At 72.7% G+C, this 54,673-nt stretch carries 54 protein-coding genes (2 of these 54 cut by a window edge); 18 read left to right on the plus strand and 36 right to left on the minus strand.

What is annotated here, in order from left to right:
• Positions 1-671, minus strand: the 5' portion of a protein-coding gene (locus ABH931_RS16785) for a trans-aconitate 2-methyltransferase (protein ID WP_370113924.1). Its footprint begins 163 nt before the window's first position; the window shows 671 of its 834 coding nt (coding positions 1-671); the start codon lies at positions 669-671; its stop codon lies beyond the left edge, outside the window.
• 44 nt (positions 672-715) lie between these two features.
• On the minus strand, positions 716-2,740 hold the full coding sequence (locus ABH931_RS16790; RefSeq protein WP_370113926.1) for a beta-galactosidase: 2,025 nt from the start codon (positions 2,738-2,740) through the stop codon (positions 716-718).
• A 227-nt stretch (positions 2,741-2,967) separates the two neighbouring features.
• On the opposite strand from ABH931_RS16790, the gene ABH931_RS16795 reads away from it, so the two are divergent.
• Genes ABH931_RS16795 through ABH931_RS16805 form a run of 3 tightly spaced genes read left to right on the plus strand, consistent with a single transcriptional unit; the run spans position 2,968 to position 5,264 of the window.
• Entirely contained in the window at positions 2,968-3,711 is a 744-nt protein-coding gene (locus ABH931_RS16795; RefSeq protein ID WP_370113928.1) for a response regulator, read from the plus strand.
• Positions 3,708-4,898, plus strand: a complete 1,191-nt coding sequence (locus tag ABH931_RS16800) for a sensor histidine kinase (protein ID WP_370113930.1) — start codon at positions 3,708-3,710, stop codon at positions 4,896-4,898. The genes ABH931_RS16795 and ABH931_RS16800 overlap by 4 nt, the downstream gene beginning before the upstream one ends.
• A 12-nt stretch (positions 4,899-4,910) precedes the next feature.
• The gene (locus tag ABH931_RS16805; protein ID WP_370113932.1) at positions 4,911-5,264 is read left to right on the plus strand and encodes a hypothetical protein; all 354 of its coding nucleotides are present in this window, start codon (positions 4,911-4,913) and stop codon (positions 5,262-5,264) included.
• A gap of 39 nt (positions 5,265-5,303) precedes the next feature.
• On the opposite strand, the gene ABH931_RS16810 is transcribed toward ABH931_RS16805, so the two are convergent.
• Both ABH931_RS16810 and ABH931_RS16815 read right to left on the minus strand, forming a co-directional pair.
• Positions 5,304-7,079: a phosphatidylglycerol lysyltransferase domain-containing protein gene (locus ABH931_RS16810; protein WP_370114132.1), complete on the minus strand. Its 1,776-nt coding sequence runs from the start codon at positions 7,077-7,079 to the stop codon at positions 5,304-5,306.
• Between the two features lie 185 nt (positions 7,080-7,264).
• Complete coding sequence (locus ABH931_RS16815; RefSeq protein ID WP_370113934.1) at positions 7,265-8,512, minus strand: hypothetical protein; 1,248 nt, start codon at positions 8,510-8,512, stop codon at positions 7,265-7,267.
• A gap of 374 nt (positions 8,513-8,886) precedes the next feature.
• On the opposite strand from ABH931_RS16815, the gene ABH931_RS16820 reads away from it, so the two are divergent.
• Both ABH931_RS16820 and ABH931_RS16825 read left to right on the plus strand, forming a co-directional pair.
• Entirely contained in the window at positions 8,887-9,516 is a 630-nt protein-coding gene (locus ABH931_RS16820) for a hypothetical protein (protein ID WP_370113936.1), read from the plus strand.
• A gap of 14 nt (positions 9,517-9,530) precedes the next feature.
• Positions 9,531-9,776: a Smr/MutS family protein gene (locus tag ABH931_RS16825; protein WP_370113938.1), complete on the plus strand. Its 246-nt coding sequence runs from the start codon at positions 9,531-9,533 to the stop codon at positions 9,774-9,776.
• Here the strand turns inward: ABH931_RS16825 and ABH931_RS16830 are convergent.
• Genes ABH931_RS16830 through ABH931_RS16840 form a run of 3 tightly spaced genes read right to left on the minus strand, consistent with a single transcriptional unit; the run spans position 9,769 to position 10,943 of the window.
• Positions 9,769-10,296, minus strand: a complete 528-nt coding sequence (locus ABH931_RS16830) for a hypothetical protein (protein WP_370113940.1) — start codon at positions 10,294-10,296, stop codon at positions 9,769-9,771. The two genes, ABH931_RS16825 and ABH931_RS16830, sit on opposite strands and share 8 nt — an antisense overlap.
• Before the next feature lie 33 nt (positions 10,297-10,329).
• Positions 10,330-10,725, minus strand: coding sequence for a hypothetical protein (locus ABH931_RS16835; RefSeq protein WP_370113942.1), 396 nt, complete (start codon positions 10,723-10,725; stop codon positions 10,330-10,332).
• Positions 10,722-10,943 (minus strand): toxin-antitoxin system HicB family antitoxin, encoded by a 222-nt coding sequence (locus ABH931_RS16840; protein WP_370113944.1) that lies wholly within the window; start codon positions 10,941-10,943, stop codon positions 10,722-10,724. Before ABH931_RS16840 ends, ABH931_RS16835 begins: the two co-directional genes overlap by 4 nt.
• Positions 10,944-11,006: 63 nt before the next feature.
• Between ABH931_RS16840 and ABH931_RS16845 the strand changes: the two genes are divergently transcribed.
• Positions 11,007-11,747 carry an SDR family NAD(P)-dependent oxidoreductase gene (locus ABH931_RS16845; RefSeq protein WP_370113946.1) on the plus strand — a complete coding sequence of 247 codons (741 nt, stop codon included), beginning with the start codon at positions 11,007-11,009 and terminating at the stop codon, positions 11,745-11,747.
• Here ABH931_RS16845 and ABH931_RS16850 read toward each other — a convergent pair.
• The 4 genes from ABH931_RS16850 to ABH931_RS16865 all read right to left on the minus strand — a co-directional run bounded on the left by ABH931_RS16850 (position 11,705) and on the right by ABH931_RS16865 (position 16,241).
• The gene (locus ABH931_RS16850) at positions 11,705-12,784 is read right to left on the minus strand and encodes an aminotransferase class V-fold PLP-dependent enzyme (protein WP_370113948.1); all 1,080 of its coding nucleotides are present in this window, start codon (positions 12,782-12,784) and stop codon (positions 11,705-11,707) included. The genes ABH931_RS16845 and ABH931_RS16850 overlap by 43 nt on opposite strands.
• Before the next feature lie 237 nt (positions 12,785-13,021).
• Positions 13,022-14,119 (minus strand): low specificity L-threonine aldolase, encoded by a 1,098-nt coding sequence (locus ABH931_RS16855; RefSeq protein ID WP_370113950.1) that lies wholly within the window; start codon positions 14,117-14,119, stop codon positions 13,022-13,024.
• A complete protein-coding gene (locus ABH931_RS16860) occupies positions 14,101-14,835 on the minus strand; it encodes an SDR family NAD(P)-dependent oxidoreductase (protein ID WP_370113952.1) in 735 nt (244 codons plus the stop codon). The genes ABH931_RS16855 and ABH931_RS16860 overlap by 19 nt, the downstream gene beginning before the upstream one ends.
• Complete coding sequence (locus tag ABH931_RS16865; protein WP_370113954.1) at positions 14,832-16,241, minus strand: DUF6421 family protein; 1,410 nt, start codon at positions 16,239-16,241, stop codon at positions 14,832-14,834. Before ABH931_RS16865 ends, ABH931_RS16860 begins: the two co-directional genes overlap by 4 nt.
• Before the next feature lie 291 nt (positions 16,242-16,532).
• On the opposite strand from ABH931_RS16865, the gene ABH931_RS16870 reads away from it, so the two are divergent.
• The 4 genes from ABH931_RS16870 (at position 16,533) to ABH931_RS16885 (ending at position 19,744) form a co-directional block, all read left to right on the plus strand.
• Positions 16,533-17,378 carry an ABC transporter substrate-binding protein gene (locus tag ABH931_RS16870; protein ID WP_370114134.1) on the plus strand — a complete coding sequence of 282 codons (846 nt, stop codon included), beginning with the start codon at positions 16,533-16,535 and terminating at the stop codon, positions 17,376-17,378.
• A gap of 82 nt (positions 17,379-17,460) precedes the next feature.
• On the plus strand, positions 17,461-18,351 hold the full coding sequence (locus ABH931_RS16875; protein WP_370114136.1) for an amino acid ABC transporter permease: 891 nt from the start codon (positions 17,461-17,463) through the stop codon (positions 18,349-18,351).
• Complete coding sequence (locus ABH931_RS16880; protein WP_370113956.1) at positions 18,348-19,103, plus strand: amino acid ABC transporter ATP-binding protein; 756 nt, start codon at positions 18,348-18,350, stop codon at positions 19,101-19,103. Before ABH931_RS16875 ends, ABH931_RS16880 begins: the two co-directional genes overlap by 4 nt.
• An 83-nt stretch (positions 19,104-19,186) precedes the next feature.
• On the plus strand, positions 19,187-19,744 hold the full coding sequence (locus ABH931_RS16885) for an exonuclease domain-containing protein (RefSeq protein ID WP_370113958.1): 558 nt from the start codon (positions 19,187-19,189) through the stop codon (positions 19,742-19,744).
• A 134-nt stretch (positions 19,745-19,878) separates the two neighbouring features.
• On the opposite strand, the gene ABH931_RS16890 is transcribed toward ABH931_RS16885, so the two are convergent.
• A complete protein-coding gene (locus ABH931_RS16890) occupies positions 19,879-20,604 on the minus strand; it encodes a polysaccharide deacetylase family protein (protein WP_370113959.1) in 726 nt (241 codons plus the stop codon).
• Positions 20,601-21,737 (minus strand): glycosyltransferase, encoded by a 1,137-nt coding sequence (locus ABH931_RS16895; protein ID WP_370113961.1) that lies wholly within the window; start codon positions 21,735-21,737, stop codon positions 20,601-20,603. The genes ABH931_RS16890 and ABH931_RS16895 overlap by 4 nt, the downstream gene beginning before the upstream one ends.
• 445 nt (positions 21,738-22,182) lie before the next feature.
• Here ABH931_RS16895 and ABH931_RS16900 point away from each other — a divergent pair, with 445 nt between their 5' ends.
• The 3 genes from ABH931_RS16900 (at position 22,183) to ABH931_RS16910 (ending at position 25,061) form a co-directional block, all read left to right on the plus strand.
• Positions 22,183-22,752: a DUF5134 domain-containing protein gene (locus ABH931_RS16900; protein ID WP_370113963.1), complete on the plus strand. Its 570-nt coding sequence runs from the start codon at positions 22,183-22,185 to the stop codon at positions 22,750-22,752.
• Between the two features lie 310 nt (positions 22,753-23,062).
• Positions 23,063-23,995 (plus strand): M56 family metallopeptidase, encoded by a 933-nt coding sequence (locus ABH931_RS16905; RefSeq protein ID WP_370113965.1) that lies wholly within the window; start codon positions 23,063-23,065, stop codon positions 23,993-23,995.
• A gap of 157 nt (positions 23,996-24,152) precedes the next feature.
• The gene (locus ABH931_RS16910; RefSeq protein WP_370113967.1) at positions 24,153-25,061 is read left to right on the plus strand and encodes a DMT family transporter; all 909 of its coding nucleotides are present in this window, start codon (positions 24,153-24,155) and stop codon (positions 25,059-25,061) included.
• Between the two features lies 1 nt (position 25,062).
• Here ABH931_RS16910 and ABH931_RS16915 read toward each other — a convergent pair whose 3' ends face one another.
• Entirely contained in the window at positions 25,063-25,539 is a 477-nt protein-coding gene (locus tag ABH931_RS16915) for an SAM-dependent methyltransferase (RefSeq protein ID WP_370113969.1), read from the minus strand.
• A gap of 144 nt (positions 25,540-25,683) precedes the next feature.
• Between ABH931_RS16915 and ABH931_RS16920 the strand changes: the two genes are divergently transcribed.
• Entirely contained in the window at positions 25,684-26,277 is a 594-nt protein-coding gene (locus tag ABH931_RS16920) for a TetR/AcrR family transcriptional regulator (RefSeq protein WP_370113971.1), read from the plus strand.
• A gap of 212 nt (positions 26,278-26,489) precedes the next feature.
• Here ABH931_RS16920 and ABH931_RS16925 read toward each other — a convergent pair whose 3' ends face one another.
• Positions 26,490-27,323: a helix-turn-helix domain-containing protein gene (locus ABH931_RS16925; RefSeq protein ID WP_370113973.1), complete on the minus strand. Its 834-nt coding sequence runs from the start codon at positions 27,321-27,323 to the stop codon at positions 26,490-26,492.
• A gap of 373 nt (positions 27,324-27,696) precedes the next feature.
• On the opposite strand from ABH931_RS16925, the gene ABH931_RS16930 reads away from it, so the two are divergent.
• On the plus strand, positions 27,697-28,215 hold the full coding sequence (locus ABH931_RS16930) for an ATP-binding protein (protein WP_370114138.1): 519 nt from the start codon (positions 27,697-27,699) through the stop codon (positions 28,213-28,215).
• 118 nt (positions 28,216-28,333) lie between these two features.
• Here the strand turns inward: ABH931_RS16930 and ABH931_RS16935 are convergent, their stop codons facing one another.
• The gene (locus ABH931_RS16935; RefSeq protein ID WP_370113975.1) at positions 28,334-28,570 is read right to left on the minus strand and encodes a DUF397 domain-containing protein; all 237 of its coding nucleotides are present in this window, start codon (positions 28,568-28,570) and stop codon (positions 28,334-28,336) included.
• 385 nt (positions 28,571-28,955) lie between these two features.
• On the opposite strand from ABH931_RS16935, the gene ABH931_RS16940 reads away from it, so the two are divergent.
• Positions 28,956-29,801 carry a sirohydrochlorin chelatase gene (locus ABH931_RS16940; RefSeq protein WP_370113977.1) on the plus strand — a complete coding sequence of 282 codons (846 nt, stop codon included), beginning with the start codon at positions 28,956-28,958 and terminating at the stop codon, positions 29,799-29,801.
• A gap of 39 nt (positions 29,802-29,840) precedes the next feature.
• On the opposite strand, the gene ABH931_RS16945 is transcribed toward ABH931_RS16940, so the two are convergent.
• From ABH931_RS16945 to ABH931_RS16990, 10 genes are all read right to left on the minus strand, one after another.
• Positions 29,841-30,407 (minus strand): GNAT family N-acetyltransferase, encoded by a 567-nt coding sequence (locus ABH931_RS16945; RefSeq protein WP_370113979.1) that lies wholly within the window; start codon positions 30,405-30,407, stop codon positions 29,841-29,843.
• On the minus strand, positions 30,407-31,423 hold the full coding sequence (locus ABH931_RS16950) for a LacI family DNA-binding transcriptional regulator (protein ID WP_370113981.1): 1,017 nt from the start codon (positions 31,421-31,423) through the stop codon (positions 30,407-30,409). Before ABH931_RS16950 ends, ABH931_RS16945 begins: the two co-directional genes overlap by 1 nt.
• An 11-nt stretch (positions 31,424-31,434) precedes the next feature.
• Entirely contained in the window at positions 31,435-32,652 is a 1,218-nt protein-coding gene (locus ABH931_RS16955; protein WP_370113983.1) for an MFS transporter, read from the minus strand.
• Positions 32,652-33,728, minus strand: coding sequence for a LacI family DNA-binding transcriptional regulator (locus tag ABH931_RS16960; RefSeq protein ID WP_370113985.1), 1,077 nt, complete (start codon positions 33,726-33,728; stop codon positions 32,652-32,654). The genes ABH931_RS16955 and ABH931_RS16960 overlap by 1 nt, the downstream gene beginning before the upstream one ends.
• Before the next feature lies 1 nt (position 33,729).
• Positions 33,730-35,466, minus strand: coding sequence for a glycoside hydrolase family 13 protein (locus ABH931_RS16965; protein ID WP_370113987.1), 1,737 nt, complete (start codon positions 35,464-35,466; stop codon positions 33,730-33,732).
• 66 nt (positions 35,467-35,532) lie between these two features.
• The gene (locus ABH931_RS16970; protein WP_370113989.1) at positions 35,533-36,387 is read right to left on the minus strand and encodes a sugar ABC transporter permease; all 855 of its coding nucleotides are present in this window, start codon (positions 36,385-36,387) and stop codon (positions 35,533-35,535) included.
• Positions 36,384-37,391: a carbohydrate ABC transporter permease gene (locus ABH931_RS16975; protein ID WP_370113991.1), complete on the minus strand. Its 1,008-nt coding sequence runs from the start codon at positions 37,389-37,391 to the stop codon at positions 36,384-36,386. The genes ABH931_RS16970 and ABH931_RS16975 overlap by 4 nt, the downstream gene beginning before the upstream one ends.
• Positions 37,392-37,503: 112 nt before the next feature.
• The gene (locus ABH931_RS16980; RefSeq protein WP_370113993.1) at positions 37,504-38,799 is read right to left on the minus strand and encodes an extracellular solute-binding protein; all 1,296 of its coding nucleotides are present in this window, start codon (positions 38,797-38,799) and stop codon (positions 37,504-37,506) included.
• 226 nt (positions 38,800-39,025) lie between these two features.
• Positions 39,026-41,950 (minus strand): FAD-binding and (Fe-S)-binding domain-containing protein, encoded by a 2,925-nt coding sequence (locus ABH931_RS16985; protein ID WP_370113995.1) that lies wholly within the window; start codon positions 41,948-41,950, stop codon positions 39,026-39,028.
• A gap of 266 nt (positions 41,951-42,216) precedes the next feature.
• Entirely contained in the window at positions 42,217-42,903 is a 687-nt protein-coding gene (locus ABH931_RS16990; RefSeq protein ID WP_370113997.1) for a hypothetical protein, read from the minus strand.
• Between the two features lie 244 nt (positions 42,904-43,147).
• Here ABH931_RS16990 and ABH931_RS16995 point away from each other — a divergent pair, with 244 nt between their 5' ends.
• Positions 43,148-44,902, plus strand: coding sequence for a hypothetical protein (locus ABH931_RS16995; protein ID WP_370113999.1), 1,755 nt, complete (start codon positions 43,148-43,150; stop codon positions 44,900-44,902).
• A gap of 31 nt (positions 44,903-44,933) precedes the next feature.
• Here ABH931_RS16995 and ABH931_RS17000 read toward each other — a convergent pair whose 3' ends face one another.
• The 8 genes from ABH931_RS17000 to ABH931_RS17035 all read right to left on the minus strand — a co-directional run bounded on the left by ABH931_RS17000 (position 44,934) and on the right by ABH931_RS17035 (position 51,542).
• The gene (locus ABH931_RS17000; protein ID WP_370114140.1) at positions 44,934-45,512 is read right to left on the minus strand and encodes an ATP/GTP-binding protein; all 579 of its coding nucleotides are present in this window, start codon (positions 45,510-45,512) and stop codon (positions 44,934-44,936) included.
• Positions 45,513-45,559: 47 nt separating this feature from the next.
• Positions 45,560-46,297: a hypothetical protein gene (locus tag ABH931_RS17005; protein ID WP_370114001.1), complete on the minus strand. Its 738-nt coding sequence runs from the start codon at positions 46,295-46,297 to the stop codon at positions 45,560-45,562.
• Positions 46,298-46,681 carry a hypothetical protein gene (locus ABH931_RS17010; protein ID WP_370114003.1) on the minus strand — a complete coding sequence of 128 codons (384 nt, stop codon included), beginning with the start codon at positions 46,679-46,681 and terminating at the stop codon, positions 46,298-46,300.
• Between the two features lie 271 nt (positions 46,682-46,952).
• A complete protein-coding gene (locus ABH931_RS17015) occupies positions 46,953-47,375 on the minus strand; it encodes a DUF742 domain-containing protein (protein ID WP_370114005.1) in 423 nt (140 codons plus the stop codon).
• Positions 47,376-47,380: 5 nt separating this feature from the next.
• A complete protein-coding gene (locus tag ABH931_RS17020; RefSeq protein WP_370114007.1) occupies positions 47,381-47,788 on the minus strand; it encodes a roadblock/LC7 domain-containing protein in 408 nt (135 codons plus the stop codon).
• Positions 47,785-50,532, minus strand: a complete 2,748-nt coding sequence (locus tag ABH931_RS17025) for a nitrate- and nitrite sensing domain-containing protein (RefSeq protein ID WP_370114008.1) — start codon at positions 50,530-50,532, stop codon at positions 47,785-47,787. The genes ABH931_RS17020 and ABH931_RS17025 overlap by 4 nt, the downstream gene beginning before the upstream one ends.
• 178 nt (positions 50,533-50,710) lie before the next feature.
• The gene (locus ABH931_RS17030) at positions 50,711-51,049 is read right to left on the minus strand and encodes a hypothetical protein (protein ID WP_370114010.1); all 339 of its coding nucleotides are present in this window, start codon (positions 51,047-51,049) and stop codon (positions 50,711-50,713) included.
• Entirely contained in the window at positions 51,036-51,542 is a 507-nt protein-coding gene (locus ABH931_RS17035; protein WP_370114012.1) for an Imm50 family immunity protein, read from the minus strand. Before ABH931_RS17035 ends, ABH931_RS17030 begins: the two co-directional genes overlap by 14 nt.
• 227 nt (positions 51,543-51,769) lie before the next feature.
• On the opposite strand from ABH931_RS17035, the gene ABH931_RS17040 reads away from it, so the two are divergent.
• Positions 51,770-53,626, plus strand: coding sequence for a long-chain fatty acid--CoA ligase (locus tag ABH931_RS17040; RefSeq protein WP_370114014.1), 1,857 nt, complete (start codon positions 51,770-51,772; stop codon positions 53,624-53,626).
• On the opposite strand, the gene ABH931_RS17045 is transcribed toward ABH931_RS17040, so the two are convergent.
• Positions 53,602-53,988, minus strand: coding sequence for a glyoxalase (locus ABH931_RS17045; protein ID WP_370114016.1), 387 nt, complete (start codon positions 53,986-53,988; stop codon positions 53,602-53,604). The two genes, ABH931_RS17040 and ABH931_RS17045, sit on opposite strands and share 25 nt — an antisense overlap.
• 11 nt (positions 53,989-53,999) lie before the next feature.
• Positions 54,000-54,673 carry the 3' portion of an SGNH/GDSL hydrolase family protein gene (locus ABH931_RS17050; protein WP_370114018.1) on the minus strand. It continues 133 nt past the right edge of the window, so only the last 674 of its 807 coding nucleotides appear in the window; its start codon lies beyond the right edge, outside the window; its stop codon occupies positions 54,000-54,002.

A 54,673-nucleotide genomic window follows, 5' to 3' on the forward strand; every position in this document is an offset into this window, starting at 1 on the left:
CGGGAGAGCCAGGCGTCGGCGTCGTGCCGGGTGCGGCCGTTACGGACGCGCACCGAGCGCTGGTCGGTGAAGCGCGGGTCGCCCGCGAAGTCCACACTGGGCCAGCCGTTCTCCTCCGTGGCCTCGATCTCGCCCTCGAACTCGGTGGCGAGACCGGTCAGTCGACCGAGCTCGGTACCGTAGTCGGCGTCGATGGCGGTGAACTCGCGGTGCAGCACCGGGTCGACCATGGGCGCGAAGTTCCAGAACAGCGCGACGGTGCCGCCTGGGACCAGCGCGTCGAAGGTGTGGTCACGCCGGGTCTCCGGGTCGAGCCAGTGCCAGGCCTGGGCGGCGTAGAGGAGGTCGAAGCGGCGCTCTGCCCGCTGCCACTGCTCGAACAGCCCGACCTCGACGTCCACCTGCGGCAGCGCGGTGGTGTTGCGGCGCAGCACCTCCGCCATCCGCGGGTCCGGCTCGACGGCGAGCACCGGCAGGCCGCGTCCGGCGAAGGCCACGGTGGCCTTGCCTGTCCCGGCGCCGATCTCCAGGGCGCGCGGGGAGGCGTTCCCGACGTAGTCGAGCACGGTGTCGACCAGGAGGGCCGAGTAGCCGGGCCTCGCCGCGTCGTACTGCTCCGCCGTCGTACCGAACACCAGCGCCCGTTCCTGTCCCGCACTGCCCTGCCCCACGCGGCTCTCCCCGTCCCTCAGGTCACGTGCCGGTCACGTGCCGGTCACTGGTCCGTCGGCGAACCTACCGACTCCAGCGGCTCCGATGCCAGCACCCGGACCGTTCCGGCAGGTACCGAAACCGGACCTTCCGGGCCGGGAACGGTCGCATCGGACAGGGTGTGATTGATCACGATCTCCCGGTCACGCCCGTCGGCGCCGACCCGGCGGACGCGTTCGACGCCGTCCGGCAGGCCGCTCGGGGTGTGTACGCCCGCGTCGGCGAGGGCGGCACGCAGGAGGGCGTCGAGGGTGCCGGTGTCCGGGGCCGTGGCCACGTACCAGGCGGTGCCCGCGCCGAAGGCGTGGCGGGTCACGGCGGGGCGCCCGGCGGCCGGTCCGTCGGCGTGCTGGAGGACGGCGGAGGCGCCCTCCAGGGCGAGGTCCTCGGCCCATCGGGAGGCCGTGCCGGGCGCGGCGGCGGCGCCGTCCATGCGGGGCGGGGCGACCAGCGTCGTGGTCTCGCCACGGCGCAACGGCAGGAACTCCTCCGCGCGCACACCCAGCACGTCGCGCAGGGCGCCGGGGTAGCCGCCGGGGTGGACGGCGTCGTTCTCGTCCACGATGCCGGTGAAGTAGCTGGTCAGCAGGGTTCCGCCGGAGCGGACCCAGGCGCGCAGGTTCTCCGCCCAGGCGGCGCGGGTGACGTACATCGAGGGCGCGACGACAAGCCGGTAGCCGCTGAGGTCGGCCCCGGGGTGGACGAAGTCGACCGTGATCCCGGCCCGCCACAACCGCTCGTAGTAGGCGTCGATCCGCTCGCGGAAGTCCAGGTCGACGCTGGGCCGGTACTCCAGTTCCAGGGCCCAGCGCGACTCCCAGTCCCACACGAGCGCGACCTGCGCCCGCACCCGGCTGCCGCGCAGCGGCGCGAGCTCGCGCAGGCGGGCGCCGAGGTCGACCACCTCGCGCCACAGGCGGGTGTCCGTGCCGGCGTGCGGGAGCATCGCGGAGTGGTACTTCTCCGCGCCCGCGCGGGAGGCACGCCACTGGAAGAACATCACGCCGTCCGCGCCGCGCGCGACGTGCGCGAGGCTGTTGCGGGCCATCTCCCCGGGCCGCTTGGCGATGTTGCGCGGCTGCCAGTTGACCGCCGAGGTCGAGTGCTCCATCAGCAGCCAGGGCTCGCCGAAGGCCAGCGAGCGGGTCAGGTCGGCGCTGAGTGCGAGTCCGATCTGGTTGTCGGCGCGCTCGGCGGTCAGGTAGTGGTCGGTGGCGACCAGGTCCACCTCGCGGGCCCAGGACCAGTAGTCGAGGTTGTCCGAGAGCCCGGCCATGAAGTTGGTGGTGACCGGCACGTCCGGGTCGGCGGCGCGGATGATGTCGCGCTCGGCCGTGTAGAGCGCGAGCAACGCGTCCGAGGAGAAGCGGCGGAAGTCCAGCTGCTGGGCCGGGTTGACCGCGGTCGGTGCCTCGCGCGGGGCGTCGATCTCGTCGAAGGAGTCGTAGCGCTGGCCCCAGAAGGCGGTGCCCCAGGCCTCGTTGAGCGCGTCCACGGTCTTGTGGCGGTCCCGCAGCCAGTCGCGGAAGGCCGCGGCCGAGCGCTCGCAGTAGCAGCGGGCGACGTGGCAGCCGTACTCGTTGTGGACGTGCCACAGCACCACCGCCGGGTGCCCGGCGTAGCGCGCGACGAGCTCACGGGTGATCCGGGCGGCCGCCGCGGCGTACTCCGGCGAGCTCGGGCAGTACGTCTGCCGGGCACCGTAGCCGAGAACCCGGCCGTCGGCCGTGACCGGACGCACGTCCGGGTGGGCCTTCTGGAACCAGGCGGGCGGGGCGGCGGTCGGCGTGGCCAGGTCGACGCGGATGCCGCCCTCGTGCAGCAGCGCGATGATCCGGTCCAGCCAGCCGAAGTCGAACTCGCCCGGCCGCGGCTCCAGCCGGGCCCAGGAGAAGATGCCGAGGCTGACCAGGTTGACCCCGGCCTCCCGCATCAGCGCCACGTCCTCGGCCCAGACCTCCTCCGGCCACTGCTCGGGGTTGTAGTCGCCACCGTAGGCCAGCCCCTCCAGGCGCAGCCGCTGTGCCATGGATCACTCCTCGTCCGGTGCCGTCGCTGGAACCGCGCACGCCGTGGGCAGCCTCTCCCCTTCGACGCCGCTTCGGCAAGACCCCGTCCGGGTGCGTCGGAGCCGTCCCCGGGTGCGTCCCGCCCGGACACGGCACCGACGGCGCGCCCGGCCTCGTAGGCTCTACGCGAGGGCACCCACGCACACCCCGCACCCAGCCCGCCCACAGCAATGCGAAAGGTCCGCCTGTGATCCACGTGGTCATCGTCGACGACGAGACACTCGTCCGCTCCGGCCTGAGCCTGATCGTCGGCTCGGCCCCGGACATCGAGGTCGTCGGCACCTGCGGCGGCGGCGACGCCGTCGCCACGGTGGCCAGGCTGCGGCCCGAGGTCGTGCTGCTGGACGTGCGGATGCCCGACGTCGACGGCCTCACCGTGCTGCGCGGGCTGATGCAGCTGCCCGAGCCGCCCGCGGTCGCGATGCTGACCACGTTCGACAGCGACGAGTACATCGGCACGGCACTGCGCTCGGGTGCGAGCGGCTTCCTGCTCAAGGACACCGACCCGGAGCAGCTGATGCACGCGGTGCGGGTGCTGGCCTCCGGCGGCCGGATCCTCTCCCCCGCGGTGACGGACACCGTCATCGCCGGCTACCTGGACTCCGGCCCGGACCGGCAGACGGCGTCGCGGCTGGCGGCCATGACCACGCGTGAGCTGGACGTGCTGACGCTGCTGGGCGAGGGCCTGTCCAACGCGGACATCGCGGCCCGGCTCTACCTGAGCACCGGCACGGTCAAGGACCACATCAGCGCGATCCTCGCCAAGCTGGGCACCGCCAACCGCGTCCAGGCCGCGGTCTTCGCACACCAGGCGGGCCTGCTGGGCGGCGACCACGGCTCGGGCGCGGGCGGCGGCTCCGGCACGGGTGGCACGGGTGGCACGGGTGGCACGGCCTCCGGCGGGTCGGTGCCGCCCAGGCACGGCCAGTGAGCGGCCCGGCGCCCGCCCCGGCAGGCCCGGCCCGGCCCTGGTACTTCAGCCCATGGGTCACGGTCCCCGTCCCGGCGCTGCTGGCCGCGCTGGACGCGCTGCTCGCCAACGACCTGACCTCGACCACCGAGATGATCACCTCACTGGTCGCCGCGGCCGCGCTGCTGCTGCGCAGGCGCTGGCCGATACTCGTCCTGCTGGCGACCCTGCCCGGCATGGAGCTCAGCAACATCTGGCTGGCACCGATGTTCGCGGTCTACTCGGTGTCGGTCCGCTACCGCAACCGGTGGGCCGTCGCGGTCGGCGGCCTGCTGGTGGCGCTGACCCAGTTCGTCCCCTGGCCCTGGGGCGACTTCAGCCTCGCGTGGGACCGGACGACCGCGCTGGCGGCGATGTACGCCCTGCTGACGGCGGCGGCGCCGATCGCGCTGGGCATGCTCGTCACCACCCGGCGCGAGCTGGCCGTCCGCCTGGACGAGCTGACCCGCGGTCAGGAGCGCGAGCGGCGGCTGCTGGCCGAGTCCGTGCTGTCCACGGAGCGGGCCCGACTGGCCAGGGAGATGCACGACGTGGTCTCGCACCAGGTCAGCCTGATCTCCATCCAGGCCGGCGCGCTCCAGGTCCGCGCGGGCGACCCCGAGGCGACGAAGGACACCGCGCGCACGATCCGGCAGCTGTCCGTGAAGACCCTGCAGGAGCTGCGCCAGATGGTCGGCGTCCTGCGGGCCGCCGGCGGCGACGCGAAGCCGCTGACGCCCCAGCCGACGCTGGCGGACCTGCCCCGGCTCGTCGCGGAGTCCGGCCTGTCCTGCGCGCTGCACACCGAGGTGACGGACACGGTGCCGCAACCGGTACCCGAGCCGGTGGAACGCGCGGCCTACCGCACGGTCCAGGAGGCCCTCACGAACATCCGCAAGCACGCCCCGGGGTCCACCGTCTCCGTGCGACTCACGCGGGTCGCGAACGCCCTCCAGGTGACCATCACCAACACGGCCGCCTCCCCGGACGCCACCCCCCTGCTGCTCCCCAGCGGCGGCCACGGCCTGATCGGCCTCCACGAGCGCGCCCAGCAGCTCGGCGGCACGCTCTCGGCAGGGCCGAGCCCCGACGGGGGCTTCGCCGTCACGGCGACCTTCCCCCTCTCCGTCGCGGAAACCCCTTCGCGCGCGGGCGGCCCCCGCGGCTAGGGTCCGGTGCCCATGAGCACCACCCGCACCACCACGACCCTCTGGCGCCCCACCGGCCCGGTCGAGCTCGCCCTGGTCCGCGAGCTCGGCTTCCGCGCCTGGCCGCCACGGCTGCCGGAGCAGCCGATCTTCTACCCGGTCCTGAACGAGGACTACGCGATCCGCATCGCCCGCGACTGGAACGTCAAGCACGACGGCGCGGGCTTCGTCACGCGCTTCGAGGTCGACACCGAGTTCCTGCGCCGGTATCCCGTGCAGCAGGCGGGCGGCAGCACCATCCTGGAGCTGTGGGTGCCGGCCGAGGAACTGGACGAGTTCAACGTGCACATCCTCGGCGAGATCGAGGTCGTGCACGAATTCCGCTGAGGTGCGGTGGCACCGCCAGGGGCGCGCGCCCCTGGCGGGTCACGCCACGTGCTGGAGCTCGCGTTCCGGGGCCCGCTCCACCTGCACGGCCGCACGGCGCCGGCCGCGTGGGAGCGCGGGAAGGCGGGGCTGGGAGATGAAGCCCTCGACGCACGCGTTCGCGAGGGCGATGCGCGGGAGGTCGCGGCTGCGCTCGAAGAGGACGTAGCGGGGCTCCCACTGCGGGCGGTACTTCGCGTTCGCCCGGTAGAGGGACTCGATCTGCCACCAGCGCGAGAAGAAGACCAGCACCGAGCGCCACGCCCGCAGGAACGGCCCCGCGCCCAGCTTGCCTCCCCGCTCGAAGACCGCGCGGAAGACCGCGAAGTTCAGCGAGACGCGCTCCACACCGATCGAGCGGGCCTGCTGCAACAGCTCGATGACCATGAACTCCATCAGGCCGTTGTCGCTGTCGCGGTCGCGCCGCATCAGGTCGAGCGAGAGGCCCTGCTCGCCCCACGGGACGAAGCTCAGCAGGGCTCGCAGCTCGCCGTCGGCGTCCTTGCACTCCAGCATCACGCACTGGCCGTCGTCCGGGTCGCCCAGGCGACCCAGCGCCATGGACCAGCCGCGCTCGGTGCCGCCGTCGCGCCAGCGGTCGGCGTCGACCATGAGGGTGTCCATCTCCGCCTCGGCGATGTCCGCGTGGCGGCGGACGGAGACGGTGTAGCCGGCGCGGCGGACGCGGTTGTGGGCCTGGCGGACGCCGCGCATCGAGCGGCCCTCCAGGGAGAAGTCGGCGACCTCGACGATCGCCTCGTCGCCCAGCTCCAGGGCGTCCAGGCCGTGGCGGGCGTAGACGACGCCGGCCTCCTCGCTGGCGCCGGTGACGGCCGGGGTCCAGGCGTGCTCGCGGGCCTGCTCCAGCCACTTCTCGATCGCGCCCGGCCACGCCTCGACGTCGCCGATCGGGTCGCCGGAGGCCAGCGAGACGCCCCCGACCACGCGGTAGGTGACGGCCGCCTTGCCACTGGGCGAGAAGATGACGGACTTGTCGCGCCGCAGCGCGAAGTAGCCGAGCGAGTCCCGCGCGCCGTGGCGCTCCAGCAGGCCGCGCAGCCGGGTCTCGTCCTCGTGGCTGAGGTACTCCTTGCCCTTGGGGGCGCGGAACAGCGCGTAGGTGACCAGCACCAGGACGCCGACGCTCAGCACGTTGACGGTGATGTCGATCCAGCGCGGCACGGCGACCTCGAAGAACTGCGAGCCCTCCGAGTTCAGGGTGATCGCCCGGTAGATCACGTACTCGACGCGGTCGCCCAGCGTCGCCCCGCGGCCGGCCGCGGTGAGGCTGAGCAGGCCGGTGCCGGCGAGCAGCGTCACCAGGCCGCCGCCCACGAGCACACCACCGGCGAGCCGCGGGTTGGCCGGGTCGCCCTTGGCGCGGAACTCGTCGCGCCCGAGCACCAGCGCCGTCTGGAAGACGAGCAGCACCCCGAGCGTCGCCCAGTTGAACCAGTGCGAGCGCACGCCCGGGTGCTCGACGAGGGAAAGCAGCAGGGCGATCAGCAGCAGCCCGGACAGGATCGTGTTGGCGATCCAGGCGGCCCGCTTGTGCCGGTTCATCATCACGGACATGAAGACCGCGAACGCGGCCGAGCTGAACCCGGCGGTCAGCAGGTAGGGGGTGTAGAAGTCACCGTGGTTGTGGTGCCGGACCTGCTCGCGGAAGCTCAGCGAGACCGCGGCGAACAGGTTGAGGCACGCCACGATCCGCAGGTACCAGACGGCGGTGCGCGCACTGACGTGCGTCACCCTCTCGCGCGGGGCGCGCGGCATGGCGGCGGTCGAGGTCAAGGACGGCTCCGGGTGGGACGCGCGGTGGAACGCGGGCTGGACGACTGAGGAGGTATCAGTACAGGTACCAGCTTGGCCCGGCCCGGTCCGGGTTTCGTCACTCCGAGGTCCCTGTTCTGCCCCCGCCGATCGGCGGGGGCAGTGGCGACGAACGGCAGGTGCGCAGGTCAGACGGGTGTGGCGGAGGTGTAGGTCTTCCAGTCGGCCGGCTTCTGCCCGACGTTCAGGGTGCGCAGCTTCGCCAGCACCGCCGGGTCCTGGGCCTCCAGCCACTGCACCATCTGCCGGAACGAGACCAGCCGCACGTCGGGCTTGGCCGCGATCTCGCGCAGCGCCTGCTCGACGGACTTCATGTAGATGCCGCCGTTCCAGCTCTCGAAGTGGTTCCCGATGAAGAACGGGGCCCGGTTGGTCGTGTAGGCGCGGTTGAAGCCCGCCATGTACGAGCCGTACGACTGCTGCTGCCAGTAGGCGCGCTTGGACGGGTCGCCCTTGGGGTTGCCGCCGCTCTGATTGGCCATCATGTTGTAGTCCATCGACAGCACCTGGAAGCTGTGCCCGGGGAACGGGATGGACTGCAGCGGGAAGTCCCACAGGCCGTGCTTCTTGTCCGGCCACATCTGGTTGCCGCCGGGCGAACTCGCGTCGTACTTGAAGCCCATCGCGGCGGCCGTCGGCAGGAACTGGTTCTGGCCCAGCAGGCACGGAGTGCGCCCGCCGATCAGTTCCTTGCGGTAGTCGAAGGGCAGCGGGTCGAGGTCGTGGAAGCCGGTGTTGGTCTTCCAGTTGGCCACGAAGTCCATGGCCTGCTCGGTCTCGCTGCGCCACTGCTCGGGCGACCAGGTGCCCACGCCGCTGGTCGCGCTGCAGAAGTGGCCGTTGAAGTGAGTGCCGATCTCGTGGCCCTCCAGCCACGCCCCACGGGTCTGCTCCAGCGTCGCCTTGACGTGGTCGTCGGCGAGGTAGCCGATGTCGGAGGCGCCGGCACGGTGGCCGGGCGGCAGGTAGAGGTGCTTCTTGCCCTCGGGCAGCACGTAGATGCCGGAGAGGAAGAAGGTCATCGTCGCCTTGACCTCCTGCGCGACCGCGCGGAAGTGCGAGAACAACTGCTTGCTGTCCTCGCCGGCGCCGTCCCAGGAGAAGACGACGAACTGCGGCGGCCGCTGGCCGGGCTGCAGCTTCTCGAAGACCGGCTGGTTCGGCTGTGGGCCGGTGTCGGCCATCGAGCCGTCGCCGATCAGGTTGACCGGCCTCGCGTCGACGGACGGACTGGACGAGGCACCGCCGGCCGGCTTGCCGTCGCCGCCCGCGGCCCGCGTGCCGCCGCCGGAGCGACCGCAGGCGGACACGCCCAGCGCCGCCGCCGTGGCGACCGCTCCCCCGGCGAGCATGTTCCTGCGAGAGATCGCTCCCATACGGTTCCTGCCTTTCGCGCTTCGCTACCGCTCATCGATCAGATGTGCGCCTCTTGAGACGCTTGTCCGGGATCTGCGGTTCTTGCCGATCGGTCCCGATGTAAGCAACCCTCACAGCATCCCTCATGCGGGGGCGCCCAAGGCCCAGGGACCCACCGGAGACCCGTCGCAGATTCATTCGCCAGTACGTGTCCTGGGGAGGTGTCCCACAGGAACTCCAGAGGAAACTCACTCGAACGTGTGCGTTTGGCACGAGGCGACTACGCTGCGGCAGGTCCGACAAGATCCGCCGAGATCTGATCAGATCACCACCGACCGGCGGTGATCCATCCGCCGGACGACTGGAATCGTGCACGGACCGGGGGGTTGGACGGATGGCGATCGACTGGGGCACGGTCTCGTCCGTGCTGACGGCGGGTGGGACGCTGGTACTCGCGGTGGCGAGCTTCGCCTCGATCCGCTCGGCGGACCGCGCGGCCCGCTCGGCCGAGCGGGCCCTTCAGGTCTCGCTGCGTCCCGTCCTGGTCAGCGCCCGGCCCTCCGATCCGCAGCAGAAGCTCATCTGGAGCGACGGCCACCGCACGCACCTGACCGGCGCGGACGGCTACGCGCACGTGAGCGAGGACGTCGTCTACCTCGGCGCGGCCCTGCGCAACCTCGGCCCCGGCCTCGGCATCGTCCACGGCTGGTCCCTGCGCGAGGGCGACGCGCCCGTCGACCCGTCCGCGTTCCGCCGCCAGGGCATCGACATGTACGTCGCGCCCGCCGACCACGGCACCTGGCACGCGGCCCTGCGCGACCCCGAGGACCCGGCCTTCGGCGCACTGGTGGACCAGGTGAAGAACCGTCAGCGGATCAACGTCGACCTCCTCTACGGAGACCACGAGGGCGGCCAGCGCACGGTCACCCGCATCTCGCTGATACCGCGCGAGTCCGACGAGGGCTGGCTCTGCCAGACCGTCCGGCACTGGAACCTCGACCGCCCCGATCCGCGCGACCACTGAGCCCAGGGACCCCGATGCGCAGCCTCGACCTCCACCCGCTCTTCCGCAACAACCGCGACATCGAGCTGGCCCTGCGGCAGTTCCTGTTCGCCTGCGCGCAGTCGGGCGAGCCCGTCGCCGAGATCATCCCCGGCAAGGGGTCGGGCAAGCTGAAGCAGCGGGTGCTCGCCTTCCTGGACCAGAAGCACATCCGGCGCCTGTACGCCTCCCGCGAGGAGGACCCGCGCAACCCGGGACGGATCCTGGTGCACTTCAGGTAGGCGGGGTGGTCGCGGCACCGCGGGATCCCGCCACGGTCCACAGCGCCGTCACCCACAGGGTCAGCGCGCAGCCGACGCCGACGAGGGTGAAGACCGTCCCCGCGCTCGCACCCGCCGCCCGCGCGGCCAGGCCGCACAGGCCCAGGGCGGTGAGGACGGCGCCCGTGGCGGCCATCCGGGGTTCGGCGAAGACCCGCGCCAGCGGAATGAAGTGGAGCCCGACCACCACCGCGACGAGCGGCATGACCAGCACCGGCACCCCGCCCAGGACGCAGCCCGCCACGATCGCGGCGATCAGCAGCCACTGCACCGCGTTGACCTGCCCGAAGCGCCGCCGCTGGGCGGCGGGAAGCCTCCGGTCCACCGGTGCGGGCAGGCGCCGCGCGGCGAGCACGAGTGCCACGGCGACGAGCAGGCCGCACAGACCGGCCACGCCTGTCACGGTGCCGCCGAAATGACCCAGTCCGGCCAGCAGCCACCCCAGACCGAAGAACGCGTAGAACACCACTCCCACTGCCATGCGGCCCCCGCAGTCGCTGATGCGCCGGCTCGTTCAGTCCGTCAGTTTGCGCAGCGCCTCCGCCGTGGCGAAGACGTCGTTGCGGCCTTCCTTCGCGTGCTCGACCAGATCCGCCAGCGCGAAGCTGTTGGGCAGTGGCTTGACGTCAGCCATCGCCAGGTACGAGCGGGTCAGGGTCGCGGCGTAGAACTCGTTCATCGGGGAGTCGAGCGGCGGGCAGACGGAGAGGGTGTGCAGCAGCGCGGCCGCGCGCCAGTGGACGTCGCGCGGGGGATCGTCGGCGATCAGGACGACGTCGCTGGCGTGCCGGGCGATCGCCGCGCTGATCGCGGAAGGATCCCAGACCGTCGGATCGGACGGCAGGTGGTGCGCGAGCACGTTCCAGGCCCAGGCCTCGTCGGCCTTCACCGCTTCCTCTGCTGCCTTCACGCGGACTTCTTCCCGCCGAACCGCTCCTGGAAGTACGCCCAGTTCTCGGACGTGTTGAACTCGGCCGCCGCCTCGAGGAAGCGCTGCCGGTCCGGGTCGAGCTCGCGCCGCGCGGCCTCGGTGACCAGGGCCGTGATCGTGGTCCCCTCGGCCGCCGCCCGCGCCGCCAGCCGGGCGTGGAACTCCTCGTCCACCCGGATGGTGATGTGCTTCGACATGGGAGTTACCGTACAACAGGCGTCCTGGACGCCGTCCGGAGCAAGGAACATCTGGGGGAAGTCTTGACCGACCGACAGGTAACCGTCGTCACCGGCGCGAGCCGGGGTATCGGAGCGTCCGTCGCGCTGCGCCTGGCCCGCGAGGGGCACGACCTGGTCCTCGGCTACCGCGCGGACGCCGACGCGGCCGAGCGGGTCGCCGGACAGGTGCGCGCGGAGGGTCGCCGCTGCGTGACCGTCCAGGCGGACACCACCGCGCAGGCCGACGTGGACCGGCTGTTCGCCGCGGCCGCCGAGGCCGGGCTCGGGCCGGTCACCGGCCTGGTCAACAACGCGGGCGTGCCCGGCCCGTACGGGCCGCTCGCCGAGGCGGACCCGGAAGGCATCCGTCGCTCGGTCGACGTCAACGTGACCGGCTACCTGCTCTGCGCCCGCGCCGCCGTACGCGCGATGACGGAGTCGGGCGTGGCCGGCGCGATCGTCAACATCTCCTCCGGCGCGGCCACGCTCGGCAGCCCCGGCGAGTACGTGCACTACGCCGCCGCGAAGGCGGCGGTCGACGCGATGACGGTCGGTCTGGCCAAGGAGCTCGGGCCGCGCGGCATCCGGGTCAACTGCGTCGCGCCGGGGACGGTCTGGACGGAGTTCCACCCGGACCCGGAGCGCCCGGCCAAGCGGGCCCCGAACATCCCGCTCGGCCGCTGCGCGCAGCCGGAGGAGATCTCCGGCGCCGTGGCCTGGTTCTTCTCCGCCGACGCGAGTTACGCCACCGGCGCGGTGCTGCGGGTCGCGGGCGGGATGTAGCCCAGCAGCCGGTCCACGTCCGCCTCGTTGTTGTAGAGGTGGAAGGAGAGCCGCAGACCGCCGGCCCGGGCGCTGACCCGGACCTCCTGCTCGGCCAGCCGCTTGGCCAGGTCACCGAGCCCGGCGACGGAGACGATCGCCGAGTCCGCCTCCACCGGCCGGTGGCCCAGCGCCCGCAGGCCCTCGCGGCAGCGGCCGGCCAGCGCCAGGTCGTGGGCGTTGATACGGGCGGGGCCGAGCTCCTCGACCAGTGCGAGGGAGCTCGCGGCGCCGACGAACGGCAGCCAGGCGGGGCTGTGGTCGAACCGCCGCGCGGACCGGGCGAGCTCGACCTCGTCGTAGCAGTTCGCCCACGGGTCCTCGCCCGCGTACCAGCCGGGCGCGATCGGGCGCAGCCCGTCCATCGCCTCGGCCGCGACCGCGAAGAAGGAAACCCCGCGCGGGGTGAGCAGCCACTTGTAGCCGGCGCAGACGAGGTAGTCCGCCTCGGCGGCGTACGGCGCGAGCGGCTGCCAACCGGCGGCCTGGGTGGCGTCCAGCAGCAGCCGGGCGCCAACGCGGCGAGTCGCCTCCCGCACCGCGGCCGCGTCGACGACGCGGCCGTCGGCGGACTGCACGAGGCTGACGGCCACCAGCGCCGTCCCCGGCGTCACCGCCTCGGCGAGGTGCTCCAGCGGGGCGACCCGCACCCGCAGCCCCGGGCGGTGCTGGAACGGTGCGGTCACCGAGGTGAACTCGCCTGCGGCCACCAGCACTTCCGCCCCTTCGGGCAGGGCGGCGGCCACCACTCCCACGTGCTCCGACGCGGTTGCCCCGACAGCCACCTGACGCTCCGCGACTCCCGCCAGGCGCGCGAAGGCGCGCCTGGCGGCGCCGACGGGCCCGTCGTACGCGACCACGTCGGCCCGGCCCGCGGCCTGCTCGGCGATCGCCTCGGCCAGTGCTGCCACGGTACGGGCGGGCGGCAGGCCCATGCCGGCGGTGTTGAGGTACACGGTCCCGGGCGCGAACTCCCGGGCGACGAGATCAAGGTCCATCCCGCCATCGTCCCGGCCGGGGCCCGCCGGCACCACGGCCAATTCCCTTGTGGTGGCCCCAAGCCGCGCTTATGCAGAGGCGCAGGCACGACAGGGGCGCGAGGAACTGCGCGAGCGACCACCCGGTGCGGATGGCCCTGCTCGTTCGGCGACTCGCCACACAGGGTGGCTTGTCGCGCCCCGCGGCGGAGCCGCTGATCAGCAGAGCCCCGCGCCCCTGGAGAGTGCAACGAGCCCTTAGCGGCCCATCTCCTCGGCGATCGCCGCGGCGAAGGCGTCGATGTCGGCCTCCGTCGTGTCGAAGGAGCACATCCAGCGGACCTCGCCCGTGTGCTCGTTCCAGAAGTAGAAGCGGAACCGCTTCTGCAGCCGCTCACTCACCTCGCGCGGGAGGATCGCGAAGACCGCGTTGGCCTGGACCGGACGGACCACCTCGACGCCGCCGATCCCGGCGACCGCCGTCTCCAGGCGCTTGGCCATGGCGTTGGCGTGGGACGCGTTGCGCAGCCAGAGGTCACCGGCCAGCAGGGCCTCGAACTGGACCGAGATGAAGCGCATCTTGGAGGCCAGCTGCATCGAGGTCTTGCGCAGGAAGGTGATGTTCCTGACCGCGTCCGGGTTGAGCACGACCACGCACTCGCCCAGCATCAGGCCGTTCTTCGTACCACCGAAGGACAGCACGTCCACGCCCGCGTCCGTGGTGAACGCGCGGAACGGCAGGCCGAGGGTCGCCGCCGCGTTGGCCAGGCGGGAGCCGTCGACATGGACGAGCATGCCCAGCTGGTGGGCGTGGTCGCAGATCGCGCGGATCTCGTCCGGGGTGTAGAGGGTGCCCAGCTCGGTGGACTGGGTGATGGAGACCGCGAGCGGCTGCGCGCGGTGCTCGTCGCCGAAGCCCCAGGCCTGCTGGTCGATCAGCTCGGGGGTGAGCTTGCCGTCCGGGGTGGGGACGGTGAGCAGCTTGATGCCGCCCATCTTCTCCGGCGCGCCGCCCTCGTCCACGTTGATGTGGGCGGTGGCGGCGGCCACGACCGCGCCCCAGCGGGGCAGCAGCGCCTGGAGGGCGGTGACGTTGGCACCGGTGCCGTTGAAGACCGGGTAGGCCTGGGCCCGCTCACCGAAGTGCGCCTTGAAGACGTCCTGGAGGTGCTCGGTGTAGGCGTCCTCGCCGTAGGAGATCTGGTGGCCGTCGTTGGCCACGGCCAGGGCGGCCAGGATCTCCGGGTGGATGCCGGCGTAGTTGTCGCTGGCGAATCCGCGCACGGCGGGGTCGTGACGGCGCTTGGCCTCGGTCACTACGTCGGTCACAGCGTCGTTCACTGGGGCGTCAGCCACAGGTGCGTTCCATTCACGTCGGCGGCGGGGCGGGCCCACAGGGAGACGACCTGCTCGGCGAGGTCGGCGGTCTCGGTGAACCCGGCGAACTTGGCGTTCGGCTTCTCGGCGCGCATCTCCGGGGAGACCAGCGCCTTCACCACCAGGATGGCAGCCGCGGCCGAGGAGTCCTTCAGCGAGTCGGCCATGGCCAGCGTCCACGCCTCGGCCGCGGCCTTGGCGGTCGCGTAGGCGGCGTTGCCGCCGGTGGGCTTGTGGGCCCCGGCCGCCGAGATGATCGCGAAGCGGGCGTCGTCGCTGCGCTGCAGCGCCTCCAGGAAGCCGAGGCTGGTGTGCTGGAGGGTCCGCACGAGCATGTCGTGCAGGAAGTCCCAGTCGGCCAGGTCGGTGTCGGCAAAGGTCTTGCTGCCGCGCCAGCCGCCGACCAGGTGCACCAGGCCGTCGACGCGGCCGTGCTCGGCCTCGACGTGGTCGGCCCAGTCGCGGGCGGCCTGCGGGTCGAGCAGGTCGACGACCTGGCCGACGACGATCGCGCCGGGGACGGCGCGACGGACGGAGTCCATCAGCTCGTCCAGGCGGCGGGCGTCGATGTCGCCGCAGGAGACGGTCGCGCCGGCCTGGGCCAGGCGCAGCACGGTGGCGCGGCCGGCCATGCCGGTGGCGCCGGCGACGGCGACGACGCGGCCCTTGAGGTCGACGGTCGAGAGCTCACTCACGCTGCGTTCTCCAGAACGGTGGTGCCGGTCATGCCGGAGGTGGAGGCGATGACGCCGGACAGCTTCTTGGACAGCGCCTCGAAGAACATGCTGAGCGGGAACTCGTCCGGCAGCACGGCGTCGCAGAGCGCCTTGTTGAGAGCCTTGGCCTCGGTGTGCTCGGCGAAGGGCAGCGCGTCGGCGCCCTTGGCCCAGGTGGAGGCCGGGTGCGGGGTCAGGTAGGTGGCGACCAGCTCGTAGGCGGCGAGCCAGTGGGCCGTCTTCGGGCGGTCGATGCCGTCGCGGTAGAGCTTCTCGATCTCCGCGCACAGGTCGTTGGTGACCTGCGGGGCGCGCTGCCAGTCGATGTGCAGCTTGTTGTCGGTCCAGCGCAGCGCGTCGTGCTTGTGCAGGTACGCGAAGAGCAGTTGTCCGCCGAGGCCGTCGTAGTTGCGGACGCGACCGCCGGAGACCGGGAAGCGGAACATCCGGTCGAAGAGGATCGCGTACTGGACGTTGCGGCCGTGCTCGTTGCCCTCGGCCTCCAGCTCGACCGCGGCCTTGAAGGCCGTCAGGTCGCAGCGCAGCTCCTCCAGCCCGTACATCCAGAACGGGGAGCGCTGCTTGATCATGAAGGGGTCGAACGGCAGGTCGCCGTGGCTGTGGGTGCGGTCGTGGACCAGGTCCCACAGGACGAAGGTCTGCTGCGCCAGCTCCTGGTCGGCCAGCAGCCTGGCGGCGTCCTCGGGGATCTCCAGACCGAGGGTCCGCACGGAGGCGTTGGAGACGGCGCGGAAGCGGGCGGCCTCGCGGTCGCAGAAGATGCCACCCCAGGTGAAACGTTCCGGCACCTCGCGCACCGAGACCGTCTCCGGGAAGAGCACCGCCGAGTTGGTGTCGTAGCCGGCCGTGAAGTCCACGAACGTGATCGGCACGAACATCGGGTTGTCGTAGCGGGTGCGCTCCAGCTCGGAGAGCCACTCCGGCCAGACCACGTGGAGCAGCACGGCCTCCAGGTTGCGGTCCGGGTTGCCGTTCTGCGTGTACATCGGGAAGACGACCAGGTGGGCCAGGCCGTCCACGCGCTGCTCGGCAGGCTGGAAGGCCAGCAGCGAGTCGAGGAAGTCCGGCACGGCGTAGCCGGAGGCGGCCCAGCGCACCAGGTCCAGCACGACCGCGTCGAGGTACGCCTTGTCGTGCGGGAAGAGCGGGGCGAGCTCGCCGATGGCGGCGGTGATCGCGGCCAGCTGCGCGTCGGCCTCGTCCTTGGTGGACGCGCCGCGGACGTTGAGGTCGATCGACCCGTCCTTGGACTGGAGCGGTCGCATCGCCTCGACCGCGGCCTTGAGGCGCAGCCAGGCCGGGTTACCCGCGAGATCCGCAGTGGATTTGTCTGCCGCGGGGAGCGTCGACGAGAGATTTTCCATGAGGACCCTGCCTGAACGAAAGAAACTGTGGTGGTGCCACCGTATATACAGAAGGTTCTGTTGTTCAAGAGGAGACCGCAACCGCTGGCGTGGCGCTTGTCACGGATGGTCACCATGGGGGAGATTTTCGTCCGCGATATGAGACGCAGCGCGATACGGAGTGGGTGCTTCACCCTCCTGTGACAACTGGTAGGTAGGCTGCCGCCACTTGCCGTCCAACCAGGAGTCATCGTGAACGCCCTGCTCAAGACCTCCCGTCTGCTCAGCGCCGCCGCCGGCGCGGCCGTCCTGATGCTCGCCGGGTGTGCGCCGCAGTCCAGCGGCAGCGCGAGCGGCTCCGCCTCGGCCGCGTCCGGCTCCCCCGCCGCGGCCACCTGCGCCAAGGGCGCCCTCCCGACGCTGTCCTCGGGCACGCTGACGGTCGGCACCGACAACCCGGCCTACGACCCGTGGTTCGACAACAACAAGCCGTCCGACGGCAAGGGCTTCGAGTCCGCCGTCGCCTACGCGGTCGCCCAGCAGCTCGGCTACGGCACCTCGAAGGTCACCTGGACCGTCGCGCCGTTCAACAGCGTCGTCGCCCCGGGGCAGAAGAAGTTCGACTTCGACATCAACGAGGTCTCGATCACCGACGAGCGCAAGAACGCCGTCGACTTCTCCTCCGGCTACTACGACGTGCGCCAGGCCGTCATCACGCTGAAGGACTCCAAGTACGCGGGCGCCACGACGGTCGCCGCGCTCAAGGGCGCGAAGATCGGCGCCCAGGTCGGCACCACCGGCCTGACCGTGGTGCAGAACGTCGTCAAGCCGAGCACCCAGCCCGCCGTCTTCGACAGCACCGACCTGGCCAGCGCCGCGCTGAAGAACCACCAGATCGACGCGATCGTGGTCGACCTGCCGACGGCCTTCTACATCACCTCTGCCCAGGTCACCGACGCCAAGATCGTCGGCCAGTTCCCGAGCGGCTCGGCCACGGCCGACGGCAAGCCGGAGCAGTTCGGCCTGGTGCTCGCCAAGGGCAGCGCGCTGACCTCCTGCGTCTCGCAGGCCGTGGACGCCCTCAAGGCCGACGGCACCCTGGACCAGCTGGCCAAGAAGTGGCTGCCGGCCGCCGACTCGGCGCCCGTCCTCAAGTAACCGCGTCAGACCACGCGTCAAGCAACCGCGTCCGAAGTGAGCGAGCCCTCAAGTGAGTGAGTCCGACGTGAGCGTGCCCTCGGTGGGCCCGCCCGGGGCGAGCGACGACACCGGCGTCGCCCGAGCCCCGTACGTGCCGTCCGAGCGGCGGGTGGCCCGCGAGGCCTACCGCCGCTCCCGCACCCGGCGCTCGGCGCTCATCGCCGCGGCGAGCACGCTCGCCGTGGCGGCGGTGCTGTTCTTCGTCGTCACCGGCTCCCCCGGCTGGCCGGTGACACAGAAGACCTTCCTCAACGGGCACTACGCCCGCGAGGCGATCTCCCCGGTGCTGCACGGCTTCGTGCTGAACCTGGAGCTGCTGGCGGTCTGCGGCCCGACCATCCTGGTGCTCGGTCTGCTGATCGCCGCGGTGCGGACGCTGCGCGGCCCGGTCTTCCTGCCGCTGCGCATGCTGGCCACGGCGTACGTGGACTTCTTCCGCGGCTTCCCGCTGATCATCCTGCTGCTGCTGATCGTCTTCGGTGTGCCCGCGCTGCAGTTGCAGGGCGTCACCAACGACCCGATCGTCCTGGGCGGCGTCGCGCTGGTGATCAACTACTCCGCCTACGTGGCGGAGGTCTTCCGCGCCGGCATCGAGTCCGTCCACCCGAGCCAGCGAGCCGCCGCCCGCTCGATCGGCCTGACCTACACGCAGACCATGCGCTTCGTGGTGCTGCCGCAGGCCGTCCGCCGCGTGATCCCGGCGCTCGTCAACGACATGGCGTCGCTGCAGAAGGACACCGGCCTGGTCTACGTCGGCGGCGCGATCGACGCCGTGGCCGCCGCGCACATCCAGGTCGCCGAGAGCTTCAACTACACGCCGCTCGTCGTCGCCGGCCTCGGCTTCGTGATCCTCACGGTGCCGATGACCCGCTACGCCGACTGGCTCACCCGCCGCATGGACCGCCGCCGCACGCAGGGAGGCGTCGTATGACCGCCGTCGCGCCCGTCCTCCGCTTCGAGTCGGTCCGCAAGGCCTTCGGCGAGCACGTCATCCTCGACAACGTCAGCCTGGACGTGGCCGAGCACTCCGTCACCGTCCTCATCGGCGCCTCCGGCTCCGGCAAGTCCACGCTGCTGCGCTGCGCGAACCTGCTGGAGGAGATCGAGGACGGCGCGATCTGGCTGGACGGCGAGGACATCACCGACCCGCGCGTCGACGCGGACGCCGTGCGGCGCCGCATCGGCGTGGTCTTCCAGGCGTACAACCTCTTCCCGCACCTGAACGTGCTGGAGAACATCACCCTCGGCCCCCGCCGGGTCCACCGCGTGCCGCGGGCCGAGGCCGAGCGCCAGGCGCTCGAACTGCTGGACCGGCTCGGGCTCGCCGCCAAGGCCAAGGAGTACCCGGACCGCCTCTCCGGCGGCCAGCAGCAGCGCGTCGCGCTGGTCCGCGCGATCGTCTCCGAGCCGCGCGTGCTGCTGCTCGACGAGATCACCGCGGCTCTCGACCCGGAGCTGGTGACCGAGGTCCTCTCCGTCGTCCGCGACCTCAAGGAGCAGGGCCGCACCATGGTGCTGGCCACCCACGAGATGGCGTTCGCACGGGATGTCGCCGATCAGGTCTGCTTCCTGGCGGACGGTGTCATCCTGGAGCGGGGCACCTCGGAACAGGTCTTCGGCGATCCGCAGCACGAACGGACGCGGCGGTTCCTGAGCCGGCTCCGGGAGGCCGGGCGGCTGTGAACCGCCGGGCTCGGCCGGACGGTCTGCGCCGCCTGAGCGAAATCCGGGTGCCAGGCGCCGAACGCTGTCGCTACCGTGCCAGGATGGACTGGACACCACACCTGCTGAACGTCGTCGACGTGGAGGCGACCTGCTGGGAGGGCGCTCCTCCGGCGGGCGCCGCGAACGAGATCATCGAGATCGGGCTGACGGTGGTGGACCTCGCCCGGGGCGAGCGTGTGGCCAAGCACCGCCTGGTGGTGCGGCCCGCGCGGTCGCGGGTGAGCCCGTTCTGCACGGAGCTGACGGGGCTGACGCAGCGCGAGGTGGACGGCGGGGTCTCCTTCGCCGAGGCGTGCCGATGGCTGGCCGCCGAGCATGCGGCCGGGGTCCGGCCGTGGGCGAGCTGGGGCGACTACGACCGGCACCAGTTCACCCGCCAGTGCGGCGCGACCGGCGTCGCGTATCCCTTCGGCGCCCGGCACACCAACGCGAAGGCGGTCTTCACCGAGGCGAACGGGCTGCGCAAGCGCCCGGGCATGGCCCAGGCCCTCAGCCGCGCCGGCCTCCCCTTGGAGGGCCGCCACCACTGCGGCGCGGACGACGCCTGGAACATCGCCGCCCTGATGCTGACGCCGGGGACGCTCGCCCTGCTCCGATGAGCCAGTGTGCCCTTTGCCAGGGGCGCGGAGAACTGCGCGCCAAGCCACCGGCGTGCCGCTGGTCCTCAACGCGCAGGGCCATCCGCCTGGGGTGGGTTTCCCGCGCGGTTCCCCGCGCCCCTGGCAAAGTGCGACTACAGGCCGTGCTCGCCGACCGGGCCGACGGACCAGCCCTGCTCCTCGCAGTGGTCCAGCAGGCGCGGGAGTGCGGCGAGGGTCGCGGTCCAGGAGGCGGGGGCCGAGGTGCAGTCCGAGTCGTGGAGCAGGATCGTGCCGCCGCCGCGGAGGTTGCGGGTGACCGTCTGGTAGACGGAGGTGCCGGTCGCGCCCGCGCGCCAGTCCGCGCCCCAGGAGGTCCACAGGACCGGCGTCATGCCGAGGCCGCGGGCGGTCGTCAGCGCCGCCGTCGTGGCGATGCCGTACGGCGGGCGGTACCAGCGGGGGGCGACGCCCGTCGCCTCGGCGACGAGGTCACGGGCGCGGGTGAGGTCGTCGCGCGTGGCACGCGGCGTGCGGACGACCATCGGGCGGTGCAGGTAGCCGTGGACGGCGATCTCGTGGCCGGCCGCGACGATCTCCTTGCCGAGCGCGGGGTCGCGCTCCAGCATGAAGCCGAGCAGGAAGAACGTGGCCTTGACATCCCGCTTCTCCAGCAGCCGCAGGAACCGCGGGGTGGAGATCGGGTCGGGGCCGTCGTCGAAGCTCAGCGCGATGTGGTTCGCGTCGCCCTGACCGCCGTAGCCGGGGAAGAGCTTGGTCCGCAGCGGCTCCAGCGGCTGGATCGAGGTGAGCGCCGGAGCGGCGTGGGCCAGGGCCAGACCGCCGGCGATCCCGGCGGCCGTCTTCACGACGCGGTTCATCGGGCCTTCTCCATCTCCATCGAGTCCATCGCCTCCCTCGCGGCACCCAGCGGCAGGACCACACCGGGGGCCGCCGCGGCCAGGTGGCCGAGGCCCGCGGACTCCAGCAGCAGTCCGACCGGGTCGACGCCCCAGGGCGCCGGCACCGCGGACTCCGAGCGTATCGCCCGGTCCAGCAGCGGGGCCAACTCGGCGTGGGTGCGCGCCCAGGGGGCGACACCGGCCGCGTCGAGCGCGGCGGCGTTGGTCAGACCGTGGCCGGGGATCGAGCGGTAGGTGACCACGGGGATGCCGGAGGCCACGGCCTCCAGCACGGTGATGCCGCCGGCGTTCTGCACCAGCACGTCGGCGGCGTGCATCAGGCTCGGCATGTCGTCGACCCAGCCGAGCGCGGTGACGCCGGCCGCCTCCAGGCGCTGGCGCAGCACCTCGTTGCGGCCGCAGACGACGACGCAGGTGAAGCGCGGGTCGGCCGCCTGGACGTCGGCGACGGTGTGCTCCAGGTCGCCCGCGCCCCAGGAGCCGCCGACCAGCAGCGCGATCTTCCGGTCGTGCGGCAGGCCCCAGCGCTGGCGGGCGGCGACCCGCGAGGCCTTGCTGACCGGCTGGAACCGGCGGTCGACCAGCGGCGTCACGACGTGGACGTCCTGGCAGTCGACGCTCTCGGCCTGCTCGGCCGGGACGGTGTGCACGGCGAGGTGCGCGTCCACGTGCGGGGAGGCCCACAGGCGGTGGACGGAGAAGTCGGTGAGGTAGGTGTGCACGCGCTGGCTCACCTTGCCGCTCTTGCGCAGGCGGCCCAGCACCTGGCTGGCGAGCGGGTAGGTGGAGACGACGATCGCGGTGTCGTCCTTGAGCGCGCGGCGCATCGCGCGGCCGGCGAGCCAGGTGAACAGGCGGGCCTGGCCGCTCATCATCCCGGGGTTGTCCATGCCGCCGTAGAGCAGCTTCCACGTCCAGGGGGCCCGCTCGAGCATCGTGTGGTAGGTGCCCACGAAGATCTTGCCGGTGGTGCCGGGCAGCAGGTCGAGGAAGTCGTGGCGGTCGACGGTGAGGCCGGCCTCCAGCAGGCGGACCTCGAGCTCCTTGGCCACCGCGTCGTGTCCCGCGCCGACGCTCGCGGACACGATCACCGCACGTGGGGTGCCGTGCCCGGGTACGGTACGTCGCTGCAGCGGAAGTCGGATCAGTCGGCCCATGGTGTCGGCAGTCCCCTGGTTCGGTGGCGCGTCGTCCCGGCGTCGGCCCCGTGATGGCGGTGGCGCTCAGCTACGACACAAGCGGACGGTTCCACGCTATTGACCGGATGCGCGCGGGGAGAGCGCCCGCAGGATGAATCGGCACCCCCCATCCGTAGTCGCGTCGGGTACGCGGCGGCGCGGCGTACTCCATCTGGAGTACGCCGCGTCTCAGGGTCGGCCCTGCGGAGGAGACGGACGGCTCGAAGCGTGCGCTTCTGCGCCTCTGCGCCCCCCGGAGCGCCCTGTCGTGCACCGGTGACCGTGCGTCACAGTGGATCCGTCGGTGCGGCCGCGAGCTGGAGCGATGGCGCGGCTCAGCGGGAGATCGGGGGCGCGGATGGGCGGAACCGGGGTGATCGCCTGGCTGCTCGGGCTGCTCTGCGGAGGCGCCGGGGCCTACTGCGCCGCCAGGCTCTGCCTGCGCCGCGCGGCACCGCCCGCGCACCGTGCGTCGGACGCGACGGAGGCGGTGATGGGCCTGGGCATGGCCGCCATGGCGGCCGGTCTGGCGACCCCTACGGGTGTGGGGGTGGCCGTCTACGGGTCGGCGGCCGTGGCCTCCCTCGTCTTCGGTGCGCTCGCCTCCGGCCACCGGGCCCACCACGTCTACCACCTGGTCGGGCACGCGGCGATGGTCTACATGACGGTCGCCATGGCAGGCGGGTCGCGCGCCATGGCGGGGATGAGCGGCATGGCCGGAGGGCCGACCCGGGGGGTGCCCGTGCTGACGGGGGCCCTGCTCGTGGGCTGCCTGGCGGTGTCGGTGGCCACCGGCCTGCGGCTGGTCTCCGCAGCCGTCCCGGCGGGTATGGATGGCCCCCGGCCGCTGTGGCGCGCGCCCGCACTGCCGGACGCCTGCCGGGTCGTCATGGGCCTCTCGATGGCGACGATGCTGGCCCTGCTCTGAGCCCCGGCTCCACCGGCCGCCCCACCGGCCCCAAGGCCGGACCCCGGTCCGTGCGACCCGGCTCCCGCTCCCGGTCCGGCGCGACTCGGCTCCGGCTCCGGCTCCGGCTCCGGCTCCGGGTAAGGTTCGCCGACCCGGTTGGCACCCCGGCTCCCCGGCCGTGCGCCGTGCGCCCGGCCGTCCGTGGACGATTCGTGTCCTGCGTCACTGAGCCCGGGAGCCATTCCGTCGACGGGGTACGAAGGCATAGGTTGAGCGGGGCCGCTCGCACCGACGCGGGCGTCCCGTCCTGCCCCGAGGAGCCGCAGCGGTGGGAGCCCTGCCCGAACTCGTCGCGCTCGTCGCGGTGCTGACCCTGGTCGGCCCGCGCGCGCTGGCGCGCGCCCGGTGGGCCGGCCGGGAGCCCGTGGTCGCCCTGTGGGCGTGGCAGTGCCTGGTCATCGCCGTCCTGCTGTGCTGTGCCTGCGCGCTGGTCCTGGCCGGGGCGGGCGCCTGGCCCGCCCTGCGGGACCTGGTCTTCTCCGGCGCGCCTGCCGGTGTCGAGGCCGCCTACGGCTTTCCCACGGCCCGGCCGTGGGCGATCGCGGCCGCCTTCGTGCTGCTCCTCGGCGGGGTGCGCACCGCTCTCGCCCTCGCCTACGAGCTGGCCGGCGCGCAGGCGGTCCGCCGCCGCCAGCGGCACCAGCTGATCCGCCAGGCGCCGGACCTTCATCCCGAGCTGAGGCCGAAGGCCGTCGGGTCCGAGCAACTGGTCGTGCTGGAGAGCGAGGAGCCGCGCGCCTGGTCCCTGCCGGGGCCGGTGCCGCGCATGGTGGTCACCACGGGCGCGCTGCGCCGCCTCAGCGGCCGCGAGCTGGACGCCCTGCTCGCCCACGAGCGCGGGCATGTCCGGGCGCGTCACCACTGGCTGCTCAGCGCGGCCGAGGCACTGGTCGCGGGCTTTCCCGCGATCCGGCTCTTCGGTCAGTTCCGCGACCAGGTGGGCCAGCTGGTGGAGCTGGCGGCGGACGACTCCGCGGCTCGCCGGCACGGCCGCCTGGCCACCGCGATCGCCCTGGTCGAGCTGAACCCCGAGAGCGCCTGCACGCATCCGCTGGCCCAGATACCGTTCCGGGTCGACCGCCTCCTCTCCGGCGCGACCCGCCTCCCGGCCCCGCGCCGCCTCGTGCTCACCCTCGCCGCCCTGGCCCTGCCGCTGGCCCCGGTCCTGCTGACCCTGGCCCCGGGCCTGACCGCGCTCTGAGCACTGAAGCTGACGCGCCCGCGCGCGAGGGAGCAACCGCGCGTAAGCCGGAAATGCGAACCTTCTGCGTCACCCAGGTCATTCCAAGCAACCCGCGCTACGCTTCCGGCAAGGGCCGACTGCTGACGGCTCGTGACTCACGTGTGGGGGCTTCCCCGTGGTGGTGTTCCTTCTCGGCGTAGGCGCGGCCTGTCTCCTCGGGCTGGGGTTCGTCCTGCAGCAGCACGCCGCCCAGTGCGCGCCGCGTGAGCAGTTGCTCTCGTACCGCCTGCTGCTGAGCCTGATGCGCTCGCGCGAGTGGCTCCTCGGCATCGCCCTGATGGTCTGCGGTCAGATCCTGAGCGCCCTGGCGCTGAACGCCGGGCGGATCTCCCTGGTCGAGCCGCTGCTCGCGACGAACCTGCTGTTCGCGATGGCGCTCGCACGCCGGATCACCCGGCAGACGCTGGGGGCCTCCGGCTGGGGCGGGGTGCTGCTGCTGGCCGCGGGGGTGACGGTGTTCATCCTCAGCGGGTCGCCCACCGGCGGCGGGACCGAGAAGGGCGTGCTGCGGCACTGGCTGGTGTTCGGGATCGTCGCGGGGCTGGCCCTGCTGCTGGTCTCGCTGGCCAGGCGGCTGCCGCGGGTCCGCGAGGCGACTCTGCTCGCGCTCGCCGCGGGCCTGCTCTACGGCGTCCAGGACGCGCTGACCCGGACCGCCGGGCTGCGCCTCGACCACGGCGGCGTCGCCCTGCTGCTGCGCAGCTGGCAGCCGTACGCCGTGGTCGCGATCGGCGTCATCGGGCTGATCCTGGTGCAGAGCGCGTTCGAGTCGGCGCCGCTGAAGATGTCCCTGCCCGCACTCACCGCGGCCCAGCCGCTCGCGGGCATCGCCTGCGGCGTGGGCTTCCTCGGCGACCGGCTGACACTGACCCCCGGCGCGCTCGCCGGAGAGGCGTTCGGGCTGGCCTGCATCGTGCTGGGGGTGGTGGTGATCGGCCGCCACCCCGCCCTGCCCGACGCCTGCCCGGAGTCCCTGCGACAGCGGCGCCAGGCGGGCGCCGACCGCGAGATGACCTACCGCTGACTCACCGGTAGTAGTCGTCCATCAGCTCCGTCGCCCACTGCGGCTGGCGGACCTCGCCGCGCGGGCCGAACTCCCGCATCCACGGCTTGAGGTCCAGCACCGGGGTGCCGTCGACCGCGTCGAGGCCACGGACGTGCAGGTCCAGGCCGTCGACCTTGACCAGCTCGCAGCGCGATACGCCGAGGCGGTTGGGCCGGTTCTTGCCGCGCTGCGCGAAGATGCCGACCAGCGGCCAGTCCTCGCGTCCGCGCGGATGCCGCGCACCCGACTCGATCTTCTCCTCGGGCACCAGGTGGAACTGGAAGACCACCTCCAGGTGGGAGAAGTCGCCGAGCCCGGCCAGGGCCTCCGGGCCGTACTGCGCGGCGTCGAGACGGATCACCGCCTCCACCGCGCCCCAGTGGTCGTCGCGGACCTCCTCGCGGCCGCCGAGGACGTGCCCGATCGGGGCTGTCGGAAGGGGCTCTGCACTGTGCATGTGATCGCTCCGGGTGGGGGCCGAACGGGCGGTGGCGCCGCTCCCCCGGGCTGACGTACCGCATGTGCGCCGCGCGTATATTGACGCCAGGCCAATGAGCGCGGGAGCACCATGTCACCACGGCGGGCGGCAGTCAACGAAGTCATGCGGACCCGGTCCCGCGAGCGCATCATGCAGGCGGCCGTGGAGCTGATCGGTCGGCGCGGCTTCACCCAGGTGACGCTCGGTGACATCGCGGAGCGCGCGGGGGTCGCGCGCGGTCTGGTGTCGTACTACTTCCCCGGCAAGCGCTACCTGCTGCAGACCGCGATGCACCGGCACATGCACCTCACCCTGGCGGCGGCGCTGCGTCCCCTGGACGAGCCGGAGAGCGGGTCGTACTCGCAGGACCCGGACGTCTGGCTGGCCACCGCGATCGACGCGGTCACCGGGCTGGCGGTGGACGAGGCGACGCTGATGCGGACACACCTGTCGCTGATCCTGGCGCCGCTGGACGGGGTCTTCGTCCAGGACGAGGAGCAGCGGCAGCTCGGGCGCCTGCTCCAGGACGTGCTGCGGCGGCGCGGTTCCACCGATCCGGTCGCGGACCACGCGGTCCTGCGCAGCGCCCTCATGGGCGCGTGCATCGGCATGCTGCTCCCGGGCGCGGAAGCGCCCCCGGCACTGATCCGCGCCGACCTCTTCGCCCGCTACGGCCTCGACCCGGCCCTGGGGCCCCGGAGCCCCAAGGCGGCGTAGCCGCCTCGGGGGGCGCGGGGCTCTGCTCGATCACCCGCGTGCGCGAGCAACCCACCCGAGGGGGATGGCCCTGCGCGCTCAGGATCTCAAGGCCCAGGGAGGGGGTCCCCCAGCCGAAGGCCGGGGGTCGTCGCGCCCGCGCAGCGGGCGCCTCCCGGCCGAAGGCCGGGGGAGGAGCCGCGCCTCGGCAGTGCCCCGCGCCCCGAAGAGGCCTACGCCTCTTTCAGGAGGCCCGAGAGCAGGTCGACCGTCTGTTCCGGGGTCAGGCTGTCGACGCTGAGGCGCTCCATGACCTGGATGTACGCGTCCACGTCGTCCCGCTTGTCCAGGTACAGCGCACTGGTCAGCTGCTCCAGGTAGACCACGTCCGGCAGGTCCTGCTCGGGGAAGCGGAGGATGGAGAACGCCCCGGTCTCGGCGGCGTGGCCGCCGAAGCGGAACGGCATCACCTGAAGCACGATGTTGGCCAGCTCCGAGACCTCGATCAGGTGCTGGACCTGAGCCCGCATCACCTCGCGTCCGCCGATGGGGCGACGCAGCGCGGCCTCGTCGATGACGGCCCACAGGCGCGGCCCGCTGCCCTCGGTGATCATGCGCTGACGGCGCATCCGCAGGTCGACGCGGTGCTCGATCTCCTCGGACTGCATGTGCGGGCGGTTGAGCCCCATGATGGAGCGGGCGTAGTCCGGCGTCTGCAGCAGGCCCGGGATGAACTGCACCTCGTAGGTGCGGATCAGCGCTGCGGACTCCTCCAGGCCGACGTAGGTCTGGAACCAGTTGGGCATCGCGTCGCTGAAGCTGTGCCACCAGCCGTTCTGGTTCGCCTCGCGCACCAGCGTCAGCAGTTGGCCGCGCTCGGACTCGTCGACCCCGTAGAGGCTGAGCAGGTCCACGACGTCGCGCTCCTTGAAGCTGACGCGGCCCAACTCCATGCGGGAGATCTTCGATTCGGAGGCCCGGATCGTGTAGCCGGCGTCCTCGCGGGTGATGCCCTTGGCCTCACGCAGGCGGCGCAGCTGGGAGCCGAGGAGGATACGGCGGACCATAGAGCCGCCCCCCGGCTGAACCGTGGTCATTCCGTCGAACCTCCACCTGCTGGCAACGAGGCCAGTCTGCCACTGTCCGACACTGTCCGGGCGCGCATCGTGCCCGGTTGACGACGCGTCGGTCAAGATTGGCGCACGGACATGCCATGGACATCGCACTGCGCAATCACATGATGACACTGTGCACGGGAATCTGCACGTGCATCTGCAAGCAATGCGAATGCACGTGAATCCACTCTTGCATCTGACGTATGCGAAGAGGACCATGGGACGCGTGCACCTGCACGCCCCGAGGCAATCCGCCGAGAACGCCGAGATTCCGCCCCGCACGCCGGCAACGGACGGGGCCGCGCCCGCATGGGAGGAGCTCTTCATGGGCCTGAGCCCGGCGGTGGTCGCGGACCGTGAGTCGATCGTGAGCTGCGCGCTGGCGCCGCGGCACGAATCGGTCCGCACGGCACGTGAGTTCACCCGGCTGACGCTCAACCGCTGGGAGCTCGGCGACCTTTTCGACGACATGGCCCTGGTGGCGAGCGAGCTGGTGACCAACGCGCTGCGCTACGGACTCCCCTCGGTGGTGCCCGAGCAGCGCGGCCTGTGGCCCAGACGCGGGGCGGCCGGCCCGATCGGGGACCGGATGGACGCGTCCTGCGAGCCGGCCGCGGAGGCCCACCCCCTGATCCGGCTCAGCCTGGTGCGCAACGACCCGCAGGTGGTCTGCGCCGTGAGCGACCCCAGCGAGCGGGGGCCGGTGCCGCGCGAGGCGGACTGGATAGCGGAGTCCGGGCGCGGGCTGCACCTGGTGGAGTCCTTCAGCCAGTCCTGGGGCTGGCACCCGATCGCCGTCGGCAAGGTGGTCTGGGCGGTCTTCGAGCTCAGCACCCGGGACTGAGATCCCCCGTGACACGAACCGTGACACGAAGACCACGAAGACGAGGGAAGGCCCGGGAGCTCACTCCCGGGCCTTCCGCTTCATGGCTGCACCACTGCGCTCACGCGGCTCGATCGGCTCACTCGGCCAGGTGGTCGAACTCCCCGGCCTTGACGCCGTGCAGGAGGGCGACGATCTCCGCCTTGGTGTAGATGAGGGCCGGACCCTCGGGGAAGCGGGAGTTGCGCACGGCGACGTCCCCGTCGGCCAGCCGGGCCAGCTCGACGCAGTTGCCCTGCGAGTTGCTCATCCGAGCCTTCTGCCAGACCACTCCCTCGAGTTCCGTGGCGGCGATGCCGTTGTAGATGCGACGCATAGGTATCTCCCCGGATGTAGCGAGCGGTGCACCATGCAGCGGTCTCACTGCCGGTGATGATATCGCCAGTGCACGTGCACGTGCAGGTGCTTATGCGTGTGCACATGCGTTTACATGAGGTGACAGATTCCTTTACACACCAGGGAGTTGAACGCCCGAATCGGGCAAATCCGGGCGGACGGTTGTCGCTCTCGGCAACGGGCGCACTGCGGGGCGCCATGAAGGCACCTCATGATCGACAGCATGGAACTCCCCCGTGACACACAGTCAGTAATCATGTGCCGTTCTCACCTATGTGACGCTGCTCACGCGTTCGCGGTTCAAACGGCCGGTATAAGGGCACCCGCCTCCCTTCACGCGAACGGATGACCTACGATCGTCCCCCATGAGCACTGCCGCGACTCCCAGCACGCCGCTGCCTGTCCGTACCCCGAGCGCCCGCGCGAAGGGCCGCCACCGCCGTCCCGAGCGTCCCGAGCTGCCCGAAGGCGCGCCCTCGCTGCTGCTTGCGATCCCCGCGCCGGCCTCGCCCGAGGCCCGGCAGCTGGCCGAGGAGATCGCCACGCTGATCCGGCTGGACCAGCCCGGCGTCGAGGTCACGCCCGCGTACCTGACGGCGGGTGAGGAGGACGGCCCCTACACCATGCGTGGCCTCTCCGACGTACTGACGGCCGCTGTGGAGGCCGGAGCGCCGCCGGTGGTGGTTCCCGTCTCCCCCGGCCCGTCCGCGGAGCTGGACGCCGTCCTGGCGCCCTTCGAGGGCGTCAGGCGCACCGACGCCCTCGGCCCGCACCCGCTGCTCGCCGAGGCCGTCCACGTGCGCCTCTCCGAGGCGGGCCTGGCCCGCGCGGACCGCGCGCGGCTCTTCGCCATCAACACCTCCGCCGACGGCATCGTGCTGGCCGGCACGGGCGGCGCGGAGGCGCTGGAGCTGGCCGAGGTCACCGCGGTGCTGCTGGCCGCGCGCCTGGCGGTGCCGGTGGTCGCGGCGTCCTTCGACTCCGCGGAGTCGGTCGCGGCGGCGGTCACCCACCTGCGCGACAGCGGCTGCGTCCAGCCGGCCCTCGCCCCCTACCTGCTCGGCCCGGAGGTCTCCCCGGAGGCGCTCAAGGCCGTGGCCGAGGCGATCGACTGCGCGGCGTCCGAGCCGATCGGCGCGTACGCCGCGGTGGCGCGCCTGGCCCTGGGCCTGTACCTGGCCGCCCTCGGGATCGACGCCGAGAACCTGTAGGAGTCGCACCCGTCCGGGGGCGCCCCGCGCCCCCGGACGTCAGCGTTCCTTGACCCAGACCATGCCCCGGCCCGACTCGCCCGGCGCCGTGACGCCGTCGTCCTCGACGCGGTCGAGGCGATAGCCCAGGCGCCGCGCGACCGCGGCGCTGCGGACGTTGGCCTCGTCGCAGTGGATCTCGACCCGGGCGACGTGGTCCAGGCCGAGCAGCAGCCGCGTCAGCGCGCGGGCGGACCTGGTGACGACCCCGCGGCCGACATGGTCGGCGTGGCACCAGTAGCCGATCTCCACACCCTCGCCGCCGAGGCTGTCGTGAACGGCGGCCGTCCCGAGGATCGTCCGCCCGGGCTCGTCGAGGATCGCGAACTGGTAGCTGTGGCCGCTCGGCCAGCTCAGCGCCCGGCCGAACCGTTCCGCGTGCTCCCGCGCGGTGGGCGGGCGGTCGGCCCAGGCCATCCACGCGTGCAGGTGGTCGAAGGACTCCAGGATCGCTCGGTGTCGCGCGTCGCGGTCCCCGGCCTGCCAACGCCGCAACAGCAGGCCCTCCGCGAGGACGCGTTCGGGCACGTCCCCCGGGCGAAGGACGGGCTGCCGATCCTCGGCCATCAGGCTCGGGCGCCCGTGGAGCCTCGGACGACCAGCTCCGGCTGGAAGACGAACTCGCCGCGCTGAGCGCCGTTGCCGCCGATCTCCTCCAGGAGGACGTTGACCGCGGCGGCGCCCATCGCCTCGACCGGCTGGCGGATCGTGGTCAGCGGCGGGTCGGCGAAGGCGATGAGCGGGGAGTCGTCGAAGCCGACGACGGAGATGTCCCTGGGGACGGAGAGCCCCCTCGCCCGCGCGCCGCGGATCGCGCCGAAGGCCATCAGGTCGCTGCCGCAGACGATCGCCGTGCAGCCCTTGTCCAGCAGGACGTTCGCCGCCGCCTGACCGCCCTCGACGGTGAAGAGCGAGTGCTGGATGTGGTCGTTCGCCTGCTCCGCGGAGAGGCCGAGGAGTTCCGTCAGCGCCGCCACGAAGCCCTCCTCCTTGCGGAGCACCGGGACGAAGCGGGAGGGGCCGACCGCCAGGCCGATCCGTTCGTGGCCGAGGCCGGCGAGGTGACGGACGGCCATCCACATCGCGGCGCGGTCGTCGGGGGAGATGAACGGCGCGGCCACCTTCTCGCTGAAGCCGTTGATCATCACGAAGGGGACGCCCTGCCCCTGGAGCTTGTCGTAGCGCGCGGTGTCCGCCGTCGTGTCGGCGTGCAGGCCGGAGACGAAGACGATCCCCGTCACGCCGCGCTCGACCAGCATCTCGACGAGTTCGTCCTCCGTCGAGCCGCCGGGCGTCTGCGTGCAGAGCACGGGCGTGTAGCCGTACCGCGTGAGCACCTGCTCGATGACCTGAGCCAGCGCCGGGAAGATCGGGTTGCTGAGCTCCGGGGTGATCAGCCCGATCAGCCCGGCGCTGCGCTGCCGCAGGCGCGTGGGGCGCTCGTAGCCGAGCACGTCGAGGGCGGCCAGGACCGACTGGCGGGTCGCCGCCGCCACTCCGGGCTTTCCGTTCAGCACACGGGAGACGGTGGCCTCACTGACCCCCGCCTGCGCCGCGATGTCCGCCAACCGCGCTGTGTTCACGGCACCGAAGCCTATTGCACGGACAGCCGTTCGCCTGCTGTTTCTACCAGGTCAGAGGCCGCGGATCGGCGTGGGAGCCGCAGCGAGAGCGCCAGCGCGGCCAGTGCCGCGACCGCCGGGACGTGGTAGCCGGTGCCGGCGGGGGCGTGGTCGACCAGCCAGCCGCCCGCCGCCGTACCGGCGGAGATCCCCACGAGCAGGCCCGTCGTGGTCCAGGTGAAACCCTCGGTCACCCGCGAGGCCGGCACCAACTCGGCGACCAGGCCCATGCTGGTGGACATGGTCGGCGCCGTCGCGAAGCCCGCGACCAGCAGCATCGCCCCGACCGTCCACAGCCCGCCGGCCAGCGGCAGCGGAGCCAGCGTCACCGTCATCGCGGCCAGTGCCCAGCGCAGGCGGACGACGGCGGTGCCGCGCGGCCGCCACAGGCCGAGCAGGACACCGGACATCGCGGAGCCGAGCGCGTAGCAGGCCAGGACCGCGCCCGCTGCGGCCTTGTGACCGTGGGCCTGGGCGAAGCCGATGGTGGTGATCTCCATGGTGCCGAAGACGAGGCCGGTCGCGGCCAGCATCAGCACCAGCGCGGGGACGCCCGGCGAGCGCAGCGCGCTCGCCGCCCCGGCGTCGGTTGACGGCCCGGCGGGCGGCGGCTCGGTACGCCGCTGTGTGGCCAGGGCCAGCACACCGGCCAGGCCCAGTACGCCCACCGTCACGTACCCGACCAGCGGCGAGCAGCCTGTCGCGAGCGTGGTCGCCGCCAAGGGGCCGAGGACGAAGCAGAGTTCGTCGACGACGCCCTCGTAGGCGTAGGCGGTGTGCAGCACCGCCTCGTCGCCGCGGTGCAGGAACGCCCAGCGGGCGCGGGCCAGCGAGCCGGTGTTGGGGCCGAGGCCGCTGACCGCGCAGGCGAGGAGGTAGCACGGGAGCGGCGCGTGCAGTTCCAGCGCGCACAGCACGCCCAGCCCGCCGAGCGCGGCGAGGACGGCGGCCGGCACGCTGACGCGGGACTGCCCGTGACGGTCCACCAGCCGGGCCTGCCAGGGCCCGGCGAGGGCGACGGTGACCAGTGTGGCCGCGCCGCCGAGCCCGGCCCGGCTGTAGGAGCCGTGCAGCGAGGTGACCAGCAGCGTCGCCGCCAGCGAGCCCATGCCGACGGGAAAGCGCGCCACGAGCGCGGCCAGCGTGAAGCCGGCCGCGCCCCGCGGCGCGAACAGCGCGCGGTAGGACATCAGCGCGCGACCACCGCCGGGCGCGCGCCCGTGGAGCCGCGGACCACGAGCTCGGGCTGGAAGACGAACTCGGCCCGGTGCGCGGGCGTGCCGCTGATCTCCTCCAGCAGCGCGTTCACCGCCGCCTGCCCCATGGCCTCGACCGGCTTGCGGATGGTGGTCAGCGGCGGGTCAGCGAAGGCGATGAGCGGCGAGTCGTCGAAGCCGACGACGGACACGTCGCCGGGCACGCTGAGCCCGCGCTGGCGGGCGGCGCGGATGACCCCGAAGGCCATCAGGTCGCTGCCGCACACGATCGCGGTGCAGCCCTTGTCCAACAGCCGCGCCCCGGCCGCGTGTCCGCCCTCCACGGTGAACAGGGAGTGCTGGACCAGGTCCCGCGCGCCCTCCTCGGTGAGGTCGAAGAGCTCCTGGGCGGCCTCGGTGAACCCGTCCAACTTCCGTGCCACCGGCACGAAGCGGGTGGGGCCGACGGCCAGGCCGACCTTCTCGTGGCCGAGTTCGGCCAGGTGCCGCAGCGCCATCCACATGGCGGCCCGGTCGTCGGGCGAGACGAAGGAGGCGTCGATCCGCTCGCTGTAGCCGTCGATCAGCACGAACGGCACGCCGCGACCGGCGAGGCGGGCGTAGCGCTCGTGGTCGGCGCTGGTGTCGGCGTGCAGGCCGGAGACGAAGACGATGCCGGTGACGCCGCGGTCCACGAGCAGCTCGACGAGCTCGTCCTCGGTGGATCCGCCGGGCGTCTGGGTGCAGAGCACGGGCGTGTAGCCGCGGCGGGTGAGGACCTGCTCGATGGCCTGGGCCAGCGCCGGGAAGATCGGGTTGGTGAGCTCGGGGATGATCAGCCCGATCAGTCCGGCGCTGCGCTGCCGCAGTTTGACCGGCCGGTCGTAGCCGAGCACGTCGAGGGCGGCCAGCACGGTCTGCCGGGTGGAGCCGGAGACGCCCGCCTTGCCGTTGAGGACGCGCGAGACGGTGGCCTCGCTGACGCCGGCCTGGGCGGCGATGTCCGCCAGCCGGGCCGGGACCTGCCCCGGCACCGGCTGCGGCGGGCCGCCCTGGGAGGGAACGGTCATGTCAGGCGGACCACCAGACGGTGGTGTCGGCGGGGATCTCGATCTCCTCGCCGGAGCCGGAGCCGGTCCTGACCGGCTCCTCGCCCGAGGTGAGCAGCAGTCGCCCAGGCACGGACGACACGGACATGCGCACGGGCGAGGAGCCGGTGTTGGCCACGCAGACGAAGGCACCGTCCGCGTGGGTCCGGCGGAAGGCCAGCGCCCCGGCGGGGGCGTCCAGCCACTCCACGCTGTCACCCGCGCCCAGCGCCGGGTGCTGGGCCCGGATCGCGAGGGCGGAGCGGTAGAGCTCCAGCGTCGAGGTCGGGTCGCCGGTCTGGCTCGCGACGCTGAGCTCGGCCCAGGAGCCGGGCTGCGGCAGCCAGCTGGGGCCGCCCTCCACCGGACCGAAGCCGTAGGGCGCCTCGGTGCCGGACCACGGGATCGGCACGCGGCAGCCGTCGCGGAAGCCGTCCTGGCCGTTGGCGCGGTGGAAGGACGGGTCCTGGCGGACCTCGTCGGGCAGGTCGGTGACGTCCGGCAGGCCGAGCTCCTCGCCCTGGTAGACGTAGGCGGAGCCGGGCAGTGCCAGCATCAGCACGGTGGCGGCGCGGGCACGGCGCAGGCCGAGGACCCGGTCGCCGGGGGTGCGGACCTGGGTGGCCTCGGTGGCCGCGTTGGCGAAGCGGGTGGCGTGCCGGGTGACGTCGTGGTTGGACAGCACCCAGGTGGCGGGCGCGCCGACCGGGCGCATCGCCTCCAGCGTCAGGTCGACCACCTCGCGCAGCTTCGTGGCATCCCACCCAGTGCCCAGGTACTGGAAGTTGAACGCCTGGTGCAGCTCGTCGGGGCGCACGTAGCTGGCGGTGCGGTCGACCGTCGGGGTCCACGCCTCGGCGACGAAGATGCGCTCGCCCGGGTACTCGTCCAGGATGGGCCGCCAGGAGCGGTAGATCTCGTGGACGCCGTCCTGGTCGAAGAAGGGCATGGTGTCGTTGCCGAGCAGCTTCAGCTGGTCGTGCACGCCGAGGTCGGGCAGGCCCTCGGCCTTGACCAGGCCGTGGGCGACGTCGATGCGGAAACCGTCGACACCCAGGTCCAGCCAGAAGCGCAGGATGGAGCGGAACTCGTCGGCGACGGCCGGGTGGTCCCAGTCGAAGTCGGGCTGCTCGGGGGCGAACAGGTGCAGGTACCACTGGCCGGGCGTGCCGTCCGGCTCGGTGACCCGCGTCCAGGCCGGGCCGCCGAAGATGGACTCCCAGTCGTTGGGCGGCAGTTCGCCGCTCTCGCCCTTGCCGTCGCGGAAGTGGAACCGCTTGCGCAGTGCCGAGCCGGGGCCCTCGCGCAGCGCCTGCTGGAACCACTCGTGCTGGTCCGAGCAGTGGTTGGGCACCAGGTCGAAGATGACCCGCAGACCGAGCGCGTGCGCGTCCTCGATCAGCCCGGCGGCGTCGGCGAGGTCGCCGAACATCGGGTCGACGCGGCGGTAGTCGGCGACGTCGTAGCCGGCGTCGGCCTGCGGGGAGGCGTAGAAGGGCGAGAGCCAGACCGCGTCCACGCCCAGGTCGCGCAGGTAGGGCAGGCGCGAGCGGACGCCCGCGAGGTCGCCCATGCCGTCGCCGTTCGCGTCGGCGAAGCTGCGCGGGTAGACCTGGTAGATCACCGCGTCACGCCACCAGCCGGTTCTCCGCTGCGCGCTGGGCTCGCCTTCGCCGCTGGTGGCGGGACGGGCTGCCGGGACAACGAGGTGCTGGGTCATGGGATCCCTTGGGTGCGAGAGATGCGAAGGAAGCGACTGGCGGCGGTCGGAACGCGGGCTGCGGTGTCAGCCCTTGGTCCCGCCGGCGGTGAGGCCGGTGACCAGGTTCTTCTGGACCAGGTAGAAGAAGGCGGCGGCCGGGATGGCGATCAGCACACCCGTCGCGGCCAGGTAGTTCCACTGCGAGTTGTACTGGCTGACGAAGGTCTGCAGACCGACCGCCAGCGTGTAGTGGTTCGACGAGAGCAGGAAGAACGAGGCGAAGGCGACCTCTCCCCACGCGGTGAGGAAGGTGTAGAAGGCCGCCACCGCCAGACCCGGGCGGGCGAGCGGGATGATCAGGCGCCAGAAGGTGCCGAACGGGCTCAGCCCGTCGATCCGGCCCGCCTCGTCGATGTCCACCGGGATGGTGTCGAAGTAGCCCTTGAGCAGCCAGGCGCAGTACGGCACGGCGGTGGTGCAGTAGACCAGGACGAGGCCCGCGTAGCTGTCCAGCAGCTTGGTGTTGGCCAGGATCTTGTACAGCGGCACCATCAGCACCGAGACCGGGAACATCTGGGTCACCAGGAAGGTGTACATCAGGCTGCCGCGGCCGAGGAACCTGATCCGGGAGACGGCGTAGCCGGCGCTCGCGGCGACCAGGACGCCGACGACGGTCGTCCCGGCGGCGATGATGGTGGAGTTGCCGAGCCAGGTGAAGAAGTCGGTGTGGTTCAGCACGTGGTCGTAGTTGGCCAGCGAGGGGTGCGCGGCGATCCGCTGCGGGTGCTGGTAGTCGAACTCGCCCGCCCCGAGCGAGACGTAGGCGACCCACGCCACCGGGAAGGCGGCGACGAAGGCGGCGACGGCCAGCACGGAGTGCAGCCCGGCGGAGGCGAGCGGTCCGCGCTCGCCGCGGCCGCGGGTCTTCTTGGTGCTCATGCCTGCGCTCCCTGCATGCGCCGGATCCAGCGCCGGTAGAACTCGGTGAAGACGATGAGGATGGACAGGCACAGCACACCGACGGTCGCGGCGCCGGCGTAGTCCATCGGGTTCTGGCCGAAGAAGAGCTTGTACGAGTAGGTGACCAGGATCTGCACGCTGTCGCTGTTGGTGGAGCCGAACAGCAGGAAGATGACGTTGAACTGGTTGAAGGTCCAGATCACGCCGAGCAGGATCAGCGTGCTGCTGACCGGGCGCAGGCCCGGGAGCGTGACGTGGCGGAACCGCTGCCAGGGCGTCGCACCATCCATCTCGGCGGCCTCGTACAGCTCGCCCGGGATGGACTGCAGACCGCCCAGCATGGAGAGCATCATGAACGGCACGCCGACCCAGACGTTCACCGAGATCGCGGCGATCTTCTGCCAGAACGGGTCGCTCAGCCACTCGGGTTGGCCCAGCCCGAGGGAACCGAGAAGGTGGTTGACCGCTCCGCCGTCGGAGAGCAGCAGCCGCCAGGAGAAGATGGTGACGAAGGTCGGCACCGCCCAGGGCAGCACCAGCAGCGTCCGGTAGAAGGTGCGGCCGCGCACCTGCCGGTTCAGCAGGACCGCGAGGCCGAGGCCCAGCGAGACGGTCAGCGCGACGCAGGTGAACGTCCAGATGACGGTCCACCAGAAATGCGGCCAGAACTGGTTGTCGGGTCCGGAGAGGATGTCGACGTACTGCTTCAGCCCGACCCAGCTGAACGTGTCGGGGATGTGGTTGACCCCGATGGTGTGGCCCACGTTGAGGCTGGTGGCGTCGGTGAAGGTGTACATGACGCCCAGGACCAGCGGGTAGCCGACCAGGACACCGATGATCACCACGACCGGGGCGCACATCGCCCAGGCGTACCAGTACTGGTCGTAGGAACGCCGGAGGCGGCGGAGCGGGCCGGCCTGCTTGGGCGGCTTCTCCTCGGTCCGGCGTGGCGTGGCGGCTTCCGCCGGCGCGGCCACGGTCATGGGGCACCTCTTCGGGGAGACTCTGGCCTCTTCGGGAGACTCTGTGGGGAGTACGAAGCGGGATGCCGGCCGGCCGTCCCCACCCTCAAGGGGACGACCGGCCGGCACGAGGTCACTGCGCGGCGTAGTCCGGCAGCAGCTTCTGGGCCTGGACGGTGCTGTTGCTCATGCCCTGCGCGATGCTCTCCTGGCCGGTCAGCATCTTGGTCAGCTCGGTGCCGAACGGGCCGTACAGGTCGCTGTAGTGGGCCAGCGCCGGGCGCGGCACGCCCGCGGACAGGACGGCCTGGAAGCCGGCGATGCCCGGGTTGGCGGTGACGGCGGCGGTGTAGGCGTCCGAACGGGTCGGCAGCGTCGAGTTCTTGGTGGCGATGGTGATCTGCGACTGGGCCGAGGTCATGAACGCGATGAACTTCTCGGACGCGGCCTGGTGCGCGGCGTCGGAGCCGGCGTAGGCGACCAGGTTGTGGCCGCCGATCGGCGCACCGGCCTTGCCGGCGGAGCCGGCCGGGACGACGGCGATGCCCAGGTTGGTCTTGTCGGAGAAGGAGGCGCCCTTGAAGACGTTGGTGGTCTCCCACGGGCCCTGGATGATCGAGGCGACCTTGCCGTTCTCGAAGGCGTCCATGATGTTGGCGTAGCCGTTGGGCGTGGTGTCCAGCTTGGAGACGCCGGGGGCGGTGGTCAGGGCCTTGAGCGTGGTGATGCCCTTGATCGCGGCGGCGGAGTTGAACTCCAGCTTCTTGCTCGCCAGGTCCACCATGTCGGTGCCCTCGCCGTACAGGAACGGCATGGCGTAGTAGGAGGCCGGGTTGAAGGCGAAGCCGTCGACGCCGTCCTTCTGCTTGACCAGCGCGGAGTCGGCCTTCAGCTCGTCCCAGGTCTTGGGGGCGGCGGTGATGCCGGCCTTGGTGAAGAGCGCCTTGTTGTACATCAGCGCCAGGGTGTCGGTCACCTCGGGCATGCCGTAGAGCTTGCCCTGGTAGGTGGCCTGCTGGATCAGCTGCGACTCGAAGGAGGACTTCTCGGCGGAGGCCGGGGTGCCGTCGAGCGGGGCCAGCAGGCCCGCCTGGGCGAAGCCGGCGACCCAGCCGACGTCGGAGCGCAGCACGTCCGGTGCGCCCTTGCCGGCCGTGGCGGCGGTGGTGAACTTCGCCTGCGCGTTGGCGAACGGCACGTTGACGTAGTTGACCTTGATGTTCGGGTTGGCCTGCTCGAACTGGGCGACCAGGGCCTTGTAGGTCGGGGCCTCGTTGGTGGCGTCCGAGGTGTCCCACCAGGTGATGGTGACGGGGCCGGCGTTCGCGGCCGAGCCGGAACCACTGCCGCTGTTGCCGGAGGAACCGCAAGCGCTTGCAGAAACCGCTATCGCCGTCGCAAGAACGGCCACCGCAATGCCACGACGCATCGTGCATCTCCTTCAGGGGTGGGGAGCCCAGAGCCGCACTGCCGCTGGGCTTGGGGAGGAACGTAACAGCGGTGAAAGCCCGCTGGAAAGTCCTTGCAGCAAATTTCTGCAAGGCCGCGCGATCGTTACCTGCGCGTGTCCTGCATATTGCGGCAGGAAGACCGAAGCCGCGCCGCCCGATGGGCGACGCGGCTGGTCAGAGCCTTGTGGTGGTTACTGCAAACAGCTACTCGGAGGCTTCTCCCAGCGCCTCGCGCAGCAGCTGCGCCAGATGCAAAGCCTTACGGCCGTCGGCGAGTTGGGCGATCTGGGTACGGCAGCTGAACCCGTCCGCCAGCACCGCGGCCTGCGGCTCCGCCCGCAGCGCGGGCAGCAGGATCCGTTCGGCGGCGGCGAGGGAGACGTCGTGGTGGCCGGGCTCGAACCCGAAGTTCCCCGCCAGCCCGCAGCAGGACGCCGGCAGCCGCCGCACGTCCAGCCCGAAGCGGTCGGCCACCCGGTCGTCGGCGGCGGTGCCGAGGACGGCGTGCTGGTGGCAGTGCGTCTGGGCCAGGGCGGCGGGGGTTGCCGCGGCGACCGGCAGGTAGGGCGGGCCGTTCTCGTCGAGGAACTCCGCGAAGGTGCGGACGCGGCCGGCCAGGGCCGCCGCGCGCGGGTCGCCCGGGAGGAGACGGGGAAGCTCCTCCCGCAGGGCGGCGGCACAGCTCGGTTCGAGCACGACGACGGCCAGGTCGTCCGGCGTCCGCGCCAGGACGCGCAGCGTGCGCGCCATGGTCCGGCGGGCGGCGTCGAGACGGCCGGTGCTCACGTACGTCAGACCGCAGCAGACCGCCCCGGCGGGCAGCACCGGCCGGAATCCGAGCCGCGTCAGCACGGCCGCGCCCGCGTGCAGGACGTCGGGATCGAGATGGTTGCCGAACGTGTCCGGCCACAACAGCACCGCCCGCCCTTCGGGCGGCGTCGCGCCCGCCTCGGGTCGGTCGGGCTCCGCCGGCCGCTGCCGCCCGGCGCCGGAGGGCGCCGGAGCGCGCGGCGACGCGGGAGGATCAGCGGCCGCAGGCCGGGCCCCCTCCGGACGGTAGGCGCGGGTGAACGACCGGGCCGGGACGGGCGGCAGGGGCCGCTCGGACGCCGTGCCGGCCAGCGCGCGGGCGAGGGCCGCGAGTGGGCGCAGGCGCAACGCCGCGCCCGCGAGGCGCCCTGCGCCCGGAACGGAGTGGAGCAGGCGCAGCAGGCGCGGCAGCCCGCCCAGGGCGTAGTGGACCCGCGGGCGCGGGCGGTGGCGGTAGTGCCGGTGCAGGAACTCGGACTTGTAGGTCGCCATGTCGACATGGACGGGGCAGTCGCTCGCGCAGCCCTTGCAGGACAGGCACAGGTCCAGCGCGTCCCGCACCTCCCGCGAGCGCCAGCCGTCGGTGATCGGCCCCTCCCCCGTGACCGTGCCGCGCAGCAACTCGCCCAGCAGGCGGGCGCGGCCGCGGGTGGAGTGGCGTTCGTCGCGCGTCGCGGCGTAGCTCGGGCACATCACCGCCGCCGGTTCCTCCGCCACGCACGCGCCGACGCCGACGCAGCGGCGGGCGCCGTCGGCCAGCGGCAGCGCCCGCGGCAGGGCCGGCTGGCGCAGGTCCGCGTCCAGCGGGCGCGGGCCGACGACGTTGCCCGGGTTGAGCAGGTTCTCCGGGTCGAAGGCCGCCTTGAACCGGGCGAACAGCGCGAGCACGCGCGGCGGGTACATCCGCTCCAGCAACTCGGCCCGCGCCTGCCCGTCACCGTGCTCGCCGGAGAGCGAGCCGCCGTGACGCACGGCCAGCTCGGCCGCCTCGGTGAGGAAACGCCGGAACCGGCCGTCGCCGGGGGTGTCCAGCGGGAAGTCGAGCCGCAGGTGCACGCAGCCCTCGCCGAAGTGCCCGAAGGGCGTGCCGTGCAGGCCGTGCCCGGCGGTCAGCGCGCGCAGCTCGCGCAGGTACGGCGCGAGCCGTTCCGGCGGCACCGCCGAGTCCTCCCACCCGGGCCAGGCCTCCTGCCCGTCCGGCCCGCGCGTCGCCGTCCCCGCGGCGGCCTCGCGCACCCGCCACAGCGCCCGCTGGGCGGCCGGGTCGGTGACCACCGTCACCGTCGCGCCCTGGGCCCGCACGGCGCGCTCGACCGCGCGGGCGTGGTCGCCCGCCTCCGCCTCCAGGAAGAGCCATCCGCCGCCCCCGGGCAGCCGTGCCCGCTCCGCCGCCGAGCGGATCAGGTCCGCGCCCATCCCCTCGGCGGTGAGCGGGCGCAGCGGCAGCAGCTCGACCACCGCCTCGGCGGCGGCGGTCTCGTCCGGGTACCCGGCGACGACCAGGTCGGTCCGCTCCGGCCGCTCCACCAGGCCGACCCTCGCCCCGAGCACGATCGCGCAGCTCCCCTCCGTCCCGGTCAGCGCGCGGGCGAGGTCGAAGCCGCGCTCCGGCAGCAGCGCGTCGAGCGCGAAGCCGGAACCGCGTCGCGGCAGCGCCGGGAAGTCCTGGCGCAGTGTCACGAGGTCGGCGGAGGCCAGCTCGTGGAGTTCGCGGTAGAGGGCGCCGACCCGACCCGGCGCGCGCAGCAGGGCCTGCCGTTCGGCCGCGCCGCGCGGGCCGTGGACGGTGAGCTCGGTGCCGTCGGCGAGGAGCAGGTCGAGCGAACGGACGTGGTCGGAGGTCCGGCCGTGGGCGACGGAGTGCGCGCCGCAGGAGTCGTTGCCGATCATGCCGCCGAGGGTGCAGCGGCTGTGCGTCGACGGGTCCGGCCCGAAGCGCAGCCCGTGCGGTGCGGCGGCGCGCTGGAGCGCGTCCAGCACGGTCCCCGGCCGCACCCGCGCCGTGCGGGCGTGCGGATCGACCGCGTCCTCGTCCAGCCCGCCGAGGCCCGCCCGGAAGTCCAGTACCAGCGCCCCGGGGCTCACCGCCTGTCCCCCGATGCTCGTGCCCGCACCCCGCGCGAGCACCGGCACCCCGTGCTCCCGGGCGAGCGCCACCGCGGCCCGGACGTCGTCCAGGGACTCGGGCTTCACCACACCGAGCGGCACCTGCCGGTAGTTGGACGCGTCGTAGGCGTAGACGCCTCGCTGGGCCGCCCCGAAGTCCACGCTGCCGCGCAGGCTCGCCCGCAGCGCCTTCTCGAGACTCGGATCGGTCACCTGATCATTCTGGACCAGGTGCACCCGTAAGGGGTGTGAGGCGCTGCTGATGTGCGGCTCCTCCCCCAGCCTTCGGCCGGGAGGTGCCCCCAGCGTGGGCGCGGGTAACCACCGGCGTGCGGGACGGCCCTGCGCGTGCCGATCACCAGCTGCGTGGGAATGGGCACCTCTGGGGCACCTCCCGGCCGAAGGCTGGGGGATTGTCGCGCCCACGCGGCGGAGCCGCACATCAGCAGAGCCCCGCGCCCCTGGAACGTGCAACCGGCTCAGTCGGTGAAACCGGCCGCCCGCGCCGCCTCGGCGGCGTCGCAGGGTGCCAGGGACGGCGCGGGCCAGGCGACGAACCCCCGGCGGGACTCCTCGCCGAAGGCGCACGCGCCCGGGACGCCGACGGCGAGGTACGGGCCGGAGCCCAGGCCTCCGATCGTGTTGAGTTGCTGCGCCAGGCGCACGCCCGTGGGCGCCTGCTCCGGCACGGTCGGGAGCGTGGGGCAGGGAGCCGGCTGCGGGTCGGCGACGTCCGGCGGCTGCCAGTCGACCGCGTAGCAGCGGACCACCTCCACCACCCGTCGGCCGCCGAACGCGCCGGCGGTACTGCTGCCGTGGACCTGGATCGTCAGCACCGCCTCCGCCGTCCCCCGGTGCTCGTCGCGCACCAGCAGCGCGTTCAGGCCCGAGGCCACCTCGGCGAAACGCGACTCGCCGGGCTCGCCGTTGGGTGTGAGCTGACGCAACGCCATCACCACCAGCCGCGCCTGGCCGTCCGCGGCCTGCTCGGCTCGGGTGTTGGCCTGGGCGTCCGTCAGCCAGCCGAAGGCCTGGCCGACGAAGGCCACCGCCGCGAACACCGCGAGCGTGATGGCGAGGCCGAGAATGCGCCGCCACGCCGGAACGGTGAAACGCGTACGCCGCAGCGGAGCCAACCCCGGCCCGCCGATCACCGCGTCACCCATGCCCGTCCCTCACCGTCCTCTCGGACACCGGACTGTGTTGCTCCCGTGAAGAACCATTGTGCGGCCCGCGCAGAAGGTTTGGACCACCGGGGCCGGAATTCCCGTACAACCGCCCCGAACGACGTTCGGGCGCACGGCGTTCGGCCACGCGGGCGAAGCCGTGGGCCGCCGCCGTCACTCGTTCGCGTCAGGCGCCCGTCATCACCGGCCGGGCCGGGCGGGGTCCACTACGGTCGGGCTCGCCATGTCGACTCCTGCCCTGACGGACCGTCCGGCGGACCGCCCCGCGAACCGCCTCACGCCGACGTGGGCGGCAGCGGTCTCGCCCACCCTCGCTCACCGTGTCCTCTCCCTGCTCGCCGTGGTCGTGCTCTTCCAGGGGCTGCCGACCCTGCTGCGCGACGAGGCCGCCTCCCGCACCTACCTCAGCGCCGGCTTCGGGCTGCTGTACGGCGCGTTGCTGCTGCTCGCCGTGCTGGTGGCCGTCGCCCGCGGCGAGCGCGCACTGCGCCGCCTCGACGTGGCCGTGCTGCTGGCGGCCCTCGCCCGGCTCGCCCTCCAGACGGTGTACGCGACCGGCAGCGGCGCCACGCCGTACCACGACGACGAGGGCGCGCTGGTCACCATGGCCGCGCGCTCCCTGGCCGCGGGCGGCCACGTCTACGGCGTGCACTTCACCGGCACGGCCAAGCTGTTCCAGGTCGGCATGACGCCGCTGATGGACGGCAGGACCGCGGACACCTTCGGCTACCCGCCGCTCGGTGTCCTGCTGACCGCGCCGTTCACCGCGCACGGGCCGCTGCCCCCGGCCGCCTGGGTGCCGGTCACCGGCCTGTGGTGCCTGGGCGCCCTCGCAGTCACCGCGCTGCTGATGTTCCGTCTGCTGCCCGCCGCGCTGCGCCCGGGAGCGACCGTGCTGCTCCTCGGCGTCAGCTGGATGTTCGCCTACGCCCGCGAGGGCTACCCGGTCTTCCTCACGCTGCCCTTTCTCGTGGTCGTCCTGGCGGGCTGGACCCGGATCGGGGCGGGGGGACGCCTGGCCCGTGGCGGCGTCGTCTCGGCGTGCTGCCTGGGCGCCGCCGACGCGGCGCACCAGCTCGCCTGGTTCCTCAGCGCGTTCCTGCTCGTCGGCGTCCTGCTGCTGCGCCGCGGCGAGTTCGGCCGCTGGCGGCCCGCCCTCGCCGTGACGGCCCGCTACGCGGCGCTCACGGCCGGGGCCTTCCTGCTGCTCGACCTGCCGGTGCTGGTCCGCGACGGCCGGGCCTGGCTGCCCGGCGTCCTCACCGTGCTGACCCAGCACGCCTCCCCGCAAGGGCTCGGTCCGGTGGACGTCAGCCTCTGGCTGACCTCCGGCAGCGGCTCGCTCGGCCTGTACTCGACTGCGGCGGCCGCCGCCCTGCTCGCCACCCTGGTGGCCCTGGTGCTGTGGCCGGGGCGGCTCGGCCCGGCCCTGGCCCTGCTGCCCTGGCCGGCCTTCTTCCTGTCGACCCGCTCCACCGAGACGTACTTCGTCCTGCTGACGCCGCTCTGGCTGGTCGCCCTGGCCTGCAACGAGCGCGCCCTCTTCGCCACCGCCTGGGCCTGGCGCACTGGCCCCCTGCGCCGCCGGGCGGTCCGGCTCGCCCTTCCGCCGCTGCTGGCCGCGCCGGCGCTCGCACTGCTGCTCGTCGCCGTCGCGACTCCCCCGCCGCTGCGTGTGACGGCGACCGGCCACCACGTCCGTCACAGCGCCGCGCTGGACCGGATCACCGCGACGCTCCGCAACACCGGTGACGCGCCGCTGGTCCCCGCGTTCGCGACGGGGGTCAACGCCTGGCTCGACTTCGACTGGCGGGTCGTCTCCGGCCCGCACGCGCTGCCGCCGCACGGCACGGCGGTCTACGTCCTGCGGCGCCTCGGTCCGCCGCTCGCACCCAATCCTGCGGGCCCGACCTGGCTGCGGGTGCTCACCGACGGGCCGATGACGCTGACCAACCAACGGCTGGCACTGCCGCGTTGACATCGCTGACGTCGTCGGCGCCGCGGACGGGTCAGCTGTAGACCGACTGGCGCTCGGTCAGCGCCAGCTCGACCACCTCCACCAGGACCTCCTTGACGGAGTCCCGCGTTCGCGCGTCGCACAGCACGACGGGCACGTGCGCACCGAGGTCCAGCGCGGTGCGCACCTGGGCGACCGGATAGCGGTCGGCGCCCTCGAAGCAGTTCACCGCGACCACGAACGGGATGCCACGCCGCTCGAAGTAGTCCACGGAGGGGAAGCAGTCCTCCAGCCGGCGCGTGTCCGCGAGCACGATCGCGCCGAGCGCTCCCTGGGCCAGCTCGTCCCAGACGAACCAGAAGCGGTCCTGCCCCGGTGTGCCGAAGAGGTAGACGGCGAGGCCGGGACGGATGTCGATCCGGCCGAAGTCCATCGCGACGGTGGTGGTGTTCTTGCCCTCCACGCCGTGCGTGTCGTCGACGGGTCGCCCCGCCTCGCTGAGCCGTTCCTCGGTCCGGAGCGGCCGGATCTCGCTCACCGCTCCGACCAGAGTCGTCTTGCCCGCGCCGAACCCACCGGCCACCAGGATCTTCACGGCGACGAACGAACCGTCGCCCTGCGCGCCACGCATCACGCGCGCATCATAGGCCGCGATGCGACAACCGCATAAGTGGGGTCTCACTTGGGCACGGTCGACGCCAGTTGGGCGAAGCGTTGCAGGCTCTGCGTGTAGGCCACGGGTGTCACATGGACCGGGCCGGTGTACGGGTGCGTCATGTGCAGCACCATCCAGACCCCGAAGCCGACCACCGCCCCGACGAAGCCCAGCGCCACCGCCTCGCGGCGATGGAAGGTCAGCCCCGCGATCGGCGCGTACAGCAGCACCAGCAACGCGGTGCAGATCAGGGCCGGGTACAGCGGCCAGGGCATGGTCGCCATGGTGTCCGCGAGGCGGATCTGCCGGGTGGTGTAGACGGCGGTGAGATCGCTCAGCTCCTGCTCGCGCGGCCCGGAGACCGGCTCGGCGAGGACCTGGGCGCGGGCGGCGTCGAGGCGCTGCCAGGAGGTGGGGCTGGCCTGGCCCTTGGCCATGGCGGGCCACTCGTCGCGGATGACGGAGCTGACGTAGGCGTGCAGCAGCGGGCGGGTGTGGGCGTCCGCGTCCGTGTAGGCGGCGTTGAGGGCGCGGGACTCGTCCAGGGTGTGCCCGCGGGCGGTGTTCAGGTTGGCCCAGGAACCGGCGATGAGGAAGGCGGCGATCAGCACGAAGGAGGAGAGCGACGCGGAGCCGAGGAAGGCGAGGGCGCTGCCGGAGAAGTTCCCCTCCCGGGAGCGGGCCGTGCGGCCGAAGAGCGCCAGCACCACCACCGCGAGGGCGAGTCCGACGAGCGCGGCGAACAGGAATCCGAGGTCCATTCAGCGTCCCCTTCCGAAGAACTGGTGAAAGGCGCCGGCCCCGGCGGCGACGAGTGCGGGGATGGTGATGGCGACGTAGACGAACGCCGCCTCGGGCGCGGCGGGCGCTGCGGCGACCTCGGGCGTGGGCAGGGGCTTGGGCACGGCGACGACGGCGTGGTGGACGACGGGACGCGGTGGCAGCGTGTGCGTCGGCGTGGGACGCGGCGGGGGCGGCGGCAGGTACAGGTGCGGCCGCGGCGGTGGCGCGGGCGGGTGCGGATGCGTGGACGCGCAGCGCGGTGCGACGGGAAACGGCGGCGGCTGCGGCGGCAGGTGCGCCCGCCCGGACCCGACGGGCGGGACGACGGGCACCGGTGGCGGCGGACAGATCCGTGGCTCCATGCGCCGAAGCTGCCCACCTCGCCCGGCACTCGTGCGCGCCCCGCCCCGAATGACCCCTCCGGGTCAGAGCGGGCGCCACCTTGACGAACACCCGCACGGAGAAACGATCGGGCGACCGACTCCCGCAGCCCGCACGGGCACGCCGACGCACCTGACGGAACGCCCGCCTCCGGCGTGGATGCCGCCCGTGGCCGTGCCGCCCCCATCGCGGGCGCTGCGGCGCGGCCCGCACGCGGGCACGCCGACGGGCCCTGGCCGGGGCGCGGGTGGGTCACAGGGCCCGGAGGGCCTTGATCACCTCGCGGAGGATGGACTCGTCGGGGAGTTGGGCGGCGGGGACGGGGCGGGTGAGGTGGATGAGTTCGGCGTCGAGCAGGTCGCCGAGCAGGATGCGGACGACGCCGAGCGGCAGGTCGAGGTCGGCGGCGATCTCCGCCACCGAGAGCGGGCGGGCCCGGACCAGGTCCAGGATCGCCTCGTGTTCGGGGTCCTGGGACTCCTCGTCCGTCGTGCCCGGGTCGCGCGGCGCCGCACTGATCTGGGTGACCAGGTCGAACGCCTCGGCGGCGGCGTGGCGGGTGCGCCCGCGGGTGAGGGTGTACGGGCGCACCAGCTGGCCGAGCTCCTCCTCGTCGGCGAAGCCGTCGAAGCTCGCCCCGTCGTCGTCGGCGAAGCCGTCCTGCTCCCCCCGCATCGGTCTCACCCCGCCGAGCCCCGCGGCTCCGTGCCGAGGTGCTCGCCGACGCGACGGACCAGCAGGGCCATCTCGTAGGCGATCAGGCCGACGTCGGCCTCCGACTCGCTGAGCACCGCGAGGCAGCTGCCGTCGCCGGCCGCGGTGACGAAGAGGAAGGCCTGGTCGAGTTCGACCATGGTCTGGCGGACCTCCCCGACCTGGAAGTGGCGGCTGGCGCCCTTGGCGAGGCTGTGGAAGCCGGAGGCCACCGCGGCGAGGTGCTCGGTGTCCTCCCGGGCCAGCTCGCCGGACGCGCCGGTGGCCAGGCCGTCGCTGGACAGCACCACGGCGTGCCGGATGGTGGGCACCCGCCGGACCATGTCGTCCAGAAGCCAGTTGAGGTCGCCGGACGGCTTCGTCGTGGCTGTCATCGGGTGGATCCTTCCGCAGTCGGTTCTGTGTTCAGCGGGAGCTGGTCTTCGGGGGTCGGGGCGGGGCGCTCCGCCGAGCGGCCGCGCACGAGGCCGCGCTGGAAGGCGCCGAAGGTGGCGCGCGCCTGCTCGGGCGTCCGGTCGGCGGGCGCCGGACCGGTCGCCGGACCCTGCGGCGGCAGGCCCTCGGCGCGGCGCAGCTGCGGCGCGAGGTTGGCCTGCCGGACGCGTCGCGGCAACGCGGGCGGCCCGGCCGGCACGGCCGGCGCCCCCGTCCGGTCGGCGCCGTGCAGCAGCTCGACGGCGAGGTCCTCCTCGCTCAGGACCTCGGCGTCGATCACCTCGCTGTCCGCGCGGGCAGCACCGCCCCGCACGTCGACGCCCCTCACCTCGGCGCCCCGCATCTCGACGCCCAGCATCTCGGCGCTGAGCATCTCGGCGCTGAGCACCTCGTCGGCCAGTACCTCCTGCGCCAGCACCGCGTCCGCGAGGACCTCCTGGCGGACCGCCTGGAGCGCCGGGTTGGGGCGGCGGCGGGGCAGGCCGCCGGTGTCGGCGGGCTCGTCGGGCGTGTGCGGGCGCGGGCCGCCGAGGCGGCCGGGGTAGGCGCGCTGCGCCGAGGAGAGCCGGCCCCCGCTCGCCCGGCCGGTCTCGGCCGGGGCCTCGCGCAGGCCGCGGGTGAGCGAGGGCGGCAGCACGTACTCGCCCGAGCCCGTTCCCGTCGCGTCGCCGGAGGCGGCGCCCGCGCCGGATCCGGCCGCCAGCGCGCCGACGGCGGCGGCGCCCTCCGCGTCGCCGGGACGCGGCACCGCGGCGGTCAGCAGCTCGTGCGGCAGCAGCACCACGGCGGTCGTGCCGCCGTACGGGGAGCGCCGCAGCGAGACGCGGACCTGGTGACGGGCGGCCAGGCGGCTGACCACGAACAGGCCGAGGCGGTCGGTGTCTCCGAGGTCGAAGTCGCCCCCGGTGGCCAGGCGGTCGTTGGCCGCGGCCAGCGCGTCGTCACCCATGCCCAGACCGCGGTCGTCGATCTCCAGCACGAAGCCGTGCGCGACCTCCTCGCCCACGATCCGCACCTGGGTGTGCGGGGGCGAGAAGACGGTGGCGTTCTCGACGAGTTCAGCGATCAGGTGGACCAGGTCGGAGACGGCTCCACCGGCCACCGCGACGGGCGGCATGCGGTGCACGCGCACCCGGGCGTAGTCCTCGATCTCGCCGACACCGGCGCGGACCACGTCGAGGATGCGGACCGGTCGCCGCCAGGAGCGGCCCGGCGCGGCGCCGGAGAGGATGATCAGGCCCTCGGCGTGGCGGCGCATACGGGTGGTCAGGTGGTCGAGCCGGAACAGGTCCTCCAGCTCCTCCGGGTCCTCCGCGCGCCGCTCCATCTCGTCGAGCAGGGAGAGCTGGCGGTGGAGCAGCGCCTGGCTGCGGCGGGCCAGGTTGACGAAGACGGCGGCGACGCCGCGGCGCAGTTCCGCCTGCTCGACCGCGGCCTCGATCGCGGCGCGCTGCACGGCGTTGAACGCGCGGCCGAGCTGCGCCAGCTCGTCGGGGGCGGTGGCGCCCCGCCCGGGCTGGTCGGGGGCCGTCAACGGTGGGGCCTCGACGGCGACGTCGACCTTCTCGCCGTCGCGCAGCCGGCGCATCACCGAGGGCAGCCGGACGCCCGCGAGTTCGAAGGCGCCGTCGCGCAGGCCGACGAGCTCGCGGACCAGGCGGCGGCCGATGCGCAGCGAGATGAAGACGGTGGCGATGACGGCCAGCAGACCGATCAGGCCCGCGATGCCGTCGCGCCAGATCACGCCCATGGCGTAGCTGCGGCCCTGCTCACCGGCGACGGTGGCGGCCTGCTGGTCCAGGTCACTGAGGGTGGTCAGGACCCGGTCGGTGGTCTCGCGCCACTGGGGGTAGTTGAGTCGCGTCTCGTGCTGGGCGGCGCCGAGCTCGCCGGAGTAGGTCTCCAGCGAGTTGAGCTCGGAGTAGTCCGAGCTGCTCTCGAACTGCTGGTACATCGTGTACAGCGGCTCGGGCAGCTGGTCGGCGTGGACACGGAACAGCAGCTGCTCGGTCGCCGCGGTGGAGAGCAGCTCCTGGAACTGCTCGTCGCTGAGCGGCGTCTGCAGGTGCGCGCCCTCCTCCAGGGCGTCCTCACGGGAGATGTACTCGCGGGCGCGAACGATCTCGACCAGGTTCTGCGCGGTGCGCGAGAGGTCACCGGCGGGGATGTCGCTGAGCTCCAGGCGCAGGGTGAAGAAGGGGTCCTGGACGGAGGTGTACCAGACGTAGACGCTGAACCAGTCGAGGTAGTGCTGCTCGACGGCGGTGCGCTCGACCTTCAGCGCGGCGACCTGGTCCTGGATCTGGCGCAGCGCGTCCGCCTGCTGCCGGGTCAGGTCCCCGCGGTGACCGGCGTCGTTCACGTGCTGCGAGAACAGCTGCGCGGCCTGGTCGGTCCGATCCTCGGCCTGGCGCAACGGCGCGAGCATCGCGGGCGGCACGGCCGGACCGCGGTACTTCGTCGCCGCGAACGCGACGGCCGCGCGGCGCTCGTCCTGGAGGGCACGGGAGAGGGCGTCGGCGGGGTTCCCGTACCAGCGGTAGTCGTCGACGACCTTCAACAGGCCCCAGACCTGGGTGGCCGAGACCGCGGACGTGTAGGCCCACAGGCCCGTCAACGCGGTGAGCGGCACCAGGAGCAGCGCGGTGATCTTCGCGCGGATGGATCTGCGGCGGAGTCGCATGGGTTCCTCTCGGGGCCCGGCAGAATCGCGGCGACTCTACTACTTGCACGTGCGTCAGTTCGACCGTGGACCGCCCCAGGTGGCTCACTTTTTCCGACCGCCGAGGACATCAACACACCACAAAGTGGACACAAGGGAGATCCACTGTGAACACAAGTGATCCACAATCCGGCACGGGTCAGGGCGGGCCGACCTGGAAGGTGCGGACCCCGACGACCGCCGCACTGTCGTAGCGGAAGGCCACCGACCAGCCAGGACCCACCACCGTGGCCGTGCCCGCCACGAACGACGCCGACCCGGCGGGACCGTCGGCCCAGCCGTCGACCGCCAGGTCGTGGACACCCGTCAGGATCAGTGCGAACTCCACCGCGTACTGGGACTCAGGGGCCCGCTCCGGCCGGTACGGGGTCTGGAAGACCACGGTGGCGGAGGTGTCCCGCTCGTCGAACTGGAGGGAGTAGAGAAAGAAGTCCGGCAGGGGATCCGGCCAACCGGAGGAAGCCTCAGAGGCGCTCATAGAAGGACTTCCCGGTCGTGGGCGGCAAGGTCGTGTACAGACGCCGGTCGACCGGCCCGACGAACCAGCGCCGGGCCCGGTTCGGATCGCCGTCCGCCGAGCGGTAGGCGTTCAGGTGACCGACCCTCAGCGTGTCGGCGCAGGTGAGGTCGAGCTCGATGCCCTCACCCCGCAGCGAGACGTCCAGCCACGGTCGCTCGCGGGCGGCGAGCTCCACGTCGGCGAGCCGCCCGGTGGGCATGCCCCGCAGCCGCAGGTCGCGCACCGCCAGGAACTCCACCTGGCACTCGAGGCGGTCGCACCCCGCCTCCGCCCACTCCGGCGGCACCACGTCGGCGAAGCGGGGCAGGTCGAACCGGAGGGTCAGGGTCGGGCCCCACGGGCTCAGGTGGACGGACCGCAGGGTCACCCGCTCCAGCGGCGGGACGTGGGTGTAGTGGCGCGTCAGCCCTTCGCGGTCGTACACGAACGCGTGCCAGGGCTCGGTCGCCACGGCGATCACTCCCCTTGGGTCCGAGGACGGCGGCCGGCGCGGAGGCCGAGGTCACGACGATTGTGGGGCATTGGTGATCTCGGGCAGACCGTGAACAGACCCTGGTCGCGTGCCGTGGAAGTCCCGTGAAGCCGGCGGACGCCCTCTGGTCACCCCATGTTTCCGCGGGGTAACTTACGGCTCCGTAAGGCGCCCGTCCATCGGGGTGTCGTGATGGGGGGAGCCCAGTGCGCGAGTTCAGTGTTCCGGCGCTGGCGAGATGCCCCAAGGCCGAGGGTCTGGCCGAGTCGGTCTACCGGACCGCCGAGGCGGAGCCGGACAAGACCGTGCTGGCGCGGCGGGACGACGCCGGATGGGCGGAGGTGAGCGCCGCCGCGTTCCGGGACCAGGTGCTGTCCGTCGCCAAGGGCCTGCTCGCGTCCGGGGTCCGGTTCGGGGACCGGGTCGCGCTGATGTCGCGGACCCGCTACGAGTGGACGGTCCTGGACTACGCCCTGTGGTCGCTGGGCGCGCAGCCCGTGCCGGTCTACCCCACCTCCTCCGCCGAGCAGCTGCGCTGGATCCTCTCCGACACCGGCGCCGTCGCCTGCGTCGTGGAGCACGAGGACCACGCGATGACCGTCGGCTCCGTCTGCGACGGCCTGACCGGGCTGCGGCACATCTGGCAGCTGGACGCGGGAGCGCTGGAGCAGCTCGCCCTCGCGGGGCAGGGTGTGCCGGACGAGGCCGTGAACCAGCACCGGCAGGCCGTGGTCGCGGAGACCGTCGCCACGGTCATCTACACCTCCGGCACCACCGGCCGCCCCAAGGGCTGCGTGCTGACCCACGGCAACTTCCTGGCCGAGACCGAGAACCTGCTCGCCCGCTACCAGGAGGTCTTCGCCGGCCGCGGCGGCGAGGCCCCGGCGACGCTGCTCTTCCTGCCGTTGGCCCACGTCTTCGGGCGGATGATCCAGGTGGCCGCCGTGCGGGCCGGCATCAGGCTCGGGCACGAGCCGAGCACCGCGCCCCGCGAACTGCTGCCCGCACTCGGCTCGTTCCGGCCGACGTTCCTGCTCGCGGTGCCGTACGTGTTCGAGAAGATGCTGCGCCGGGCCCGGCAGCGCGCCGAGGAGTCCGGGCGGGCGGGCGCCTTCGAGAAGGCCTACCAGGTGGCCGTACGCTACGCGGAGGCGCTGGAACGGCAGGCCTTCGACGAGGGCCCCGGGCCCTCCGCCGCGCTGCGGATGCAGCACCAGCTGTACGAGTCGCTCGTCTACGGCAAGGTGCGCGCGGTCCTCGGCGGACGCCTGCGCTACGCGATGTCGGGCGGCTCCGCGATGAGCCGCGAGCAGGCCCTGTTCTTCCGGGGCGCGGGCGTCACCGTGCTGGAGGGCTACGGCCTGACCGAGACCACCGCGGCCGCCACCGCCAACCCGCCCGACCGGCCGCGCTTCGGCACCGTCGGGCAGCCGATCCCGGGCACCAGCGTGCTGATCGCCGAGGACGGCGAGGTCTGGGTCTCCGGCGGCCAGGTCTTCCGCGGCTACCTGCACGACCCCGACTCCACCGGCCGGACCCTGCGGGGAGGCTGGCTGGCCACCGGCGACCTCGGTCACCTGGACCGCAACGGCTACCTGCACATCACCGGGCGCAAGAAGGAGATCATCGTCACCAGCGGCGGCAAGAGCGTGGCACCGGTGGCCCTGGAGGACCGCGTCCGGATCCATCCGCTGGTCGCCCACTGCGCGCTGGTCGGCGACGACCGCCCGTTCGTCGCCGCGCTGATCACACTCGACGTGGAAGCGCTCGAGCACTGGCTGCGGGTGCGCGGGCGCGCGCCGCTGACGCCGCTGGAGGCGGCCGCCGATCCCGACATCCACGCCGAGCTGCAGCGGGCGGTACTGGCGGCCAACACCGCGGTCTCCCGCGCCGAGTCGGTGCGGGCCTTCCGCGTGCTGCCGATCGACTTCACCGAGGAGTCGGGCCTGCTGACGCCCTCGCTCAAGCTACGGCGCCGGGCCATCACCCGCGCCTGCGCCGCCGACATCGAGGCTCTCTACCTCGACGCGGCGGCCTCTCAGGCGGCTGCGCCCTCGTCGTAGACGAGCTCCAGCTCGAATCCCTGGCCGTCGACCAGGTGCAGCGCCTGCCCGGTGTCCGTCCGCTCCTGCCAGCCGACGGAGAGGGCCACGGACCGCAGCGAGGGGCTGTGGGCCAGCGCGGGAGCCCGCAGGGCCAGGTGGTTGACGCCCGCGCGCATCCGGTCGTGTCCTCCCGGACGCAGCGCGGGCGACTGCTCGATCACCACGTAGCTGCCGCCCTTGCGCCAGCTGCGGCCGTTCTCCCACTTCTGGAACGGCGCGCAGCCCAGGGCGGTCAGCACCGGCCCCCACTGCTGCTCGGCGAGGGCCAGGTCGTCCACCCACAACTCGACATGGTGGACCAGAGGATGATCGTCGGTCATGCCGCCCAGTATCAGGCGTGCGCGCTGAACACGGGGAGATATCCGCCGGACTGGCCGTTGGCGGTCGGGTGGTACGACTCGTCTATCGGCCAGGTCGTGCTGTGCAGCCACTCGCTGTCGGTGCAGATCTCGTGGCCGGAGAAGGCCGAGCGGACGTCGCCGAAGGAGAAGTTGGCGTACTTGGCGACCTCCGTGGCGGTGACCGAGGCGAGGTCGTCCGCCGCGCCGTTGATGGCGGTGCGGCTGGTGTCGCTTATGCCGAAGAGGCAGTCGCCCGGCACCGCGTAGAGGTGCGGGTAGTCGAGCACGACCACGTGGGCGTTGGGCGCGTGGGAGCGGATCGCGGAGTAGACCGCGTCCAGCTTGGCGGCGAGCTGGGTGTTGATGAAGTTCTCCGCCGAGCTCACGGCGGACAGGCAGGAGCTGGTGCCGTCCAGGACGCAGGTCTCCATGGTGGAGGAGAAGCCGGCGTCGTTGCCGCCGATGGAGATGCTGACCTCGGTGGTGCCGCTGTTGAGCCCGCCGAGCTGGCTGTTGAGCACGTCCGAGGTGGTCGCCCCGGAGCAGGCGGCGAAGGTGAAGCTGGACGGCGCGTGGGCCTTCTGCCACAGGTAGGGGTAGGCCAGGGTGCTCTGCTCGCAGGAGCCGCTGGAGGAGATGTAGCTCCCGCTGCCGACGCCGGAGG

Origin of the sequence: Streptacidiphilus sp. MAP12-33 (assembly GCF_041261265.1) — a bacterium.
In the GTDB taxonomy this organism is placed as follows: Bacteria; Actinomycetota; Actinomycetes; order Streptomycetales; family Streptomycetaceae; genus Streptacidiphilus.

What these genes read in the sequence shown, in the direction of transcription:
- ABH931_RS16790 (WP_370113926.1), bottom strand. Translation starts at nt 2,740, where the DNA reads ATGGCACAGCGGCTGCGCCTGGAGGGGCTGGCCTACGGTGGCGACTAC.
- ABH931_RS16805 (WP_370113932.1), top strand. Translation starts at nt 4,911, where the DNA reads ATGAGCACCACCCGCACCACCACGACCCTCTGGCGCCCCACCGGCCCG.
- ABH931_RS16810 (WP_370114132.1), bottom strand. Translation starts at nt 7,079, where the DNA reads ATGCCGCGCGCCCCGCGCGAGAGGGTGACGCACGTCAGTGCGCGCACC.
- ABH931_RS16815 (WP_370113934.1), bottom strand. Translation starts at nt 8,512, where the DNA reads ATGGGAGCGATCTCTCGCAGGAACATGCTCGCCGGGGGAGCGGTCGCC.
- ABH931_RS16820 (WP_370113936.1), top strand. Translation starts at nt 8,887, where the DNA reads ATGGCGATCGACTGGGGCACGGTCTCGTCCGTGCTGACGGCGGGTGGG.
- ABH931_RS16825 (WP_370113938.1), top strand. Translation starts at nt 9,531, where the DNA reads ATGCGCAGCCTCGACCTCCACCCGCTCTTCCGCAACAACCGCGACATC.
- ABH931_RS16830 (WP_370113940.1), bottom strand. Translation starts at nt 10,296, where the DNA reads ATGGCAGTGGGAGTGGTGTTCTACGCGTTCTTCGGTCTGGGGTGGCTG.
- ABH931_RS16840 (WP_370113944.1), bottom strand. Translation starts at nt 10,943, where the DNA reads ATGTCGAAGCACATCACCATCCGGGTGGACGAGGAGTTCCACGCCCGG.
- ABH931_RS16850 (WP_370113948.1), bottom strand. Translation starts at nt 12,784, where the DNA reads ATGGACCTTGATCTCGTCGCCCGGGAGTTCGCGCCCGGGACCGTGTAC.
- ABH931_RS16865 (WP_370113954.1), bottom strand. Translation starts at nt 16,241, where the DNA reads ATGGAAAATCTCTCGTCGACGCTCCCCGCGGCAGACAAATCCACTGCG.
- ABH931_RS16870 (WP_370114134.1), top strand. Translation starts at nt 16,533, where the DNA reads ATGCTCGCCGGGTGTGCGCCGCAGTCCAGCGGCAGCGCGAGCGGCTCC.
- ABH931_RS16880 (WP_370113956.1), top strand. Translation starts at nt 18,348, where the DNA reads ATGACCGCCGTCGCGCCCGTCCTCCGCTTCGAGTCGGTCCGCAAGGCC.
- ABH931_RS16885 (WP_370113958.1), top strand. Translation starts at nt 19,187, where the DNA reads ATGGACTGGACACCACACCTGCTGAACGTCGTCGACGTGGAGGCGACC.
- ABH931_RS16890 (WP_370113959.1), bottom strand. Translation starts at nt 20,604, where the DNA reads ATGAACCGCGTCGTGAAGACGGCCGCCGGGATCGCCGGCGGTCTGGCC.
- ABH931_RS16900 (WP_370113963.1), top strand. Translation starts at nt 22,183, where the DNA reads ATGGGCGGAACCGGGGTGATCGCCTGGCTGCTCGGGCTGCTCTGCGGA.
- ABH931_RS16915 (WP_370113969.1), bottom strand. Translation starts at nt 25,539, where the DNA reads ATGCACAGTGCAGAGCCCCTTCCGACAGCCCCGATCGGGCACGTCCTC.
- ABH931_RS16920 (WP_370113971.1), top strand. Translation starts at nt 25,684, where the DNA reads ATGCGGACCCGGTCCCGCGAGCGCATCATGCAGGCGGCCGTGGAGCTG.
- ABH931_RS16925 (WP_370113973.1), bottom strand. Translation starts at nt 27,323, where the DNA reads ATGGTCCGCCGTATCCTCCTCGGCTCCCAGCTGCGCCGCCTGCGTGAG.
- ABH931_RS16930 (WP_370114138.1), top strand. Translation starts at nt 27,697, where the DNA reads ATGGGCCTGAGCCCGGCGGTGGTCGCGGACCGTGAGTCGATCGTGAGC.
- ABH931_RS16935 (WP_370113975.1), bottom strand. Translation starts at nt 28,570, where the DNA reads ATGCGTCGCATCTACAACGGCATCGCCGCCACGGAACTCGAGGGAGTG.
- ABH931_RS16940 (WP_370113977.1), top strand. Translation starts at nt 28,956, where the DNA reads ATGAGCACTGCCGCGACTCCCAGCACGCCGCTGCCTGTCCGTACCCCG.
- ABH931_RS16945 (WP_370113979.1), bottom strand. Translation starts at nt 30,407, where the DNA reads ATGGCCGAGGATCGGCAGCCCGTCCTTCGCCCGGGGGACGTGCCCGAA.
- ABH931_RS16955 (WP_370113983.1), bottom strand. Translation starts at nt 32,652, where the DNA reads ATGTCCTACCGCGCGCTGTTCGCGCCGCGGGGCGCGGCCGGCTTCACG.
- ABH931_RS16960 (WP_370113985.1), bottom strand. Translation starts at nt 33,728, where the DNA reads ATGACCGTTCCCTCCCAGGGCGGCCCGCCGCAGCCGGTGCCGGGGCAG.
- ABH931_RS16965 (WP_370113987.1), bottom strand. Translation starts at nt 35,466, where the DNA reads ATGACCCAGCACCTCGTTGTCCCGGCAGCCCGTCCCGCCACCAGCGGC.
- ABH931_RS16970 (WP_370113989.1), bottom strand. Translation starts at nt 36,387, where the DNA reads ATGAGCACCAAGAAGACCCGCGGCCGCGGCGAGCGCGGACCGCTCGCC.
- ABH931_RS16975 (WP_370113991.1), bottom strand. Translation starts at nt 37,391, where the DNA reads ATGACCGTGGCCGCGCCGGCGGAAGCCGCCACGCCACGCCGGACCGAG.
- ABH931_RS16980 (WP_370113993.1), bottom strand. Translation starts at nt 38,799, where the DNA reads ATGCGTCGTGGCATTGCGGTGGCCGTTCTTGCGACGGCGATAGCGGTT.
- ABH931_RS16990 (WP_370113997.1), bottom strand. Translation starts at nt 42,903, where the DNA reads ATGGGTGACGCGGTGATCGGCGGGCCGGGGTTGGCTCCGCTGCGGCGT.
- ABH931_RS16995 (WP_370113999.1), top strand. Translation starts at nt 43,148, where the DNA reads ATGTCGACTCCTGCCCTGACGGACCGTCCGGCGGACCGCCCCGCGAAC.
- ABH931_RS17000 (WP_370114140.1), bottom strand. Translation starts at nt 45,512, where the DNA reads ATGCGTGGCGCGCAGGGCGACGGTTCGTTCGTCGCCGTGAAGATCCTG.
- ABH931_RS17005 (WP_370114001.1), bottom strand. Translation starts at nt 46,297, where the DNA reads ATGGACCTCGGATTCCTGTTCGCCGCGCTCGTCGGACTCGCCCTCGCG.
- ABH931_RS17010 (WP_370114003.1), bottom strand. Translation starts at nt 46,681, where the DNA reads ATGGAGCCACGGATCTGTCCGCCGCCACCGGTGCCCGTCGTCCCGCCC.
- ABH931_RS17015 (WP_370114005.1), bottom strand. Translation starts at nt 47,375, where the DNA reads ATGCGGGGGGAGCAGGACGGCTTCGCCGACGACGACGGGGCGAGCTTC.
- ABH931_RS17020 (WP_370114007.1), bottom strand. Translation starts at nt 47,788, where the DNA reads ATGACAGCCACGACGAAGCCGTCCGGCGACCTCAACTGGCTTCTGGAC.
- ABH931_RS17025 (WP_370114008.1), bottom strand. Translation starts at nt 50,532, where the DNA reads ATGCGACTCCGCCGCAGATCCATCCGCGCGAAGATCACCGCGCTGCTC.
- ABH931_RS17030 (WP_370114010.1), bottom strand. Translation starts at nt 51,049, where the DNA reads ATGAGCGCCTCTGAGGCTTCCTCCGGTTGGCCGGATCCCCTGCCGGAC.
- ABH931_RS17045 (WP_370114016.1), bottom strand. Translation starts at nt 53,988, where the DNA reads ATGACCGACGATCATCCTCTGGTCCACCATGTCGAGTTGTGGGTGGAC.